The following is a 56,399-nucleotide window of genomic DNA, read 5'->3' on the forward strand; positions in this document are numbered from 1 at the left end:
TCCTCCCGGTTGATTGAAAAAGCGCACGATCTCCCCCCCCGGCGCTCTCGTATGCATATGCATAATATGTATCTGCATGTAATTGGTAGCGACAAGATTTCGTCCCGTCAATTTAAACTCTCGCCCCTCCCCGCGCGCCCTTCACGCGCGGAACCCTGCGCAGATTGTCGCGGCATTAAGATAGTTTAATGACACCGCCCCCGTGAGAACATATATAGAACGCATGGCAAAACAGACACTCGATCAAAAACTGGCGATTCTCAGCGATGCGGCGAAATACGACGCCTCCTGCGCCTCCTCTGGCTCGACTAAACGCGACTCGCGTGATGGCAAGGGGCTGGGCTCCAACGAAGGCAGCGGCATCTGCCACGCATACGCCCCCGACGGGCGGTGCATCAGCCTGCTGAAAATCCTGATGACCAATTTCTGCATTTACGATTGCAGCTATTGCATCAACCGCGTGTCTTCTAACGTGGACCGCGCGCGGTTCAGCGTGGATGAGGTGGTGAAGCTCACAATCGAATTCTACCGCCGCAATTATATCGAAGGGCTGTTTCTGTCCTCCGGCGTCATCCGCTCGCCCGATGCCACCATGTCGGACATGGTCCAGATCGCCCGCAAGCTGCGGCACGAGGAGAACTTTCGCGGCTATATCCACCTCAAGACCATCCCAGACGCCTCGCCTGAATTGATCGAAGAAGCCGGGCGTCTGGCGGACCGACTGTCGATCAATGTCGAACTGCCCACCGACAGCGCGGTGCAGCAATATGCGCCCGAGAAGAAGCCCGAACAGATCCGCCGCGCCATGGCGAATGTTCGGATGGTGAAGGACGCAGGCAAAGAGAAATCCTATACCGGCAAACGCCCGCCGCGTTTTGCCCCCGCGGGCCAGTCGACGCAGATGATCATCGGCGCGGATGGCTCGAACGATGCCACGGTACTGGGCCAATCGACGCGGCTTTATTCCAGCTACAAGCTCAAACGCGTCTATTACTCCGCCTTCTCGCCTATCCCCGACAGTTCCGCGAAACTGCCGTTGATCCGCCCCCCCCTGCAGCGCGAACACCGGCTCTATCAGGCCGACTGGCTGCTGCGGTTTTATGACTTTCAACTGGACGAGATCACCTCCGTCACCCGCGACGGCAATCTCGATCTGGAGGTCGACCCCAAGCTCGCTTGGGCGCTGGTGCACCGCGAACATTTTCCGCTCGACGTCAACCGCGCCAGCCGGGAAATGCTGTTGCGGGTGCCGGGCTTCGGCGTGAAAACCGTCAACCGCATCCTCGCCGCGCGGCGTCACCGCGCCCTGCGCTACGAAGACCTCACCCGCATGGGCGCGTCGATGAAAAAGGCCCGCGCCTTTGTCACCGCCGGGGGCTGGACGCCCGGCGGCCTCACCGACAGCGCCGATCTGCGCGCGCGGTTCGCGCCGCCGCCCGAGCAGTTGACCCTGTTCTGATGCACCGCGTCTCCCTGCCCCCCATCGGCACCGCCAAGGCATGGCGCGAGGCCGCGCGCGGTTTTCTCGCCGCGGGCGTGCCGCCTGAGCAGATCCTATGGGGCGATCATTCCGCTGCCCCTGACCTCTTTGGCGGGGAAAGTGCTGCGCCTTCGGGTGGGAAAGTCTCGGTTCCGCGTAGTTTTATCTCCATGGCCGAAACCGCCGTCTGGCACAGCGACCCCGAGCGTTTCGCCCGGCTCTACGCCTTCCTTTGGCGCGTGAAGGACGCGCCGCATCTGATGTCCGACCGCGGCGACGCCGACCTCGCCGTGTTGCGGGGGATGGAGAAGAACGTCCGTCGCTGCCAGCACAAGATGAAGGCCTTCGTCCGCTTCCGTGAGATTGGCGACCCAAACGCCCCGCGCCGCAGCTTCGCCGCATGGTTCGAGCCTACGCATCACACGGTTGAGCCGACGGCGGATTTCTTTGTGCGGCGGTTTTCCGACATGGACTGGCGCATCCTGACGCCAGATGTCTCGGCGATCTTCGAGAATGGCAAACTCACCTTCCAAGAAGGCCACGCCAAGCCCGATCTGCCCGAGGACGCGGGCGAACAGCTTTGGATCACCTACTTCCAGAACATCTTTAACCCCGCCCGCCTGATGGTGAAGGCGATGCAATCCGAGATGCCCAAGAAATACTGGAAGAACATGCCCGAGGCCGCCTTCATCCCCCAGATGATCGCCGAAGCCCCCGCCCGCGCCCGCGCCATGGCCGAGGCGGCGCCCACGCTGCCCCCGGTGCGGATGGACCGTGTGCAGGCGCAGCTTTCGGCCTTCTCATCCGCATGGGACGGCCCGATGGAGGAACTCCCCGTCGCGATCCGCGCCTGCACCCGATGCCCGCTTCATTGCCACGCCACGCAGGCCGTGCCGGGCGAAGGGCCCGCGCGCGCCGATCTGATGGTGGTCGGCGAACAGCCCGGCGATCAGGAAGACCTCGCGGGCCGCCCCTTCGTCGGCCCCGCCGGGCAGATGTTCGACCGGGTGGCTGCCGAGGCTGGCCTTGACCGCGAGGCGGCCTTCGTCACCAATGCCGTCAAACACTTCAAATTCACCGCCCGCGGCAAACGCCGCATCCACCAGCGCCCCGAGACGCCGGAGATCGACCAATGCCGCTGGTGGATGAATGCCGAGGTGGCGCAGGTGCAGCCCAAGCTCATCCTCGCCATGGGTGCCACGGCGGCGCAGAGCCTCACCGGCAAGGGCGCGGGCATCCTCAAACGCCGCGGCACGATCGAGGCGGGGCCCGAGGGCATTCCGGTGTTGATCACCCTGCACCCCTCCTACCTCTTGCGCGTGCCCGATCCCCGCGTGCGCGAGGAGGCCGAGGCGCAGTTCCGCTCTGATCTTGCGATGGCCGCGCGGATGATGGCCGAGGCGGCTTAATCCTCGGGGTCGATGACCTGCAAAGCACCATCCGGCAAGGGACGTTGCAACGCGGGCAGATCGGCAGTCTCGGCGCTCAGCCAGGTCTGCACTTCGTCGGGCGTGGTCAGGATCACTGGCATGGCTTTGGGGTGGACGGCCCCGACCTCGGCGTTGGGTTCGGTGGTGAGAAAGCCATAGAGGTTATCGGTGGTCTCGCCGTCTTTCAGCTTTCGCACGGAGGTCCATTGCGTCCAAACGCCTGCGAAAAACCCCAGCGGGCGGTCCTCGCCAAGCGCGAACCAGATGGGGCGCGAACGCTCTCCGGGGCGGTTCAGCGGCTCGGAAAAGCTGGTGAAGGGCACCACGCAGCGATGCGCAGGCCCCAGCCAGCGCCGCCAATGCGGTGAGGCGATGTTGCGGATGTTCGTGACGCCGCGGTCGGTCTTCTTGCCCTTGAGCGCGAAGGGCGGGGACGGCATCCCCCACCGCATCATCTGCAGGATCGGGCCGCTGTCGCTGCTGCGCACCACCGGGGCCGGGTAATCGGGGTAGATGCCGGGCATGGGCGGCAGATTGCCCGCCTGGTCGTCGATCCCGTCGAACCAGCCGCGGATCGCGTCTTGTCCCTTGGTGAGGGAGTAAAGATTGCACATCGGTCGCCTCCTGTCGCAGCCCTTGGCCCAGTAGATGCGGTTTTTCCGCGCCCCGGCAAGGGCTTCGCGACGCCGCTCAAAATTTTGACAGCAGCGCAGTTCATCGTTTATGAATAGAACAAAATGTGAACATATGGAGTCGTGCATGACAACCGATTCTACATATGGGCAGGTCCTTACCCTGCCGCGGCGACGGCCGTCGACACCCCCCGAACCGGGGGTTCTGGCCACGCATGCGCCGCTGACGGATGTCTTTCCGGGGGCCTTTGCCAGTGCTTCGGCGAGTGGCTTTGTGCTGTCGCTACTGCCGCGCGGCAAGGGGCCGGTGCTCTGGGTGCAGGACTTCCTGTCGCGGCGCGAGAACGGCGTGCCCTATACGCCCAGCCTTGCGGCTTTCGGGCTGGAGCAACCGGTGCTTCTGGTCACCGCCAGCCATGCCCGCGACGTGCTTTGGACGATGGAGGAAGGGGCGTCCTGCGCCGGTCTTTCCGCCGTGATCGGCGAGGTGCATGGCGGGCCGGAGGTGCTGGATTTCACTGCCACCAAGCGGTTGTCGCTCAGGGCCGAGGCCTCGGGCGTGCCGCTCTATCTCATTCGCAGCGGCGATCCGGGGGGCTTGAGTGCGGCGCGGATGCGTTGGCGCATCGCCTCCCTGCCCGCGCAGGCGCATCCCGACGATCCACAGGCACCGGGTGCGGCGCGGTGGGACCTCGAATTGTTCCGCGCCCGCGGCCATGCGCCCGGACGCTGGGTGGCCAGTCATGACCCCGACAAACGCCAAAGCCCCCGCGCCGCGGATCGTCTCCGTCTGGTTCCCTATGCTGACGATGGAGCGGTGGCGTCGGGTGATCGCCCAATACCGCAGCGCTCCGGGGGATGAGGTGCCGGTGGTCCTGTCACGCGACGGCAGCCATGGCCCAGTGGTCCATGGGCTGAGCGCAGCGGCGCAAACGCGCGGGATCGAGGCAGGCGCACGGGTGGTCGACGTGCAGGCCATCCACCCCGATCTGCATGTCGAGCCCGCCGATCTGGAGGGCGACGAGGCGCTGATCCAACGACTGGTGCATTGGGCGCGGCGCTGGTGCCCTTGGACGGCGCGGGACGTGGACCATGGTCTGCTGCTCGACGTCACCGGCTGCACGCATCTCTTCGGCGGCGAGGCCGCGATGCTGCGCGACATCCGCAGCCGTTTCGCCCTGCAAGGGCTGACCGCACGCACCGCCATGGCCCCTACCCCCGGTGCGGCGCAGGCACTGGCGCGCTTCGGCTCCGGCGCGCAGATCTGCGGGGCCGAGGATCTGGCCGCCGCCCTCGCCCCCCTGCCCGTCGCCGCCCTGCGGCTGGATGCCCAGACCACACGGCTCTTGGACCGGCTCGGCCTCAAGACCATCGGCGCGCTGAGCGATCTGCCCCGCGCCGCGCTGATGCGCCGCTTCGCCAGCCTCAAGCCTGACCGCAACCCGCTGATCTTGCTCGACAAAGCGCTTGGCCAAGCCCCTGACCCGCTCAACGCCCCGCCGGACCATCGCCACTTCATGACCCGCAGCCGCCTGCCCGAGCCGGTGATCGACCCCGCCCCGCATCTGCCCGCGCTGGTCGAGGACCTCTGCACCCTTCTGGCCCGCGCCGAATTGGGCGCACGGCGACTGAGGCTCACGATCTACCGCATCGACGGCGATTGGCGCACCCTCGGCGTCGCCACGGCGCGGGCCAGCCGTGACCCGGCGCATCTGCGCCGCCTCTTCGACGGCAAGCTAGAGAATATCGACAGCGGCTTCGGCTTTGACCTGCTGACGCTGGAGGCCACGGACAGCGAGCCGCTGCCGCTGATCCAAGACCACCTCGACGGCAAACGCGACCCTTCGGCGGATGTAGCAGGCCTACTCGACCGTCTGGCGGCCAAGCTCGGCAGCGACAAAGTGAGCTGGCCCGCGTGGCGCGAGACCCACAAACCCGAACGGGTGGAGCACCGCGTCGACGCCCTGCAAGGCACCCCCGCCGCTGCCCCCACCCTGCTGCGCGAGCGCCCGCTGCGCCTGCTCACCCCGCCCGAGGAGGTGCGCGTGATCTACGCCGTGCCCGAAGGCCCGCCCTCACAGTTCAACTGGCGCCGCGTCACCTATAAAACCACGCGCCACGCCGGCCCTGAGCGTATCGCCCCCGAATGGTGGCGCGACCGCCCCGGCACCCGGCTGCGCGATTATTACAAGGTGGAGGTCGAAGGCGGCCAGCGTTTCTGGCTTTACCGCGAGGGGGTGATCCACGATGGCCGCGGGGCCGAGCCGCGCTGGTTCCTGCATGGGCTCTTCGCCTGATGCCCGAGCAAGAAGGACATAAGCGCCGCACACTGGGCGAAGACGGCTTCAGCCCGCCACCCCGGGCGGACTATGTGGAGTTCGGGCTGGCGAGTTGCTTTTCCTTTCTTCGCGCCGCCTCGGACGCCGTCGATCTGGTCGAAACGGCGCATCACCACGGCTATGACAGTATCGGCATCGCGGATCACAACACCCTCGCGGGCGTGGTGCGGATGCATGTGGAGGCCGAGAAGGCCCATATTCGCCCCCTGATCGGCGCGCGGCTGGTGCTGCTCTGTGGGACTGAACTCTTGGCCTACCCGCAGGACCGCGCCGCCTATGCGCGGCTCTCGACGCTGCTGTCGGCGGGCAAGATGCAATCGGTGGACGGGGAATGGCAGCAAAAGGGCGAGACCCATTTGACGCTTGAGATGCTGGCGCAACAGGCCGAAGGGCTGCATCTGATCGTCATGCCGCCCGAGAACCTCGACGTCTTTGCCGCCGGCCTGCCGCGGCTGGTCAAGGCCCTGCCGGACATGCGCTATGTGGGCGCGAGCTTCCTCTACCGCGGCGATGACCGGGCGCGGATCAACCGGCTGGATGCGCTGGCCCGCGCCCATGGTCTCAGGATCATGGCGACCAACGATGTGCTCTACCACGCGCGCCACCGGCGGCCCTTGCAGGACGTGATGGTGGCGATCCGCGAGGGCGTGATCGTGCCCAAGGCGGGCTATCTTCTGGCCGCCAATGCCGAGCGGCATCTGAAATCGCCTGAGGCGATGATGCGCCTCTTCGCCGACTGGCCCCATGCCATCGCCGAGACGCGGCGGCTGGCGGACCGCATCACCTTTCGCCTCACCGATCTGGCCTATGAATACCCGCATGAGATCGTCCCCGAGGGGAGCAGCCCGATGGAGGAACTCGCCCGCCTCACATGGGAGGGCGCTGCGCGGCGCTACCCGCAAGGCGTGCCCGAGGCGGTGAAAAAGACCATCGAGAAGGAATTCGCCCTGATCGAGTCCAAGAAGATCGCCCGCTACTTCCTGACCATCTATGACATCGTCCGCTTCGCCCGCGAGGAAGCACAGCCGCCGATCCTTTGCCAAGGGCGCGGCTCGGCGGCCAATTCCGCGGTCTGCTTCTGCCTCGGCATCACCTCGGTCGACCCGGCGGTGCACAACCTGCTGTTCGAGCGTTTCTTGAGCGAAGAACGCGACGAACCGCCAGACATCGACGTGGATTTCGAGCATGAGCGGCGCGAGGAAGTCATCCAGTACATGTACGGCAAATACGGCCGCCACCGCGCCGGGCTCTGCGCCACGGTGATCCACTACCGCCCGCGCTCGGCCATTCGCGAGGTCGGCAAGGCGATGGGGCTTTCCGAAGACGTGACCTCGAAACTTGCGGGCACGATCTGGGGCAGTTTCGAAGGTGAGATGGACGACTCCCGCGCCCGCGAGGCGGGGCTGGACCTGTCCGACCCCTACCTGCGCATGGTGCTGAAACTCGCCTCCCAAATGATCGGCATGCCGCGGCACCTGAGCCAGCACGTCGGCGGCTTCATCCTGACCGAACGCCCCCTGACCGAGATCGTGCCCATCGGCAACGGCGCCATGCCCGAGCGCAGTTTCATCGAATGGGACAAGGATGATATCGACGCGCTGCAGATCTTTAAGGTCGATATTCTGGCGCTTGGCATGCTGACCTGCATCGCCAAATGCTTCGACCTCATTGAGGCGCATTACGACCGTCCGCTGGAACTGGCCACGGTGCCGGTGGAGGATCACGAGGACGACGCTACGGGCCGCCCGACCTACGACATGCTCTGCCGGGGCGACAGCCTTGGCGTCTTTCAGGTCGAAAGCCGCGCGCAGATGGCGATGCTGCCGAAACTGCGCCCCCGCGTCTTTTACGATCTGGTGATCGAGGTCGCCATCGTCCGCCCCGGCCCGATCCAAGGCGACATGGTCCACCCCTATCTGCGCCGCCGTCAGGGGCTCGAAAGCGTCGTCTACCCCGCCCCCGGCCCGGCCTATCCGCAGGATGAACTCTTTAGCATCCTCAGCCGGACCCTGGGCGTGCCGATCTTTCAGGAACAGGCAATGAAAATCTCCATCGACGCGGCGCGCTTCTCGCCCGCCGAGGCCAACGAGCTGCGCAAGGCCATGGCCACCTTCCGCTCGCGCGGGACGATCGAGAAGCTGCAGGACAAGATGGTGGGCCGCATGACCAAACGCGGCTATGATCCGGTGTTTGCGCAGCGTTGTTTTGACCAGATCAAGGGGTTCGGTGAATACGGCTTCCCCGAAAGCCATGCGGCGAGTTTTGCCAAGCTAGTCTATGTCTCGTCATGGATGAAATGCCACTACCCGGCGGCCTTCGCCTGCGCGCTGCTGAACTCGCAGCCGATGGGGTTTTATGCCCCGGCGCAGATCGTGCGCGACGCGCGGGAACATGATGTCGAAGTGCGCCCGGTGGACGTGAACCTCTCGGACTGGAACTGCACGTTGGAGCCTTGCGGCGACGGTTTTGCCCTACGGCTGGGGCTGCGCATGGTGGACGGGCTGCAGGAAAAGGCGGGCGCGCGGATCATGGACCGGCGCGAGACGCCTTACACGGATGTCGAAGACCTCAAGACCCGCGCCGGGCTGGATGCCAAGGCGATCCGCCAACTCGCCGTCGCCGACACGATGCACAGTATGGGGATCGACCGGCGGCAAGCGCTCTGGCAAGCCCAAGGGCTGCGTGACGCGCCTTCTCTGCCGATCTTTGACCATGCCGAGGCCGCGGCTCAGGGGCCGGAGCCGGAAGTCGCCCTGCCAGTGATGCCGAAGGCCGAACAGGTGGTGGCCGATTACCAGACGCTGCGCCTGTCGCTCAAGGCGCATCCGATGTCTTTCTACCGCGCCAGCCTCGCCGCGCAGGGGTTTTCCTCGGCCCGGGATCTGGCGCGCATGGGCCACGGGCGGCAGGTGAAACTCGCCGGGCTGGTGCTGGTGCGCCAAAAACCCGGCAGCGCCAAGGGGGTGTGTTTCATCACGTTGGAAGATGAATGCGGCGTCGCCAACCTCGTGATCTGGCCGAATATGTTCAAGCTTTACCGCCCCACGATCATGGCCGCGCGGCTGCTGGTCGTGGAGGGGCGTGTGCAGACCGACGGGCGGGTGATCCATGTGGTGGCCGATAGGCTGGAGGACCGCTCTGACCGGCTCGCGGCGCTGTCCGACGCGCCGATGCCCGGCATCACCACGCGGGGCGATCATCCGACCCATCCGCTGCCCGGTCAGGTGGCGATGCATAGCCATCCGCGCGACACCCGCGTGATCCCCAAGTCGCGAGATTTTCATTAATGAATCCTCATGTGATGCGTGAGGTTTGCACTGCAACCAACTGAATTACCTTAATAAGAAATAATTCCATTAACTGCTGTTGACCCTATGAACGCCCCTCGCTAGCCTGCCGGCAATCCGTTGGGGTGCCGCAAGGCTGAGAGGTGAAAACCGACCCATCGAACCTGATCCGGGTCGTACCGGCGTAGGGAACGGAAGCAAGCATCGGCCCTATGCGGCCCGTCGTTTATCCCGTATCCACACGCCCTTGGCCCATCTGACGAATGGGGGCCATATGGCGTTTCAAGCACTGACGATTGCGGGCTCTGACAGCGGCGGCGGGGCGGGGATTCAGGCCGATCTCAAGACCTTCAGCGCGCTTGACGTCTACGGGGCAAGCGTGCTCACTGCCGTGACCGCCCAGAACACCCGCGCGGTGACCGGGGTTGCGATGATCGCGCCTGCGATGATCCGTGCGCAGATGGCGGCGGTGTTCGATGATCTGAAGATCAGCGCGGTCAAAATCGGGATGTTAGGCGATCCTGAAACAATCAATGCCGTGGCCGATGGGTTGGCGGGCTGCCCTGCGCCTGTCGTGCTCGACCCGGTGATGGTGGCGAAATCCGGCGATGCGCTGCTTTCGACCGAGGCGGTAGCGACCCTGCGCGACCGGATGTTGCCCCTCGCCCATGTGCTGACGCCGAACCTGCCCGAGGCCGCTCGGCTGCTCGGCAAGCCGGAGGCCACAGACGAGGCCAGCATGTTGGAGCAAGGCCGCGCCCTGCTCTCTGCCGGTCCCGGCGCGGTGCTGATGAAGGGCGGGCATGGCAAGGGCGAAGTCTGCGTCGACCTGCTGATTACGGCAGAGGAAACCCTGCGTCTTGCCGCGCCACGCCAGCAGACCGCGAACACCCATGGCACCGGCTGCACGCTCTCTGCCGCCATTGCCGCGGGTCTGGCGCGGGGGCTGCCTTTGCCACAGGCGGTGGAAGCCGCCCATGCCTATCTGCAACGCGCCATTGCCGCAGCAAACACCCTCAACATCGGCAGCGGCCACGGCCCGGTGCACCATTTTCATGGCGTTTGGTCGCATGAGTGACGTCACCATCATCGGCGCGGGCGTGGCAGGGCTCTGGGCCGCGCGGGCTTGTCTGGCGCAGGGGCTGCGGCCTCGGCTCATTGACCGCAAAGGCACGCCCGGGCCGCATGGCTGTTCGTGGTGGGCGGGCGGCATGCTGGCGCCCTTCTGCGAAGGGGCGCTGAGCGAGCCTGCGGTGGTAACACATGGTCGACGCGCCGCGGCGCTGTGGAGAGAGGTCACCGAGGTCACGCACAAGGGTACGCTGGTCCTCGCCCCCGAACGCGACCGCGCGGAATTGCAGCGCTTTGCCGCCCGGACAGAAGGCCATAGCATCTGTGACGCCGAAGCCATCGCCACTCTTGAGCCCGACTTTGCCCCCCGCCACCGGCGCGGTTTGTTCTTTGCCGAAGAAGCGCATCTGAACCCCCGCCAAGCGCTGCATGATCTGACCCAAACGCTCGCCGCACAGGGGGTGGAAATCGAGACCACATTTCTCGCCCCGTCGGAAATCGCAGGCCCGGCGATCGACTGCCGCGGCATGGCCGCCAGCGACGCTCTGCCCGGTCTGCGTGCCGTGCGCGGCGAGATGATCCTGCTGCGTGCACCAGAGATCACCCTCACCCGCCCGATCCGCCTGCTGCACCCGCGCCACCCGCTTTACGTGGTGCCGCGCGGTGACGGTATCTACATGCTCGGCGCCACCCAGATTGAGAGCGCGAGCCGCGCCAAAATAACCGCCCGCTCGGCGCTGGAATTGCTCTCGGCGGCCTATGCGCTCGACCCGCGTTTTGCCGAAGGCGAGATCATCGAGATGGGGGCCAACCTGCGCCCCGCATTCGCAAACAACCTGCCCGGCATCGTGCAACGTGGCACCACGCTGCACCTTAACGGTTTGTTTCGGCACGGGTTTCTCATGGCTCCGGCTTTGGCCGAACAGGCGGCAGAGTTTCTAGCAACAGCGGCAACGGGGGATCTATTCCGTGAAGATTGAAGTGAATGGCGAGGCGCGTGAAGTCGCTGCCCCGCAGCTTGACGCGGCATTGGTAGAACTTGGTTGGGGCGCGGCGAAAGTCGCTACGGCGCTTAACGGCAGCTTTGTCCCGGCAGGTGCGCGGGGCGAGACCATGCTAAGCGATGGCGACAGGCTCGAAGTGCTCAGCGCCATGCAGGGGGGCTGAGCGATGCGCGACTTCTACGGCGTTTCCCTGCCCCTGCCGCTGATGCTGGGCACCGCGCGCTACCCGTCGCCTGCGGTGATGGAAGCCGCCTTTCGTCAAAGCGCCGCACCGGTTGCCACCGTTTCGCTGCGCCGCGAACAGGGGGCGGGACAGGCGTTTTGGGACATGGTGCGGGGCTTGGGCGTGCACCTGCTGCCCAACACCGCCGGCTGCCATTCGGCGCGCGAGGCAATCACCACCGCGCAGATGGCGCGGGAGTATTTCGAGACAAATTGGATCAAGCTCGAAGTGATCGGCCATGCCGACACATTGCAACCCGATCCTTTCGGCCTTATCGAGGCTGCCGAAGTGCTCTGCGCCGATGGGTTCGAGGTCTTTCCCTATACCACCGAGGATCAGATCTTGGCCGCGCGGCTGGTCGATGCAGGCTGCCGGGTGCTGATGCCATGGGGCGCGCCGATTGGCTCGGGGCTGGGGCTGAACAACCTGCATGGGCTGCGCAGCCTACGCGCGGCCTTTCCAGATGTGGCGATGGTAATCGACGCGGGCCTCGGCCTGCCCAGCCATGCCGCGCAGGCGTTGGAGATGGGGTTTGACGCGGTGCTGCTGAACACCGCCGTGGCCGAGGCCGAAGACCCCGCTGCCATGGCCGAGGCCTTCGCACTGGCCTGCCGCGCAGGCGCGCTCGCCGCCGCATCCGGCCCCATGGGCCAGCGCGACATGGCCGTGCCCTCCACCCCTGTGATCGGAAAGGCTTGGCTATGACCCTCCCACGTTTTTATCCCATTTTCGACAGCGCTGCATGGATCGCGCGGGCGGTGCCTTTGGGCGTCAGGCTGGTGCAACTGCGCATCAAGGACGCGTCTCAAGACGTGCTGCGCCGGGAAATCACCACTGCTCTCGACCTCTGCCGCCAGCACGGAGCGATGCTCGTGGTGAATGATCACTGGGAACTGGCGATCGATCTGGGGGCTGATTGGCTGCATCTGGGCCAAGAGGATCTGGACACAGCCGACATCGTCGCAATCCGCCGGGTGGGGTTGAAGCTGGGCCTCTCGACCCATGACCACGCGGAGCTTGACCGTGCGCTGACTCTCGCCCCCGATTACATCGCGCTTGGTCCGGTTTATCCGACGATCCTGAAAAAGATGAAATGGACCGAACAGGGGCTTGATCGGCTGACCGAATGGAAGGCGCGGATCGGGGACATCCCGCTTTGCGCCATTGGCGGGATGAGCGTCGCCCGTGCGCCCGGTGCCTTTGCCGCCGGAGCAGACACGGTGGCGGCGGTCACGGATATTACGCTGAATGCAGACCCCGAAGCGCGGATGCGCGAATGGCTTAAGGTGACGGCATGAGCCGCTATGCCCGCCAGACCATTCTGCCAGAGGTCGGCGCGGACGGACAAGCGCGGTTGGCGGCGGCGCGGGTCTTGGTCGTCGGTGCCGGGGCTTTGGCGGTGCCGGTGCTGCAATACCTCGTGGGGGCGGGGGTCGGTGTTAGGGCCGGTGTTGGGCAGATCACGCTGGTCGATGGTGACGTGGTCGCGATCAGCAACCTGCACCGCCAGCCGCTCTACCGGATGAGCGATATTGACAGGCCCAAAGTCACCGCCGCGGCCGGAGCGATGGCGGCGCTGAACCCCGAAGTGACGGTCATGCCCCGCGCCGAATGGCTCACCCCCGCCAATGCACCCGCGTTGATGGCGGAATGTGACATCGTGCTCGACTGTGCAGATACCTTTGCCGCCAGCCTGACATTGTCGGACGCGGCGCGGGTGGCGGGCAAGCCACTGATCTCTGCCTCCGCGCTTGGACTGTCGGGCTATGTTGGCGGCTTCTGCGGGGCTGCCCCCTCTCTTCGCGCGGTTTTCCCTGACCTGCCACAGACGGCGGCCACCTGTGCCACGGCGGGTGTCTTGGGGCCGGTGGTGGGATTGATTGGCGCGGCGCAGACGCAGATGGCGCTTTCGGTATTGCTGGGGCTGTCGCCCTCGCCGCTCGGACAGTTGATGATCTGGGACGCCGCGAAGTGGCGCATGTCAGGCTTCCGTTTTGACAGCGCGCCCGAGCCTGAAACGCACGCGCCTTTCATCGCCGAAAGCCAGATTACTTCGTCCGATCTGGTGATCGACCTGCGGGCCGAAGCCCCCGCCCCCTTTACCGCTCAGGCCTGCCATGTCCCGCCCGACGCGTTGGCGCAGCTGCCGCTGCCGCCTGATACGTCGCGTATCGTGCTCGCCTGCCGCACCGGTCTGCGCGCCCATCACGCGGCCACCGCCCTCCGCACCCGCTGGCCGGGCGAGATCGCCCTGCTCGCCCTGCCCGGTGCCTAACGCTTTCTCAAACACAGTGACTATTGGAGCCATCCCTTGAAAAAAATCCTTGCCCCCCTCGCCCTTACGCTCTTCGCGGCCCCCGCGCTGGCGCAGGATAAGATGACTGTCATGCTCGACTGGTTCATCAATCCAGACCACGGACCGATCGTTCTGGCCGAAGAGCGCGGCTATTTTGCTGACGCGGGGTTAGAGGTCGAGATTGTTACCCCGTCAGACCCCAATGCCCCCCCGCGTATGGTGGCCGCCGGGCAGGTCGATCTTGCCCTGTCCTATCAACCTGAGTTGCATCTGTCGCAACGCGAAGGCCTTGACCTGCGCCGCGTTGGGACGTTGATAGAGACCCCGCTTACCTGTCTTGTGGTTCGGGCTGACGGGCCGGTGCAAACTCTGGCCGATCTGGCAGGGCGCCGGGTGGGCTTTGCCGTGGCGGGGGTGCAGGAAATGCTGCTGGACGCCATGCTAAGCCACAGTGACGTCGACCCCGCCGAGGTTGAGCAGATCAACATCGGGTGGTCTATCACGCCGGCCCTCATGTCCGGTCAGGTCGACGGGGTCATCGGTGCGTTTCGCAATTTCGAGCTGAACCAAATGGCTCTTGAAGGCCACGAAGGCCGTTGCTTTTACCCCGAGGCTGAAGGCGTTCCGGCCTATGATGAATTAATTTATATTGCCGATGCAAAAGGAATGGACCGCGACCGCATCGCGCGTTTCCTCGCGGCGACAGAACGCGCGACGGCTGACATTATCAATGATCCTGCCGGCAGTGGCGAGACCTTCTTTGCCTCGGACGCACAGCTGCGCAACCCGCTCAACATCCGCGCTTGGGAAGATACTTGGCCTCGGTTCGCAACCCGTCCTGCCGCCGTAGATCATGGGCGCTATGACCGGTTCGAAGCCTTTTTGCTGTCGAGCGGTACCGTTGATAGCACGATCCCTGCGGCTGATCTTGTGGTGGATGTGACCGCGCCGGTGGGGAAATGAAGACGCCTACATGTGGCGAAACCTTTGGCAGCAAGCTGGTCGCGCTAGCGGCTGGAGGGGTGATGCACCGCCTCCCCACTGCGGTGCCGCTTTGGTTTAGGCGGGCCACAGTGAACATCCGCCTGTGCGGCAACGCCAGAACGTTCTGCATACAATGACCGCCCCGGCATTACATATCTCGGGACGTCTGGAAGGTCCGGCGGGCCCTTTGATCGCACAGTTCGATGCCACCTTCGCGGCGGGACAGTGGAACGTCCTTCTGGGCCCGTCAGGCGTGGGGAAAACGTCCTTGCTGCGGCTGATCGCAGATTTGCCCTGTGCGGCGCGGCTAACGGGCGAGATTACCGCGACCGACGGCGCAGCACTCGCGCCGCGCGTGGCGATGATGGCGCAGGATGACCAGTTGCTGCCTTGGGCCGATGCTCTGGCCAATGTCGTTATCGGAGCGCGTCTGCGCGGGGCGCGGCCAGACCTTCAGCGCGGACGGGCTTTGCTGGCAGAAGTTGGCCTTGCCGCGCAGGCACAACGTCGTCCGGCCCAACTGTCGGCAGGACAACGTCAACGGGTCATTCTGGCCCGCACGCTTTACGAAGATCGCCCCATCGTGCTGCTGGACGAACCCTTTTCCGCCTTGGACGTGCTGACACGTCACCACATGCAGGATCTGGCAGCGCGTCTGCTCGCGGGCCGCACTGTGGTTCTGATCACCCATGATCCGGCAGAGGCCGCCCGTCTCGCCCATCACGCATGGATCGCAACACAGGCTGGGATTGTGCCTTGTTCTTTGCCCTCAAGCCTGCCGCCCCGCGCCGCCGAAGCAGAAGAGACGCTCGCCGCGCAAGCCATCCTCTCGCGCGAATTGAAACGCTGCGCCACACAGGTGCCCGCGTGATGCGGCATGCAGGCAACCGGCTTGGGCGCTATGGGCTTAGCCTCGCTGTTGCGCTGCTGATTTGGCAGGCAATCGTAAGTTTGAGCGCGGTGCCGCCCTTTATCCTCCCCGGCCCCCTGCGGGTTGGGTCCGCTCTATGGTCCAACGCGAGTTTGCTGTGGCAAAACGCGCTTTGGTCTGCGGGAAACTTGGCCCTTGGGCTGGCGATCGGACTGTTTCTCGGGGTCGAGACAGCCTTGCTCTTGGCCATGTCACGCCGGGCGCGCTGGCTTTTGCGGCCCGTCTTGGTGGCAGCGCAATCTGTGCCCATCTTCGCGCTGGCCCCGGTGCTGACGCTTTGGCTGGGCTACGGCATGCCCTCTAAGGTCGTGACCATCGCGCTGGTGACCTATTTCCCCATCGCCTCGGCGCTTTTTGACCAACTGATGGCCCTGCCCCGCGGTCTGCGGGATCTGGCCCAACTCAGCGGCGCACAGCGGTTGCGCGAAACATTTCTGCTGCGTCTTCCCTACGCCTTGCCGGGGCTCATGTCCGGTCTGCGACTGGCGGTGGTTTATGGGCCTCTGGCGGTGTTGATCGGCGAATGGGTCGGCTCCTCGCGCGGTCTGGGACATTTGATGCTGTTGGCAAATGGGCGCGGTCAGACGGATTTGATGTTCGCCAGCCTGATCGTGCTCGCGCTGTTGTCGCTTGGGCTGTGGAAGGGCGTTGACACCTTGGCCCGTTGGGTTGGTGGTGGCGGTTAGTGGCCTGCCAGTGCTCAGGTAAAGCGCCGGTTAGGGTTCTATAGTTTCTCATCCGCCCGATGGGGCACCAAAGCGCTCGCGCATTTCTGACAAGCCAATGCGCAGAGGCCTTCCGCCAAGGGCGGCTTGCAGCTTGCAAAAATCGACGTTTTATGCCTATAGTTTCATTAGAGCAGACAGAATTGCCAACCCGGCCTACGTCGCAACTCCAACGTTCTATCAAGTTACAACAGACGCCTCGCGCTATCCGAAATGGCGCGCCGTTTCTGCTTCGTTTCTTAGGAGCTGGCCGAAGCTCTATGTGCCATTCGCTTCCTAATAGCTTGAAATTCAACATGGAGATAAGGACATGACCGCATCCACTTGGACGAATATCCTGTCGGGTCTGGCATTCTCGATAGCCTCAATGCTCGCAGCTGGAATGCTATGGCAGCCGCACAACAGTCACATGTCAGTGCAGAACTTTTCCCTCCCCAATTTGTGGTTTCCAGACCCAGATGGACAATGGGGGTGCAAGTTTTACAACTCGTGTAAAGAATAGCGCGTACCGCTGGGGCGTGAGGCTCGGCGGCTCTCTGATCGCTCGCGGTTTCTGTCTGTTTCGTGCAACCTTGCTGTGAGCGACTGGTATGCGCGGCGTGGCGGTAGCTAGCCAAGCGCTGCGATATCAGGATCCGTCTTCGGTTGGGTACGCCAGAACGGATGACATGGGCAGTACCAAGCCGAAAGGCGGCTGACTGAGGATCTCTCACATCATGCAAATGATACGTCTTAGTTTTTCTGAGAAGGCTGGCGGAGGAGGTGGGATTCGAACCCACGGTACGCTCTCACGCACGCCGGTTTTCAAGACCGGTGCATTCGACCACTCTGCCACTCCTCCGCAGCCCGCTCCTCCTAGAACGCTGCGCTTGATTCGGCAAATGCCGATTTCGTCCAAAATCTTAACCTACGGGCGTGGGGAAATTTTGCCGATCCCAGCTTCGCCCTCTTTGCAAAGCGGGTTCAGCCGGGTTACTGTGCCGCAAAACCCCTTTCAGAGGGGTCTGGGACGTGCCGAACCAACGGCGCGGGATTCTCGCGGGAACGGGTCGCGATGGCGCGACGACAGCAGGCAAGGACAGCATGGGCATGAGCAGGGACAATCAACCGTTGCGCTTTAACAAAGGTCGCGCAGCACTAATGGGTGTGAGCATTTTGGCGATGGCGGCTTTGGCAGGCTGCGAAGGGGGCGATTTCAGCCTTCCTTTCGGCGACAAGAAAAACCCCGGCGCGGTGCAAAGCACCTCGACCAAATTGGTTGAGCGCGATGTTGAAGCCCCCGAGGTCTTTTCTGCGACAGAAGATGGTCTTTGGGACGGGCGGCCCTCGCTCGGCGGGGTCTGGGTGGCGCATCCTGATGTGACGGAGCCTGAGCGGGTGATCGTGCGCAATGAGGCCAATGGCAAATTCGTGATCGGTGCGCTGTTCCGCCGCGAGCGGGAACTGCCGGGGCCGAAGTTGCAAATCTCATCCGATGCCGCTGCTGCACTGGGCATTCTCGCCGGCGCGCCTACGCCGCTTAATGTTACGGCCCTGCGCCGTGAGGAAACCGCGGCCGCTGCGGAAACTGTGGCCGATGACGCAGAAAGCACCCCCGCCACCACCGATACGAGCGATCTCTCGGCCCCGGCACCGGTCACTGCGACAGCGCTTGAACCTGTGGCCAAGCCCGCTGCCGCCCCGGTCGCCAAGCCGAAAGCCCCCGCCGCGCCAAAACCGTCGCGTCCCGCCGCGGCCAAGCTGGCCAAGCCCTATATCCAGTTGGGCATTTTCAGTGTTGAGGCCAATGCCACCCGCACCGCAAAACAAATGCGAAGCGCGGGCATGGTGCCCACGGTGAAACGCAGCGAGATTAACAACAAACCCTTCTGGCGCGTCGTGATCGGCCCCGCCACCAGCAAATCCGAACGCGACAGTCTGCTCAAAGCGGTGAAGGCCGAAGGCTTTACCGATGCCTACGCCGTGTCGAATTGATCCTACCGGAGGAAACGCCATGATCCGCCTATTCGCCGCTGCCGTGGCGCTGTTACTGACACTCCAGCCCGCCGACGCGTTCGACACACGCGCCACGGCGGCCTATGTGCTTGACCAAACCACCGGCACTGTCCTGCTCGCAAAAAACGCCGATGAGCCGCTGCCGCCTGCGTCGATGTCCAAGCTGATGACGCTTTATATGGCGTTTGAGGCGGTGGAGCGCGGCAAGCAGAACGGCGGGCTTGATCTGGTTGAGAAGCTGCCCGTCTCGGAGCACGCGATGTCTTATGGCGGCTCGACGATGTTTCTGGACACCACCGACCGTGTGTCGGTCGAAGACCTGATCCGCGGGATCATTGTGCTGTCTGGCAATGACGCAAGCGCCGTGATCGCTGAGGCGCTGAGCCCCGATGGCACGGAATACGGTTTCGCGCGGCTGATGACACAGCGCGCGCAGCAAATGGGGATGACCAATTCGACCTTTGCCAATTCCAACGGCTGGCCGCAGGCGGGGCATCTGATGTCCGTGCGGGATCTGGGGCTGCTGGCCAATCGGATCATCACGGACTTCCCGCAGTTCTATCCGCTCTTCGCCGAGCGGGAGTTCGCCTTTGACGGGCGCGCCCCGCAGAACAAATCCAACCGCAACCCGCTGTTGGGCCTGAACATTGGCGCAGATGGCCTCAAGACCGGCCACACGGCAGAGGCTGGCTATGGGCTTGTCGGCTCGGCCAAACAGGGCGACCGCCGGGTGATCTTTGTGCTCTCCGGTCTCGACAGCGCCGCCATCCGCGCACAAGAGGCGGAATCGGTGGTGAACTGGGCCTTCCGCCAATTCACGCAGCGTGAATTGGGCAAGGCAGGCACGCAGATTGCTCAGGCGCCGGTGGCACTTGGCACCGCGCAGTCGGTGGGGCTTGAACTGAAGGACGATCTGGAGATGCTGGTGCCTGTGACGGGCGGCGATGAGGTTGAGGCGGAGGTGATCTATACCGGCCCGTTCCACGCGCCGATTAGCAAAGGGGCGGAACTGGCAGAATTGGTCGTGGACCGGGGTGAATTGCCTGCGCTGCGGGTGCCGCTGGTGGCCTCTGCCTCTGTTGCGCCGGGCGGCTTTATGGTCAAGATGACCGCTGCTGCGATGCATCTTATGAACCGTCTGAACGCCGGACCGCAGGGCGCGGCCCCTGCCCCTGAAGCCGAAGCCGAAGCAGCTTCGTGAGCCGTGACGCAAAGGCTCGCCAAGCGGGTCTGTTTATCACATTCGAGGGGATCGACGGCTCCGGCAAATCCACCCAAGCGCGGCTTTTGGCAGAGCATCTGACAGCGCAGGGCCACGACGTTGTGTTGACCCGCGAACCGGGGGGCAGCCCCGGTGCAGAGGAAATCCGTGCCTTGGTCTTGCAGGGCGATCCGGACCGTTGGTCGGCACAGACCGAAATCCTGCTTTTCACCGCCGCACGGCGCGATCATTTAGAGCGCACCATTCGCCCTGCGCTTGACGCCGGTAAGGTGGTGATCTGCGACCGTTTCGCTGACAGCACGCGGATGTATCAAGGTCTGTCGCGCGGTGACCTGCGGCAGATGGTCGACGATCTGCACCGCCTGATGATTGGGGTGGAGCCTGACCTGACGATCCTAATCGACATGGACCCGGCCCACGGTCTTGAACGCGCCCTTTCGCGCCAGACCGCCGAGGAGCGGTTCGAGGATTTCGGCGTTGAGTTACAAGCGAAGATGCGCAGCGGTTTCCTTAACCTCGCTGAAGAGTTTAGCGACCGTTTCCACGTGATCGACGGGGGCCGCGATATTGACAGCGTGGCCCGCGATGTGACCGCGACTGTATCGGCGCGATTGGGGTAATCCACGCGCCCTGCCCGCTTCCCTTAGCGGTGAAACATGCTAGACCGATGCCATGACAGATGACGCCCCCCAGCCCGACCGCGTAGAAGGTGCACGCCACCCGCGCGACACGCCGAAGTTGATCGGCCAGACTGCGGCAGAAGCGGCATTCCTTGACGCCTTTAACAGTGGCAAATTGCACCACGCGTGGATGCTGACCGGCCCGCGCGGTGTCGGCAAGGCCACGCTCGCTTGGCGCATTGCGCGCTTTCTGCTGGCGACGCCGGACCCCGACGACGGCGGGATGTTTGACATGCCCAAGGCCGACACGCTCGACATCGACCCCGAACACCCGGTTGCCCGTCGTGTGGCGGCTGGGGCCGAGGCCGGGTTGAAATCTGTCACCCGCACGATCAACCCCGACACCAAGAAGATGCGCAAGCAGATCGTGGTGGACGACATCCGTGCGCTCAACGGCTTTTTCCAGATGTCCGCCGCCGACGGGGGCCGCCGCGTGGTCATTATCGACGACGCGGATGAGATGAACCCCAATGCCGCCAACGCGCTGCTCAAGATGTTGGAAGAGCCGCCTGAGCGGGCCATCCTGCTGCTGCTCAGCCACCAGCCTTCCAGTCTCCTGCCCACCATCCGCTCGCGTTGCCGTACATTGCGGCTTAGCACCCTGAACGCGGATCAGATGGCCGAGGCGCTGGCCGGGTCCGGGGTGGAAGTCGACGCCGACCCTGCCGCGCTGGCCGAACTTTCCGGCGGCTCGGTCGGCGGGGCGCTGCGGCTGTCTCTGATGGGCGGGGTGCGCACCTATGCCGATTTGGTAAGCCTGCTGTCCTCGCTGCCACAGATGGACCGGGGCCGCGCCATCAAACTAGCCGAAGCCGCCGCTCAGCGTGGCGGGGAAGCCAAACTCGACCTGCTCTTTACCCTGCTTGACCTGTTGCTGGTGCGTCTGGCCCGCACCGGGGCCACCGGTGCACCGCCCGCGCAACCTGCCTGCGCCGATGAGATCGCCGTGTTGCAACGCCTCTCCCCCAGCCCGGCGCAGGGGCGCGCTTGGGCCGATGCGGCGCAGCAGATATCCGACCGCGCCCGCCATGGGCTGGCAGTGAACCTTGACCCTGCCGCGCTGGTCCTAGATACCCTGCGGCAGATAGGCCAGACGGCGCCAAGATAGCCGAAAGGACAGCATGACCGACACGCCCCAAATCACCGACAGCCATTGCCACCTCGATTTCGAGAGCCTTGCCGCTGACCTGCCCGGTGTCATCGCCCGCGCGGCTGACGCTGGCGTGACGCGCATGGTCACGATTTGCACCCGGCTGAAGAACGAACCAAACGTCCGTGCCATTGCCGAAGCGCATGCCCCGGTGTTCTATGCCGCCGGCACCCATCCGATGTCTGCCGCTGAAGAGCCGCTGGCCAGCGTCGACGAATTGCTCGCCCTCACCCGCAACCCCAAGATGGTGGGCATCGGTGAGACGGGTCTTGATTACCATTACACCGCCGAGAGCGCTGAGGTGCAAAAGACCTCCCTGCGCATCCATATCGCTGCAGCTCGCGAGAGCGGCCTGCCCCTGATTATCCACGCTCGAGACGCAGATGAGGACATGGCCCGCATCCTGCGCGAGGAGCATAACAACGGCGCCTATAGCTGCGTCATGCACTGTTTTTCGTCCTCGGCCGAACTGGCCCGCGCCGCACTTGATCTGGGGTTTTACCTGTCGATGTCCGGCATCACTGCTTTTCCCAAATCGCAGGAACTGCGCGACATTTTTGCCGCCGCCCCGCTCGACCGTATTTTGGTGGAAACCGACGCGCCCTACCTCGCCCCGCCGCCCCATCGCGGCAAGCCGAATGAGCCCGCCTTTACCGCCCATACCGCCCGCCGCGCGGCTGAGACTTTTGGTCTTGAGTACGCTGATTTTGCCGCGCACACGCAGGCTAACTTTGAACGACTCTTTTCCAAGGCCGCTGAGTGGCAGGGCAAGAGCTAATGGCCGAGTTGCGCGTCACCATATTGGGCAGCGGCTCTTCGGGTGGCGTGCCACGGCTGGGGGGGCATTGGGGGGCCTGTGATCCCCATGAGCCCAAGAACAACCGGCGGCGCTGTTCGATCTTGGTGGAACGGGTGACCGAGAACGGCACGACCACCGTGCTGATCGACACCTCACCAGACATGCGCTGCCAGTTGCTTGATGCGGGCGTGGGGCGGCTTGACGCGGTGATCTACACCCATTCTCACGCGGACCATGTCCATGGGTTGGACGATCTGCGGATGATCGTCATCAACATGCGCGCACGGCTGCCGGTCTGGGCGGATGCCCCCACCCGCGCGGCATTGTTGGAACGTTTCGGCTATGCTTTCGTGCAGCCGGAATGGTCCAGCTACCCGCCGATCTTGGACCTGCATGAGATTACCGGGGATGTCACCATCGACGGTCCCGGCGGGTCCCTGCGCTTTACGCCCTTCACCGTGGCCCACGGCAATATCGACGCGCTTGGTTTCCGCTTTGAGGATGTCGTCTACCTGCCGGATGTTTCTGACATTCCGCAGGATTGCTGGCCGATGATGGACGGGCTGCGCTGTTGGATCGTCGATGCCCTGCGCCGTGACCCGCATCCGACCCACAGCCACCTTGCGCAGACCTTGGACTGGATCGACCGGGCAAAGCCCGAGACCGCCGTCCTGACCAATATGCACAACGATTTAGATTACCGCACCGTCGCCGCCGAGGTGCCGGATCATATTCAACCGGCCTATGACGGGCTCACTCTGCATTTCCCGATCACTGAAACTTATTAAGCGGGTCAAGCTCGCGCCCCACCACGCCGCTTGAAGGCTCCTTTTCGTGCAAACCCTTTTAGATGTCATCCTGCCGGTCTTTCTTGTCATCGGCTTTGGCTATGTTGCCGTCTGGCGCGGGCTTTTTCCGGTATCTGGCATCGATGGGGTGATGAAATTCACCCAGAATTTCGCCATCCCCTGCCTGCTGTTCCAAGCCATTGCCAATATAGATCTTTCCACCAGCTATGACCCGCGCTTGCTGATCAGTTTCTACGCTGGCGCGGGGCTATGTTTCGCGCTCGGCATTTTTGGTGCGCGGGTGCTGTTTCGCCGCGATTGGGAGGACAGCGTAGCGATTGGGTTTTGCTGTTTGTTCTCCAACTCGATCCTGCTGGGTCTGCCGATTACCGAACGAGCCTATGGCAGTGATGCGCTGGCCGGAAACTATGCCATCGTGTCCTTCCACGCGCCCTTTTGCTACGGGCTGGGGATTACTGTCATGGAGTTTGTTCGCAACCGAGGCCAGTCGCGCCGCATGGTGCTGCGCAATGTCAGCCGTGCGATGTTTCGCAATGCTTTGGTTCTGGCGATCCTTGGCGGTTTTGCGGTGAACCTAAGCGGTCTGCCGATCCCCGGTGTGGTGGATGATGCGCTGTCGCTGATCGTGCGGGCCGCCCTGCCCGCCGCGCTCTTTGCGCTTGGCGGGGTCTTGTTGCAATACCGCCCCGAGGGGGACATTAAGGCGATTTTGATGGTCTGTGCGATTGCGCTACTGGTGCATCCCGCATTGGTCTGGACCTTCGGCACAGCATTAGACCTACCGCAGGCAGCCTTCCGCTCGGGCGTGCTTACCGCAGCGATGGCGCCGGGGTTCAACGCCTATATTTTCGCCAATATGTACGGCCGCGCCCGGCGTGTGGCCGCAAGCTCGGTGTTGATCGCGACGAGTAGCTCGATCCTGACAGTCTGGCTCTGGCTCTCTGTCCTTGGCTAGGTGCTGCGCAATGTCGCCGTTTGGCTACGGCAGCTTCGGCTGTCAGAATGAGGCGTCGGAACTGAGGCTAAAATCTGCTATACTCCCCATGCAAAGCTGGAACATGCGACGACCACCAAGAAAGGGATTGGTGCGCAGATGACCGCTCCATTGCCGACGGGTGAAGATCACGCGCAAAAGGAAACACGGGACAAACCGGGCTCTGGCGCGGCTTGGGGATGGCTGTTTATCTTGTCGCCTTTGCCTTGGATTTTATTGATTTGGTGGCTGCTGCGCCCCGCCGCGGAAGGCGACAGCGCAGACATTCATCCAACGCACCCGCCCCCACAAAAAGAGGCGTCGCACGGCAGATGACATCGGGCGATGGACCGACAAAATGCAGCGATTACAACGATATAAAAGAAAAGTGGTGCGGGTGAAGGGACTCGAACCCCCACGCCATAGGCGCCAGAACCTAAATCTGGTGCGTCTACCAATTCCGCCACACCCGCACTGTGCCTTGCAAGACACTGGGGCTGATTAGCAAAGACTGCGGGCAGATGCGAGAGCAAAAAACACAGGACATTAACGTAATCTTCGCCTATGTTGATCGATACCTGAGGCAGGTACATTAGAAAGAGACGCCCATGAAACCGAATACGGTCGGGCGCGTAGGCGGCACAGATCGCCATGCGGGCCAGTTTTCCCACTACGCCGCGCTTGATACCGGTTTGGTTCAAGGCGCTATCATATTGACGCTCGACGGTGAGATGCCGGTTGAATACCTATCTGTTGGGGATCGGCTGATCACCCGCGATAGCGGCATCGCCAAGATTTGTCATCTGCAACGCAGCACCCGCAAGGTGCGGCGCATTTCGCTTGCGGCCGGCTCGCTGGGCCACACCCGGCCTGAACGCGACGCGACTTTGGCGGGCGATCAGATGCTGCTCTTGCGCGACTGGCGTGCGCGTGCGTTGTTTCACTCCGAACGTGCGCTGGTTGCAGCGCGGTCTTTGGTGGATGGCGAATTCATCACCGATCTGGGCGAGGTTGAGACCACGCTGGTGCAAATCTTCTGCGATGGGCCCCATATCATCTACGCCGATGGGTTGGAGCTTGGCACCGCCGACGCCGCGCGCGCGCGGGGCGACGTGTTGCACGCGGCCTAGATACCTAACTGCCGTAGTACCTGCGGTAGCAATTCTGGCAAATCCTCTGCAATCAGACCGGGGCCGTGCTGACGCGCGGCCGCTGCGTGAAGGTACGTGGCAAGGGCCGCAGCATCCAGCGGTGCGATCCCCCGCGCCAATAGCCCTGTGATAAAACCCGATAAAACATCCCCCGCCCCGGCCGTCGCCAACCATGGGGTGGCGCGGTCTTCGGTGGCGCAATGGCGCAGCACCTTGCCCTCAGGCGCTGCGATAACGGTCTCCGGGCCTTTGAGCAGCACGACACAGCCGAACCGCATTGCGGCTTGCTGCGTGGCTTCGGCTTTGGCGTTTGGCCGGTCCTGTTCGGCCAAATCCGCCAAATCAGGGGCCAGCCGTGCGAACTCTCCGCCATGCGGGGTCAGTACAGCGCCGGAATGGAGTCTGTCGCGCAGCGCAGTATTTTGGGCCAGAATCGTGATGGCATCCGCGTCTAGCACCAGCCGAGGTGCCCCAAGTGCTGCCGCGACCAGTTCGCTGGCGCGCTCCCCGACGCCCAACCCCGGCCCGAGGCACAGGGCTGAAATGCGACTGTCTTTCAGCAGATCGGTTAGAGCCGTGCCATCGGCCACGCGTTGCAGCATTACCGCCGTGATCTGCGTCGCGACCTCTAATTGCGCGGCTGGCGGCACGCCGAGGGTAACTGCTCCCGCGCCAATCCTCAGCGCACCCCGCGCTGCCAGTCGCGCCGCCCCGGTCCGTCCCGGCCCGCCGGTCAGCACCAGAGCGTGACCATGGTCGTATTTATGCCCGGCCCCCTTGCGCAGCAAAGACAGGTCAAGGGTGTCTGCGGTAATCTGTGAAATATCCATAGCCCAGACCTAGTGAGCTTGGCAGAAAGGACCAGCCCGCCAGCCGGGCCATATTTCACTTCTGCCTATTTTTTGTGCACCACCGCGCAAAAAACAGACGGCGCTTGGCAAACCGAAACTTCGCCCCATCTTTCCCCCTGCCCCGCGCTGGACCTAGCTGCGGGGGAATGAGATGTCTAAGCCAACGCCTAACCGCGCGCGCAACGTCAGGGGATGACCATGAAGAAGATCGAAGCCATCATTAAGCCGTTCAAACTGGACGAGGTCAAAGAGGCGCTTCAGGACGTCGGTGTGCAAGGCCTCAGCGTGATCGAAGTCAAAGGCTTTGGCCGCCAGAAGGGCCACACAGAACTGTACCGCGGGGCCGAATATGTCGTCGACTTTCTGCCCAAGGTGAAGGTCGAAGTGGTGCTGGACGATGACCAAGTCGACGCCGCGATCGAAGCGATCGTGGATGCCGCCAAGACTGAGAAAATCGGCGATGGTAAGATTTTCGTTTCCCCGATTGAGCAAACAATCCGCATCCGAACCGGTGAATCCGGCTCCGACGCGCTGTAACTCGCCCCTTTCGGTGCGAGCAGAGACACGACCCAAAAAGGACCATAAAAATGAACAATCAGGAATTCCTGAGCAAAGTTAAGGATGAAGGCATCGAATATGTCGACATCCGTTTCACCGACACCCGCGGCACGTTGCAGCACGTGACGATTGTTTCCGATCTGGTTGATGAGGACTTCCTCGAAGAAGGCTTCATGTTCGACGGCTCTTCCATCGCTGGTTGGAAAAGCATCGAAGCCTCCGACATGAAACTGATGCCCGATGTCAGCACCGCCTATGTTGATCCCTTTTACGCGGAAACAACGATCTGCGTGCATTGCTCTATCGTTGAGCCCGACACCGGTGAGCCCTATGAGCGCGACCCGCGTGGCACCGCCGAAAAAGCCGAGGCCTACCTGAAATCAAGCGGCATTGGCGATCAGGCTTTCTTTGGTCCTGAGGCTGAATTCTTTATCTTTGATGACGTGAAATTCTCCAACAAAGTCAACAAAGTGTCTTACGAAGTTGATGCTTCTGACGGGTCGTGGAACACGGACACCGACTATGAGATGGGCAATATGGGTCACCGTCCGGGTCTGAAGGGCGGCTATTTCCCGGTCAACCCGGTGGATGAGGCGCAAGACCTGCGGGCCGAAATGCTTTCCACCATGAAACGCCTTGGCATGAAGGTGGACAAACACCACCACGAGGTTGGCTCCTGTCAGCATGAACTCGGCCTGATCTTTGGCGGTCTGACCGAGCAGGCGGACGAGCAGCAGAAGTACAAATACGTCGTGCATAACGTGGCCCATGCCTATGGCAAAACCGCGACCTTCATGCCCAAGCCGATCTATGGCGACAACGGCTCTGGCATGCATGTCAACATGTCGATCTGGAAAGACAACAAGCCGCTTTTTGCAGGCGACAAATACGCGGACCTGAGCCAAGAGGCGCTGTGGTTTATTGGCGGCATTCTCAAACATTCCAAATCGCTCAACGCCTTCACCAACCCCACCACCAACAGCTACAAGCGTTTGGTGCCGGGTTTTGAAGCCCCCGTTCTGCGGGCCTATTCGGCCCGTAACCGGTCGGGCTGTGTGCGTATTCCATGGACGGAAAGCCCCAAGGCAAAGCGTGTCGAGGCGCGTTTCCCCGATCCAGCAGCGAACCCCTATCTGGCGTTCTCGGCCCTGCTAATGGCCGGTCTTGACGGGATCAAGAACAAGATCGACCCCGGTGAGGCGATGGACAAGAACCTCTATGATCTGCCCGCCGAAGAGTTGGAGAACATCCCCACCGTTGCCCACTCCCTGCGCGAAGCGTTGGAAGAATTGAGCGGTGACATGGACTACCTGCTCGCCGGTGATGTCTTTACCCGCGACCAGATCGAGGGATACATCGCGCTGAAGATGGAGGAGGTCGTCAAATACGAGACCACACCGCATCCGGTTGAGTTTGGCATGTACTATAGCTGCTGATCCCGCGCCGAGCTTCGGCTTGGCTGGTTGAGACAGATCGAAAGGGCGTGGCACTGGCCGCGCCCTTTTTGCTTTCTCACTCCTCCAATTGCCAACCCGCGGAACAGAGGGCGGAATTCAGCGTTGGCTCTGCGGGAGTAGAGCATATGAATGATGATACCGGTGCGCTGACCGAGGTTATTGAAGAGTTAAAAGAAGCCTCGGAAGGCCAGAACCGGGTGAAGGTCGGCGCCTTGGTCGACGCGCTTGACGAACGCGGCTACGGGCCTGCGTTGGCCGTGCTTCCCCTGACCGAACTCACCCCTGTGGGCGGCGTGCCGGGTTATCCGACCCTGCTGGCTTTGACCTTGGCGACGATCGTGATCCGGCTTTTGCTGGGGTATGAGCATTTTTGGCTACCCAATTGGCTGCGGCGACGTACGCTTAAGTCAGATCATGTGATCAAGGCTGTCGAGTGGCTGAAACCGGTCTCAAATTGGATCGATAGCAAGTTGCACAAGCGTCTGGCCCCCATTGCCGGACGTATGGGCCAGCGCATCGCCTGTTTCGTCATTCTGGGCATTCTTTTGATTGTGCCACCTTTGGAGTTCGTGCCTTTTGCCACCTCCGCGCCCATGATTGCTGTTTCGATTTTCGGGTTGGGTCTGCTCTACCGCGATGGGTTGTTGATGCTGCTGGGCTTTGTCGGAGCGGCTGCGGCGGTTTGGTTTGGTCTGTCGATGTATCTGGGTACGGGGACCGGATAGCCGCCTCTGCCCCGCATTTTTTTCGCGATACCGCGTCGCAGCCACGGGTTTGCCACGAATTGGCCACATCTGCTCGGCACATTGGACGCCTGACGCAAACCCTTTAGCCCTTGGACCGCCCTTCATGCCGATATCGACCACCACATTCCAAGAACGCGTCACGCGGATCGAAAAGCGGGCGCGCAAGGCGCGGCGCCGCAGCGGTCACGCAGGCTCGCGGGCGGGTGGCTTTGTGGTGCTGGTGAGCATGAGCATGTTGGTGGGGGGCGCGGCCCTCGCTTGGGATGGCAATACACCAGCCTATGAATGGGCCATGCCGGGGCTTGAATGGGCGCTTGCAATGCTGCGCTAAGCCCCCGCTGGCAAAGAATTATGCACCATTCCTACAACTTCGTTTGAACCTTTGCGCGAGCGGGCTAACCTGTTGGCGGTACAGTAACGCAGAGGGTCAGAACCATGCTAAGAACTTTCTTTACCACCACCGCGGCCATCTGCGCCTTTGCAGCCGGTCCCGCGCTTGCCGCGCAATGTGGCAACAACGCGAATGGCTTCGATCAGTGGAAGAACGCTTTCGCTCAGGAAGCCCGCGCCGCAGGTGTTGGTCAACGGGGGCTGAACGCGCTTGCAAATGCGCGCTATGCGAACGGAACGATTGCGGCTGACCGTAATCAGAAGTCGTTCAAATACTCCCTGTCGAAATTTATGCAGGTGCGCGGTGCTGACACGATTGTAGCCCAAGGACGCAAGCGCAAAGCCCGCAATGCCGGTTTCTACCAGTCTCTCGAGCAGCGCTTTGGCGTGCCAGCAGGCGTATTGCTGGCAATCCACGGTATGGAAACCGGGTTTGGCGGCTTTATGGGCGACAGTTCCGTTGTCTCGGCGATCACCACATTGGCCTATGACTGCCGCCGCTCTGATTTCTTTGTGCCACATGCCATTGGTGCGCTGAAACTAGTGGACCGAGGGGCCATCACGCCCAATACCAAAGGCGCCAAACATGGTGAGCTTGGCCATACGCAATTCCTCCCCGGCAACGCGCTACGCTATGGTGTGGACGGCAATGGGGATGGGCGCGTTGATTTCTATAGCGAAGCCGACGCCCTCGCCTCAACCGCCAACTTCCTGCGTCAGAAAGGCTGGCAACCCGGTGCGGGGTATCAAGAAGGCCAACCCAATTTCCGCGTGATCCAACAGTGGAACGCGGCAGGCGTTTATCAAAAAGCCATCGCGATCATGGCATCGCGTATCGACGGCTAAAACCTACGCGCGCGCTGGCACCCCGGCGCGCGCGACCCCTTTAGGCGCATGACGATGAAGCGGCGAAAATCAGCACGCGTTCATCGCCGCTGAGCTGATCTAGTCTACATCAGCCGCGACCGGCCACGCCTGCCCCCCTTCAGCAAAACAAGAGACCACCGCGTCGCGTTCGGAGCGTTTTTCTGAACGGGAAACGCCGATTATCTGCATGAAATCTCAGCGCAAAATGATGGGTCCGACGGTTTATTTCTACATTCGTACCAACAGGCGGAACCGCCTGCACGGTCAATCGTTGGGTCGTAGAGAAAGCAATAGCAATTTCGAACGGAGGGACCCATGCACGGAATTTTCTACCTCATCGGCCTGATCGTGGTCGTTCTCGCGATCCTGAATCTCGTCTTTTGAACAAGGAGGTCAACATGCCTGATAACACAACAACCCCTAACACGCAAAGCGGCTCGGTAAAAGAGCAAGCTGGCGCCGCCAAGGACAAGGCTGCGGCCGCTGCAAGCAGTGCTGCCGAATCCGCAAAATCTCAAGCGCGCGACGTGGCCGACACTCTGTCGAATGAAGCCACAAACTACGCTTACCAAGCCCGCGATACCGCCGCGGATGAAGTAAAAGGCGTGGCGTCTGCCCTGCGCACTGCTGCCGATGAATTGCGCAGCGGATCGCCGCAAGAGCGCAGCTTTAGCCAGTTGGCCGATGGTCTTGCTGACGTGTCGGAATCGATGCGCGACAAGGATCTGCGCGAGATGGTTGATGACCTGAATGGTTTTGCCAAACGCAACCCGATGGTCTTCCTCGGTGGGGCCGCTCTGCTGGGCTTTGTCGCCACCCGCTTTGCCAAAGCGTCGAGCGAGACACCGCGTGGCGGTTCCGGCAGCGGCACCTCTGGCGTTGAATATGACGACGACGACCGTATCGACCGTCCGATGACCGGTACCGGGCCACGTCCAGCGTCGAACGCGCCCAGCACAGCATCCAGCGCGACGTCCAGCACCGCACCCAGCACTGTGCCAAGCCGTGCCACCGCCACCCCAGCTTCCCCAACTGTCGTCACGGGAGATAAGTCATGAGCACTGAACATACCGATACACAAAAATCTGCGGGGAGCCTGCTGAGCGAAGCACTCTCCCACGTAAGTTCGCTGATGCGCAAAGAGGTCGATCTGGCCCGCGCAGAGGTAAACGAAAATCTGAAACACGCTGGTATTGCCATCGGCATGATCGTCGGCGCCGTGGTGGTCGCATTGACCGCGCTGAACGTGTTGAGCGCCGCATTGGTTGCCGCGCTAACTGAAGCGGGCATCCCTGGCGGTTGGTCTGCGCTTATTGTTGGCGTCCTGCTGGCGATCGTCGCCTATGTGATGGCCAACAAAGGCACTAGCGACCTGAAACTCAGCAGCCTTGCGCCAAGCCGCACTGCAAAGAACGTGAAGCGCGATGCGCAGACCATGAAGGAGGTTTACGATGACAAATGACTCCAGAAATCCGGAAGAAATTGAACGCGAGATCGAGCGTGAACGCGCAGGCTTGGCCGACACTTTAGACGACTTGCAAGATCGGTTTTCTATCGAAGGCATCGCACGTCAGTTTTCGGATCAGTTCCGTGAGCATGGCAGCGATTGGGGCCGCTCGGTCTCTGACGCGGCGAAGCGCAACCCTGTTGCTCTGGCGCTAACAGGCGCTGGTCTGGCGTGGTTGATGTTCGGCAGCGGTAATAACACCCGCAGCAGCCGTGGCTATGAAGGGCTCGACCGTGATCGTGCGCATCCTACCCCGGTGCCGGTGACAAACACCGATCACCGCCCCGCTGTGCGCAACGCGTCGCGCTCTAACGCACCTTCCAGCGCCTATGCGTCGAGCTACGGCTCCGAGCGTACGTCGCAGGACAACGTTCCGGCTTGGGCACGTGATGTGCATCACGACGACGATGACGACGGGCGCAGCATGGGCGATCGTGCGCGCTCTGCGGCCAGCGGCGTCAAAGGGGCTGCCGGTTCTGCGGCAAGTGGCGTCAAAGGTGCGGCTGGTTCTGCGGCGAGCGGCGTGCGCTCGGCAGGCTCTTCCATGGCAAGCGGTGCGCGTCATACCCGTGACCGTGTTTCTGCCGGAGGCCGCTCTGCTGTCGACAGCATCCGCCACACCGCAAGCGGTGCTGCCGGAAGCGTCCGCGAAGGTGCCAATGCGGCCACCGAACGCGCCCATGCACTGCGCCAGCGCCTGTCAGAAGGCACCGAGAGCATGAGCGCCGAAGCACGTGAGCGTATTGTGATGGCTCGCGCCCGTGCGATGGACGCATGGAACGCCTCCGGTCGCTACGCAAGCCAAGGCCGTGAACGTGCGGCGGATATGTTCGAAGAGCATCCGCTGGTCGCCGGTGCATTGGCTTTGGCCGTAGGTGCTGCCTTTGGTGCCGCCCTGCCCCGCAGCCGGACCGAAGATGCCTATCTAGGTGAGCACAGCGATGCGCTCTTCCATGAAGCCGAACGCATCTACGCGGAAGAGCGTGAAAAGCTTGGCAAAGTCGCTCAGGCGGCCAAGGACGAAGCTGGCAAGGTCTTGCAAGAGACCAAGGAACAGGCCGACGCAGCCTCTGACGAGGAAACCGCAGCAGATGCGGCGGTGAAAAAGGCCAAAGAAAGCGGCCAGCGCATCGCCGATGCGGCAAAGAGCGAGGCCGACAAGCAAAATGTGGGTGACGTCAAAAGCTGACGCCCTTTCGGCCCGTCCCACCTTGGGGCGGGCCAATCTATTTTGAATATCCAAGGATTTTGAGGTGCGGTTATGGCACGAGGACGGGGTGCGGAAACACCGACGGAAATTCCGGCAAAAGGTTGGAAAGACATCCTTTTCCGGGTCAAAGACGAAATCGCCGCAGACCACGTGTCCTTGGTCGCCGCCGGAGTGGCCTTTTACGCGCTTCTGGCTATCTTCCCCGCCGTTACCGCGCTGATGGCTCTGGCCGGTCTGGTCATGGAGCCCGCGCAGGTGACCGAACAGCTTGACGCGCTCACCGATATGATCCCCGAAGAGGCCGCCAAGATTATCCTCGACCAAGCGGTGGCTGTTACCGGCTCCGAACAGACCGGCCTTGGCTGGGCCTTTATCATCGGTCTGGGGCTTGCGCTCTATTCCGCTTCTAAAGGGGTCGGCAGCCTGATGGAGGGGCTGAACGTTGCTTATGACGAAGACGAAACACGCGGATTTATCAAGAAGATGGCCTGGACCTTGGGGCTGACCATCATGCTGATCGGCGTTTTGCTCTTGGGCATGGGCGCCACCTTGGCGATCCCCGCCGTTGTCAGTTTCTTTGCGCTGCCGGGTTGGATTGAATCGCTGCTGTCCTACGGCAGCTGGGTCCTGCTGGCCATGCTGACAGTATTGGCGCTTGCGGTCCTGTACCGCTACGGCCCCGCCCGCGACAACGCGGAGTGGAAGTGGCTGACCCCCGGTTCGGTGCTCGCCTGTATCTTGTGGATCGTCGCCTCCGTCGGCTTTTCGATCTACGTGAGCAACTTCGGCAGCTACAACGAAAGCTTTGGCAGTATGGCAGGCGCGATCATCCTGCTGATGTGGCTGTGGATTTCGGCCTTTATCGTTTTGCTGGGGGCAGAGTTGAACTCAGAAATGGAAGCCCAGACCCGCGATGACACCACCGTAGGCCCCGATGAGCCGATGGGCCAACGCGGCGCGGAGAAGGCTGACCATTTAGGCGAAGCGAAGGGCTAAAGGAGGAACGGAATGGCACCGCGTGCACTTTGGAAAGGTCAACTTCGTCTCTCGCTGGTCTCAATTCCGGTGGAGATATTCTCGGCCACCAAGACAAGCTCAAAAGTGTCGTTCCGACAGATCCACAAGCCCTCCGGCAAGCGGGTTCGCTATGAAAAGTCCGTCCCCGGTATTGGCCCGGTCAAGGCTGAGGACATTGTAAAGGGCTACGAGGTGAGCAGCGACGAATACATCCTGCTCGACCCCGAAGAAGTGGATCAGATCAAGCTTGAGACCAAAAAGACCTTTGAGCTGGTCCAATTTGTCGACGCCTGTGAAATCTCACCGCTTTATTTCGACAAACCCTATTACATCACCGCGTCAGACGATCTGGCCCAAGATGCTTACCGCGTGGTGCGTGATGCCCTGCGCAGCGCGGGCAAAGTGGGGCTGGGCCAGGTCACAATGCGCGGGAAGGAATATCTCGCTTGTGTAAAGCCCTGCGGCGATGGGCTGTTGATGGAAACCCTGCATTACGCGGATGAATTGCGCGAAGCCGATGAGATTTTCACCGACATCGCGGACGATGAGACCGACAAGGAACTGCTCGACGTCGCGACTTCGCTGATCAACCGCAAAACCGCGCCTTTCGATGCCAGCGCCTATAGCGACAAATACGCTGAGGCGATGCAAAAGCTGTTGGACGCCAAGGTGAAGAACAAGAAGACCCCACGTGTGCAGACCGGCGATGACGCGCCCGCTGAGGGGGAGAATGTGATCGACCTGATGAGCGCACTCAAAGAGAGCCTGAAAGAGGCGAAGGGCAGCAAAGCCAAGCCTGCTAAGAAGAAAGCCCCGCGTAAGAAAGCCTCGTAATGGCAAAGAATCCTGACAGGCTGGCCAGTTACAACGCCAAACGCGATTTCGAACAAACGAAAGAACCGCGTGGGACACGGGCGGCTGGTGCAGGCTATAGTTTCGTCGTGCAGAAACACGCGGCAACCCGGTTGCACTATGATTTTCGACTGGAATGGGACGGGGTGCTTTTGAGTTGGGCAGTCACCAAAGGCCCCGCCCCCGACCCTTCGGAAAAGCGTCTCGCCGTGCGTACCGAGGACCATCCGCTCGATTATGGCGGCTTTGAAGGCACGATCCCTAAAGGCCAATATGGCGGCGGCACGGTGATGCTTTGGGACCGCGGCACTTGGATGCCGCAAGGCGATGTGGACAAGGGTCTGAAAGACGGCAAGCTCAAGTTCACCCTGCAAGGCCACCACATGCAGGGCGGCTGGACGCTGGTACGGATGCGCGGCCAAGGCAAGCGCGAGAATTGGTTGCTGATCAAGGAACGCGACGACTATGCGCGTGATGATCCCGACGGTCTGATCAAAGGCACCGCGAGGTCGATTGAAAGCGGCCGCACGATGGAAGAGATCGCTGCGGACGCGCCAGCAAAAACACCGCCCGAGACCCGCCCCAAGCGCAAAGGTAAATCGCCTGCTTTCGTCAAACCGCAATTGGCGACTTTGGTCAGCGAAGCACCCGAAGGCGAGGATTGGATGCATGAGACCAAGTTTGACGGCTACCGCTGTTTGGTCTCTTTGGGCAAAGGCGGGCTGCGGTTGTTCACGCGCTCCGGCAAGGATTGGACCGAAAAGTTCAGCAGCTTAACCGGGGCCTTTGACGCCCTGCCTTGCGATGCGGCTTTGTTGGACGGTGAAGTCATGGCCGCGCGGATCGATGGCTCGGCGTTTTCGTCCCTGCAAAAAGCGCTAAAGGAAGGGCATCCGCTGGTTTTCTTTGCCTTTGACCTGCTTTCCTTGGACGGCAAAGACTTTCGTGACAAACCGCAATCGGACCGCCGCGCACGGCTGGCCAAGCTGCTCTCTGGCGTGCCGCCCAAAGGTGCGCTGCGGCTGAGCGAGCATGTGGTCGGGCATGGGCGTGAAGTTTTCGAACAGGCCTGCAAAGCTGGGGCCGAGGGGATCATCAGCAAGCGGATCGATGCGCCCTATGTCGGGCGTCGCAGCAAAAACTGGCTGAAAATCAAATGCACCCGGCGGCAAGAGTTTGTCATCATCGGCTATTCGCCGTCGGATAAGAAAGGCCGCCCCTTTGCCTCACTGTTGCTCGGCAGTCACGAGGACGGCGCACTGCGCTACAAAGGCCGGGTCGGCACAGGCTTTTCGGAAAGCACAATGACAGAGCTTTCCAAAGCCATGACATCCCGCAAAACGCCCCCCGCAGAGGACGTACCGCCAGAGATCGCCCGAGACGCCAAATGGGTCCGCGCCGATCTGGTGGCTGAGGTCGATTTTGCCGAGTTCACATCAGACGGCATCATCCGCCACGGCAGTTTCCTCGGCCTGCGGCAGGACAAAGAGGCATCTGAAGTAACGCTCGAAAAACCAAAGCAACCCCCTGAAAAGGACGACGACATGGCAAGCGACAGCACCATTGGCGGCGTGCGCATCAGCAACGCGGACCGCAAGGTGTTCCCTGAAGCGGGATGCACCAAGGGGGACGTGGCGCGCCATTATGAACGCGTCGCCCCGCGCATGATCGCGCTGATTGGCCACCGCCCCTTGTCGCTTTTCCGCTGCCCTTCGGGGATCGACGGGCAGTGTTTCTTCCAAAAGCACGACAGCGGTGGGATGCCGGATGCGTTGTCGCGGGTACAGATCGAAGAAAGCGATGGGGATAAGGCGGATTACCTGTACGCGACCCGCCCCGAAAGTCTGATTGCGGCGGCCCAAATGGGCAGTTTGGAGTACCACATCTGGGGGGCGCGGGTGGACCGGTTGGACCGGCCCGACAGATTGGTCTTTGACCTCGATCCCGATGAAGGGTTGGACTGGGAAGACGTCCGCAAAACCGCCTTTGAGGTGCGCGATGCGCTGGAGGCATTGGGCCTGCGATCCGGCGCGATTGTGACCGGGGGCAAGGGTGTGCATGTCTGGCTTGCGCTGCGGCGGACCCGCAGTTGGGACACGCTTAAACTCTTTGCCAAAACCTTTGCCCATGTAATGGCCGCCCGCGATCCGGCGCGCTACACGGCGACCATGTCAAAGGCCAAGCGCAAGGGCCGTGTCTTTATCGACTGGCTGCGCAATGAGCGCGGCGCCACGGCGATTGCGCCCTATTCCTTGCGCGCGCGCCCCGGTGCGCCGGTGGCTGTGCCGGTGACTTGGGAAGAGTTAGAAAAGATGGACGCGCCCAACGGCTTTCACATGGCCGACATGGCGGCGCTGCTCGAGCGACCCTGCCCGGCGCTGGCGGTGCAGGAGGATTTGCAATCGCTGACCGACGGTGTGATCACGGCGCTACAAGACTGGTCCGAAGGCTAAGCCCTACGAGGGCGGCAGGCTGGCGAACCATTCCGCCAACGCTTTAATGTCCGCGTCTTGCAAATCCTGCGCCGCCTTGCGCATCAGATTGGCTCTCTCTCCGCCGCCCCTGTGCCCTGCCCGCCAGAGTTTCAGTTGTGTCTCCAGATAGGCTTGGCTCTGCCCGCTCAGCAAAGGTGCGATAGGCGCATCGGCCCGCCGCGCAGGGCCGTGGCAGGCGGTGCAGGCTGGTACATCTCCGGTGCCGTGCTGCGCCAGCCGCGCCCCTGCGGAGGGTGCTTGGGGCGCAGGCGCAGACTGTTCCTGCGGTGCTTTGGTGGAGCCGAATTTCTGTGCCACCATCGCGATTTGGCTGTCTGTCAGCAGGCTTGCGGCCTCTTGCATGATCCCACTCGTCCGCCGCCCGTCCCGGTACTGGCGTAGCGCCTCGGCGATCTGGCCGGGGGTCAGCAGGTCAAGCCGGGGAATATAGCTGTTGCGGCTGTTGCCGTCCTCACCATGACATTGTGCACAGCCCGCCCGGTCGCGCCCCTCTCCGGCCAAGGCGATTTGGCTTTGCCGGTCCGGCAAGGTAGTGAGATAGGCCACGACCGACCAGATTTCGTCCTCATGATCCGGGGTCGGCCAATGGGGCATGCCGGTCATTTTCACCCCCTCTTTCACGATCCAGAACAGTTCCTCCGGCGCCCAGTCTGAAACTGCCTGAGAAATATGCGGCGGAGGCGGCTCCATCGCTTGTGCGGTGGCGCTTTGCGCTTGGCCCGGCAAAGCATGGCAAAAGGCGCAACTGGTTTTGAAATGCAAAGCCCCAAGCGCCACACGGTCAGGATGGGCGATGTCCTCAGGCACCTTTTCCGGCGCAGGCGCACGCAGCCGCACGGACTGCTGATAGGTCGTGTGCAGCAGCCACCGCACCCCCGGCAGATGCCCCGCCCGGGCAGAGACGTTATAGAGCCCCAGACCAACGACCAGCATTGCTACCATAGCCCCACCTACAGCCAAGACGACCAAGGTTTGCATCACCCGTTTCATGCCATGCCCTCTCGGCTGTTCAGCGCACGTGCGACTAAGGCTAGCCCCGCCACGAGATAGATCGGCGTGCCAATGCCCAGCATCAGCAAGCCGCCCAATTGCTGCGCGCTCAGGTCTGCTGCACGGCCACAGATTTCTGCGTATAGATCACGCGGGGCGAGGATGATGAGCGCGCCGAGCAAGGTCATATGCATGGAGGTCAGCAAAAGCCCCCCCGCGCCCGCCAAGGGATCGCCCCGCAGACAGCCAGCCCAGACCAGCAGCCCTGCAAGCGCGAAACTGCCTTGCTCTAGAACCAATCCCGGCCAGCCGCCATCGGCCCAACCATGCAACGCCGGCAAGTGCCAGCCCCAGACCACCACGAACTCCACCACAGCGCCGAAAAGCGGCGAGACCGCAAAGGGGGCGGTGGCTCTCGGAAAGCCCAGCACCAAAAGCGGCGCAACAACCGTCACCAGCCCCATATGGCGCAGCATATGGTGTGGGAAATCGGCCCCCAGCCAAGACCCCAGAGGCAGCAGCCACAACACGGCCAATAGGCCAAGGCCGATATATCCCAAGCTCCGCGTCATGCGCAGGTGCCGATGAACAGCGCGGGCAGCGCGACATAAACCACGCCAATGAAGGAAATAGCCGCCAGCAAGAACCCTGCATGGCCTAGAAACTGGTGCCGATCCTCGCCGGTGCCTGCGTCGTTCTCCCATTCCCGGTCGCGCCGCAGATCCCATTGCCGCCAAGCTTGCAGCCCAAACCAAAAGATCAACGCCAGCGCCAGCAAGGTGCCTATGCCAATGCCCATACGCAGCACTGGCACCGCCTCTGCACCTGCCTTGGCGCAGACCAGCGCTGTCGCGCCGTAGGAGCAGACGAAATGCAGCGCCCAGATCAAGGGGCCAAAGGTGATCCGCCACAGGCTCAGCGCTTCGGCGCGGAACTCATGGGCGTCTTGTTCGTCGCGAATGTCGCTCATGTCAGCCACCCCGGCGCAAGGCCCAGCACGGCGGTTGTCACCAGCGCTTTCACGGCCATGAAATGCCAATAGAGCGTCACGTTGCGCAGCTCCGCGTCGTGGCGCGGGGTCATCTTGCCAAAGACGCTCCCTGCAAGGCAGTAGCCCTGCATCAACACGCCCGCGCCAAGATGCACCACCAGCCAGACCATCAGCGCCCAGAGGATGGCCGGGTAGACATGGCTCGTTGGGTCTAGGTCGCGCACAGCGGCCCAAGCCGCCACGCCAGCCGCCCCCGCCGCCAAGGGCGCCAGCAGCAAGGCGATCCGCGCCAGTGTCACCTGTCCCCGCGCATTGCTCTCTCGCGCCGCGACAGTCAGCGCCCAAGCGGCCACCGCGGCCAGCGCTGCCACAGCGACCCAGAGGCCCGCAGGATGCGCCGCCCCTTCTGGCGGAAAGTCGGGTCGCGCCGTCCAATAAAAAAAGAAGCCAAACACCACGCTGGCAAAGGCTGTGGCATCGCCCAACATGGTGATCCACATCCCCCACCAACCCACTGATTGCGGCCCGGACGCATAGGTCGGCAAGCGCAGGCCCAGCCCCGCATCGCGCATATCGTCCTTCGGAGGCCGCGCCGTGCTGGTCCAGAGCCAATACATAATGCAGACGATAGCAAAAGCCGCGCAGATGATGGCGGGGGTGTAGATATGGAACGTCGGGAAGATAAACGCGCCACCGGTGAAGATCGCGGCCAGAATGGTGATCCACGCAGGCCCGGTGACGCGTTGCACATGCACCGGCTTGGCGTCGATCACACTGGTCACGATGGTCTCGCGCTGATGCTCCGGCGCGTCGGGCAGATAATAGCGGCCAGCATCCATACGGGCGAGCAGTTTGGGCTGGTCCCACAGAGGATAGCGTGAGGTCACATAGGGCACTGAGCGTGCGCCCCAAGCCTCTTCGGGGACATCATGGGAGAACTCTAGCGTGCCCGCACCCCAAGGGTTGCGAGGAATCTGACCCTGCGCTTTCTTCGGGCGCAGCAGATCGAAAAGGAATACTGCGAACCCCGCCGCGACAATAAACGCCCCCAACGTCGAAATCAGGTTCAGCCAACCCCAGCCGGAACTTTCAGGGTAGGTAAACACCCGGCGCGGCATCCCCATGAGCCCGGTCAGGTGCATCGGCAGGAAAGTGATGTTGAAGCCCGAAAAGATCAGCCAGAAAGCCCAAAGCCCCAAGCGCTCGCTCAGCAGTTTCTTGGCAAAGAAAGGGTAGAAGTAATAGACCCCTGCGATCACCGGAAAGACCATGCCGCCAAAGAGCGTGTAGTGGAGATGTGCGACGATGAAATAGGTGTCATGCACCTGCCAGTTGAACGGCACGATGGCCAGCATCACCCCCGTCAGCCCGCCTGCCACGAAAATCGCCAGTGCGCCGGCAATCCAAAGCATCGGCAGCGTCAGCTTGACCCGCCCGACCATCAGCGTGGCGACAAAGGCAAAAATCTGGATGCCCGTGGGGATCACCACAGCTTCAGAGGCCGCCGAGAAGAAGCCCAATGAAATCTGCGGCAGGCCAGTGGTGAACATATGATGCACCCAAAGACCAAAGCTCAGGAACCCGGTGCCAACAGCGCTCAGTACGATCCATGAATACCCCACAATTGGCCGCTGTGCCACCGTCGGCACGATCATGGCGGCAATCGCGATGGAGGGCAGGAACACGATATAGACTTCCGGATGGCCGAAGATCCAAAACAGATGCTGCCAAAGGATCGGATCACCACCGCGCGTGGGGTCGAAGAAGGGCCAGTCGAAGGAGCGTTCCAGCTCGAAGAGGAAATCCCCGGCGATGAGCGGCGGGAAGGCGAAGAGGATCATGCCGCCAACGACAAGCACATACCACGCATAGAGCGGCATAATGTTCACGCGCATTCCCGGCGGGCGGCATTTCAGGGCACCCACGATCAATTCAACAGCAGCAGCGATTGAAGCGACTTCGATAAAACTTAGCCCCAAGAGCCAAATGTCAGGGCCAACGCCCTCTTCCTTGGTGGCCAGCGGGGGGTACATGAACCACCCTGCTTTCGGCCCCGCGTCAAACAACAGTGACCCGAGCACAAAGCAGCCGCCAATCAGGAAACACCAGTAACCATAGGCAGATAGGCGCGGAAACGGCATGTCGCGTGCGCCCAGAAAGGCAGGCAGGATCAGGATCGAGATCGCCTCGAACATCGGCACAGCGAAGAGAAACATCATCGCCGAGCCATGCATGGTGAAGAACTGGTTAAACCGATCCGCGTCGAGGAAGGTCATATCTGGGTATGCCAGTTGCACCCGCATCAGCAGCGCCAGCACACCCGCAATGAGCATAAAGGCCAGCGCCGTAAGGCAGTACCATTTGCCGACCTCGGAGTTGTTAACGGCGGTCACATAGCGCCAGCCTTCGGGCGTTTTCCACGCGGCCCGCAACTCCTCGCCCCCGCGCTTCTGCTCGGCCTCGGATACGGGCGCGTTCAGCATCTCCTCGGTCGGCGGATATGGGCCTTCGGCGGTGGGCAGTGTGCGCGGTCGTGTCATGTCAGCCCTTTCAGATAGGCCGCAAGGGCGCGCAGGTCTTTAAGGGTCAGGTGGTCATAGCTGGGCATGGCGACCTCAGGTTTGATCGCCTCGGTATGGGCGACAAAGCGGCTTAGGTCGTCTTGGGTCATCTGCAAGATTCCCGCGCCAAGGCTCTTGCGGCTGCCCACATGGGTCAGGTCCGGCCCCACCTGCCCGGCTGCGGATGTCCCGCGCACCGTATGGCAGGCACCACATCCCTCGCGGGCAAAGACCTCTGCTCCCCGGTAGGCTTCTGCACTGGCGGGCTTTTGCGCATCGGCGGCTTCGGCCTCAAGCCATGCGGCGTAGTCCTCGGGCGTCATCACGACGGTCTCGAAGGCCATGAGCGCATGGGAGGCACCGCAGAATTCGGCGCATTGCCCCCGATAAACACCCGGTTCCTCTGGTTGGAACGAAAGATAGGTCTCGCGGCCGGGGATCATGTCCACCTTGCCGCCCAGCGCGGGCACCCAAAAGGCGTGGATTACTTTGTGGGCGTTCAGCACCAGCCCAGTCCGACGCCCCACCGGCAAACGCAACTCATTGGCCGAGACGATACGGCGGCCATCGGGCAGTTCATAGGCGACACGCCACCACCATTGCTCAGCGGTGATATGCACCTTCAGCCCCTCCTCCGCCGCGCGCTGGGGGGCCATCATCGGCAGGCTATAGGCCAGCAACGCGCCCAGAAGGATCACCGGAAAGATCACGCCGCCGCCAATGATGAGCGCCTCTCCCCAGCGGCGTGGCATCTCGCGCGGCTCTACGCGGGTGACATAGGCAAAGATCGCGCCCAGCAAAAACCACAGCAAAGCCGCACCGCCGAACATGACCCAGATCAGCCCCAGCACATCCTGTGCGTCGCGCCCTGCGGGGTTCAGCACCGATTGCCGGCCCTCGCAGGCCGACAGGAGGCTCAGGCCCGTTAGCAAGGCCGTGCTTCGCAAAAGGGTCACGGATGGTATCAGGCGCAAGATTTCCTCATATCATTTGACCTTTTCACGCGGGTTTGCCCGAAAGCACCTGCGGCGAGACGCTGGCTCATGGCTAGTCACTTAGCGCGGGCAAAGCGGTCGGCCAGCCTATGCTATTGCCCTAGCGCCTGCGCCAGATCGGCGGCCAAATCCTCGATATCCTCAATCCCCACCGACACCCGCAACAGCCCTTCGGGAATGCCCGTATGCGGCTCAATCGTGTGGCGATGCTCAACAAGGCTTTCGACGCCGCCAAGGGATGTAGCGCGGTGGAACAGTTGCAGCCGTCCGGTGGCCTTTAGCGCCGCCTCGGCACCGCCTTTGACAACAAAGGACAACAGCCCCCCATAGCCACCTTGCATCTGCTGAGACGCGAGAGCATGGCCAGGGTGGTCAGGCAGTCCGGGATACATCACTTCTTCGACTTGTGGGTGATCCGACAGAAATTCGGCCAGCGCGAGCGCGTTGCGCGACATCTCCCGCATTCTCAGCGGCAGGGTCCGCATCCCCCGCGCCAAAAGCCACGCCTCCATCGGGCCGATCACCGCGCCGGCCTCATTGCGGTCGTCGCGGATCATTTGCCAGCGCCCGGCCTCAGCCGCATTGGTCGCCAGCGCACCCGCCAGCACATCAGAGTGGCCGTTGATCCCCTTGGTTGCCGAATGCATGACAATATCAGCCCCAAACGCCAAGGGCTGGCTCAGAACCGGTGTTGCGGCTGTGCTATCGACAACGAGAACCGCGCCGACTTCATGTGCGACCTTGGCTGTTGCCTCAATGTCAGTAATCCGCAGCCATGGGTTCGACGGGGTTTCGACCAAACAAAGATCAGGCTGTGTCTGGCGGCAAAGTTTCGTAAAGGCGTCAAGGTCAGAGGCGTCGACCTCGTGCAGCGTGATCTGTCGTCTGGCGCAGAAATCCCTTATCCATTTGGTGGTCCCCCAGTAAATCTGGCTTTGTACCAGCACGCTGGCCCCAGTTGGCACGGTGCGAAAGACCGCCGCGATGGCCGCCATGCCCGAGGGAAAGATCAAGGTCTCATCTGCCCCCTCCAACGCACTCAACACCCGCTCTGCGATCCGCGTGTTTTCATTATGGGAGCGCAGGTACATATTGTCGGGATTCACCAAGGCGTAATTTTCGTCGCGCAAATAGGTGGTGGCAAATTGCACTGGCGGCACGACCCCACCGGAGGCAGGATCGACGGCGCCCGCGGCTTGAGCGGCAATGGTGGCGGGGTGCAATTTGGGCTTGGGGGGCGTGGACAAAGGGGTTCTCCGACTGATGTTTGCCCAAGTGGTATACAAAGCAATTAGCCGGGGCAAATGAGATCGCGCCCTACGCAATCGCGTCACGCTTGGGTGAATGGTAAGACGCAGGTCTTGATCCTACTGCAGAACATCCCACCATTGGGACAAGCAAACTGGAGCATCACTATGGCCACCGAACGCATCACCTTCACCGGACCTAAGGGCGTGGAACTGGCCGCGCGGCTTGATCTGCCTGAGGGGCCACATCTGGCCACAGCGCTCTTTGCGCATTGTTTTACTTGCAGCAAAGACGGACTTGCAGCGCGGCGTATCTCTGCCCGTCTGGCGGCGATGGGCATCGCTGTCTTGCGGTTTGACTTTACCGGATTGGGGCAATCCAAAGGCGCATTTGAGGATACGTCCTTTTCCTCGAACGTTGATGACCTGATCGCCGCCTATGAATATCTGGGCGAGAGAAATATGGCGCCCGCGCTTCTGATCGGCCATTCACTGGGTGGGGCGGCGGTGCTGAAGGCTGCAGCGCGTCTGCCGAATGTGCGGGCTGTCGTGACCCTTGGCGCGCCCTTTGATCCCGCGCATGTCACTCATAGCTTTGCCCAATCCCTGCCAGAGATCAGCGCCAAGGGTCAGGCGGAGGTCAACCTTGGTGGGCGGCCCTTTACTGTGAGCAAAGCCTTTGTCGAGGATGTGCAAGGAGCGACGCTTGCCCCCGAAATCGGTAAGCTCAACGCCGCCTTGCTGGTGATGCACGTGCCGCGCGATGAGGTGGTAAGCATCGATAATGCCGCGCAGATTTTCATCGCCGCGAAACACCCCAAAAGCTTTGTCACGCTCGATAATGCAGATCATCTTATCACACGCGGCGAAGACGCTGAATATGCGGCTGATATCATCGCCACTTGGGCTGACCGCTATCTAGCGCTGAAATCCCCTGCACCGCCCCCCGGCGCGCCCGAAGGCATCGTGCGGGTGAGCGAGGCCGATCCAGATGGCTTTTTGCAAGACGTGAACGCAGGCCCGCATCACCACGCGCTGGCGGATGAACCATTGGCCTATGGTGGCACCAACCGTGGCATGTCGCCCTATGGGTTCCTCTCGGCCGGGCTGGGGGCCTGCACCTCTATGACGATCCGCATGTATGCCCGGCGCAAGGGCTGGCCGCTTGAGAGTGTGAGCGTTGATATCTACCACGATAAGGTTCACGCGCAGGACGCGGGCACCGGTGCGGCAGAGAAGGTCGACACGTGGCACCGGCGCATTCGGCTGGACGGCGCGCTAAGCGATGAGCAGCGGCAACGTTTGCTGGAGATCGCGGATAAATGTCCGGTGCACCGCACGCTAGAGCGCAGTTCGACGGTTGTGACGGAACTGCTGTAGACACGGTGGCAGCTGCATGGCGACAAACACCAACTCGTTTAGCCGCCCCATTTCATCACCACTGCCCGGAACCAAACCGCACGCGCCGGGCATTGCCTGCGCGTGTAGGCGACGTTCCGAGGTTGGGCGTACCACCTCCAACAGACATCACGGCTGAACCATCCGGTGGCATGAGGCCACCTTCGAGCCGCCGACCAACGGGCAGGCGCTGACACTCATCACCCCCCACCCAGACTTGTCCTTAACCCCAAGTCAGTCTATGCCGCCCCTGACCCATCCCCTGTCCTAAAAAGGTGCGCGCATGATCCCCCGCTACTCCCGTCCCGATATGGTTGCCGTCTGGTCGCCGGAAACGAAATTCCGCATCTGGTACGAGATCGAGGCCCACGCCTGCGACGCCATGGCCGATCTGGGGGTGATCCCGCGCGAAAACGCCGAAGCCGTGTGGAAAGCCAAAGACGTCGAATTCGACGTGGCCCGCATTGACGAGATCGAAGCCGTCACTAAACACGACGTCATCGCCTTCCTCACCCATCTGGCCGAACATGTCGGCAGCGATGAGGCGCGTTTCGTGCATCAGGGGATGACTTCCTCCGATGTGCTCGACACCTGCTTTAACGTGCAACTGACCCGCGCTGCCGATCTGCTGCTGGTCGGCATGGACAAGCTGCTGGAAGCGCTTAAAAAACGCGCGCTGGAGCATAAGGACACCGTCCGGGTGGGCCGCAGCCACGGCATCCACGCCGAGCCCACCACCATGGGCCTGACCTTCGCGCGCTTCTATGCCGAGATGGACCGCAACCGCACGCGCCTTGTCGCTGCGCGTGAGGAAATCGCCACCGGTGCAATCTCTGGCGCTGTTGGTACCTTCGCCAATATCGACCCGCGCGTCGAAGAGCATGTTTGCGAGAAACTGGGCCTTAACCCCGAGCCGATTTCAACCCAAGTGATCCCCCGCGATCGTCATGCCATGTTCTTTGCCACGCTTGGCGTCATCGCCAGCAGCATCGAAAACGTTGCCATTGAAATCCGCCACATGCAGCGCACCGAAGTGCTCGAAGGGGCCGAGTTCTTCTCAATGGGCCAAAAAGGCTCCTCGGCCATGCCGCATAAGAAAAACCCGGTGCTGACCGAAAACCTCACCGGTCTGGCGCGTCTGGTGCGCATGGCTGTGATCCCGGCGATGGAGAACGTGGCCCTTTGGCATGAGCGCGACATCTCGCACTCTTCCGTTGAGCGTGGCATCGGACCTGATGCAACCGTCACGCTGGACTTCGCTTTGCACCGTTTGGCGGGCGTGATCGACAAAATGCTCGTCTTCCCCGAAAACATGCTGGAGAACATGAACAAATTCCCCGGCCTCGTGATGAGCCAGCGGGTACTTTTGGCCCTGACCCAAGCGGGCGTAAGCCGCGAAGACGCCTACTCCATGGTGCAGCGCAACGCGTTGAAGGTCTGGGAGGAACGGCTCGATTTCCGCGAATTGCTGCTCGCCGATGAAGAGGTCGTCGCGGCCCTCGGCGAAGATGGCGTGAACGAGAAATTCGACATGGGCTATCACACCAAACACGTCGACACGATTTTCAAACGTGTCTTTGGCGAATGATGCGTTGATCGTAATGCTTTGAGATTGGCGCAGACGGGTGTACCCTGTCTGCGCCTGTCAAAGGAGCAAACGGCATGAAACTTGCACTGACACTCGGCGCCCTCATGGCGCTTACGGCCCCCACCCTCGCCCTTGCAAACGGATGCAGTCACGACAGACGCGTGATGACCTGCGCGGAGGGGATGAAACTCGACATCAGCAGCGGCACCTGCGTACCGGACGCAACGGCCTAACGGGCGGGCGTTACTCCGCAGTCTGCACTACGTGACGCATGCGTCAGATCGGCTCAGTCAAGGGGGCCGATACGTCGCATTCGACGTTTTTCCTTCGGGTTCATTTCAAGCTTTGTTCACCTTTGCCTGTCACCTCTCCGCCAAAGCGCAGTGATTTGAGGGGGCATGGATGAACGACATAATTCCAACGGGCGGATTCGCGCCGCTGGACGCGTTTGGCACCGCGCCGCGTGCACCGCTCAGCCGCCGGGCCAAGGCGGCGATTGTCGTGCGGCTGTTGTTGAACGAAGGCGCCGATCTTCCGATTGAGGACCTGCCAGAGGATCTTCAGATTAGCCTGACCCAGCAAATGGGCTCTATGCGCAGCGTTGACCGGGACACGCTAGGCGCTGTCATCTCCGAATTTGCGGAGGAATTGGACAGCGTGGGCCTGTCGTTCCCCAATGGCATCGGTGCCGCGCTTGATGTGTTGGACGGCAAGATCAGCCACCAGACTGCCGCGCGACTGCGCAAAGAGGCGGGCGTGCGCATGGCCGGTGATCCCTGGGCGCGCATTGGCGAGTTGGACGCGGAAAAGCTGCTGCCGGTGTTACAGAATGAGAGCGTTGAGGTGGCCGCCGTCATGCTGTCCAAGCTCAAGGTCTCAACTGCTGCTGACCTGCTCGGTCGCCTGCCCGGCCCCCATGCGCGGCGCATCACCTATGCGGTGTCGCTCACCAGCGCCGTGACCCCGGATGCGGTGGACCGTATTGGCCTATCGCTTGCGATGCAGCTCGACGATCAGCCGCAACGCGCCTTTGAAAGCGATCCTGTTGAACGTGTCGGCGCGATACTCAATTCTTCCACCACGCTGACCCGTGATGACGTGCTCGAAGGCTTGGACGAAACCGATCAGGGTTTCGCCAACGCGGTGCGCAAGGCCATTTTTACCTTTGCCAACATCCCCGCCCGCATCGCGCCACGCGATCTGCCGCGGGTGCTGCGCGAGATCGATCAGGCGCGTTTGGTCTTGGCGCTGGCCGGTGCCGAAGCCGCAGGCTACGCCGCCTCCCGCGATTTTATCTTGGAGAATATGTCTGCCCGTATGGCCGACCAACTGCGCGAGGAAATAGCCGAGGCGGGCAAGGTCAAACCCGCCGAAGCCGAGGAGGCGATGTCAGAGATCGTCGGTGCGATCCGTGAAATGGAGGCGCGGGGCGATCTCATGCTGCTCAGCGACGAGCCAGAGGAGGACGGCTAAGCCCTGCGCAGCGCGGCCAGCACGTCTTGTTGCGACGGCGGTGGCAGGCTATGTCAGTGCGAATTCACAGCCTGTCAGAGCCTTCATGCCAGAACAAAAGCCTCAGAAGAAGCCAGCCTCATCCCTAGGCCGCCGCGCCCGGCACTATTTCGGAAATCTGTTGATTGTCGGCATCATTCGGCTCGCGCTCGCTTTGCCCTACCGTCTGCGGGTGCGTTTTGTCGGGGCGCTCGTCCAACATGTGCTGGGTCCACTGGCTGGTTATCGAGGTCGCGCTCTGGCGAACCTTAAGCATGTTTGGCCAGAGATGCCCCAGCCCCGCCGGGCTGAGATTGCAACGCGTTGTCTGAACAATCTGGGCCGGTCGTTCATTGAGAACTACTCCTCCCAAGACTTCCCCGCCCGCATGGCCGAGGCGACGCCGCGGGGGCCGGGCATGGCGGCGCTGCAGGAGGCGCGTGAAGCGGGGCGTCCTGTCATTCTGGTCACGGGCCACTTTGGCAATTACGAAGCCGTGCGCGCGTCATTGGTGGCGCGGGGCTATGACATCGGCGGGCTCTACCGCGAGATGAAAAACCCTTATTTCAACGCGCATTACGTCAAAACGCTGGAAGCTTTTGGTGGGCCGGTGTTCCCACAGGGGCGGCGCGGTACGGCGGGTTTTGTGCGGCACCTTAAACAAGGCGGGCGGCTGGTTTTGTTGTTCGATCAACACGTCATACGCGCCCCGATCCTAGACTTTATCGGCAAGCCTGCCCGCACCGCGATCTCCGCCGCGGAACTGGCACTGCGCTATGACGCATTGCTGATCCCTTTTTATGGCATCCGGCAGGAAGATGGCGTCAGTTTCGATGTGGTGATCGAAGCCCCGGTGCCGCATAGCGATCCGCTGACCATGACGCAGGCATTGAACGACAGTCTGACCGCGCGGGTCGAGGAAAACCCCGAACAGTGGTTCTGGGTCCACAGGCGCTGGCGCCCGCACGAGACCTAAGCCGCGTTACCCCAGCGGCGCTGGCGCCCGCACGAGACCTAAGCGCGTTACCTCAGCCGCGCTGGCGCCCGCGCGAGACCCAAGTCAGGTTACCTCAGCCGTGCAGCGGCCATGATCGCCCCCGGACCACCCCCGGCTTCTTGCTCTTGGATCAAGACCACAACCGGCGCGTCGCCCGGCGCATCGGCGCGGAGTGAAAGCGGCGCGGTACCATCCCAATCCCCCAACACCGTCCAACCGTGAACGATATTCGCGTGTGTCATCGTATGGCCCGCATTCTCGCCCCGCGTGACCTTGGTGTGTTTTTCAGGCGTGTAACGAAGCAAATGAACGACCATGGGGCCAGTGCCCTTGGCCAGCGCCTCCGCTTCGATCTGCACGGACGCGCCCTTTCGCGCGATCTCAAGCGCCACGGTGGGCGTCACCTGCGCATGTTCTTCGACCGCCTCCATCAGTTGCATCGGTTTGGCACCTACGATGTCGGTCTGCCCCTGTACGATCAATTCCGGCGTGTACACGCTGCGCCGCCCGCCCACGGCGGCATAGGCACGTTGGCGCTCGGCATGGGCCGGATCGCCAAAAGGGTCCTCCCAGCCGATGTAGTCCCAGTAATCCACATGCAGCGCCAGTGCGATAATGTCATCACGTGGGGCGAGTTCTGCAAGCAGCGCATCAGCCTCGGGACAGGACGAACAGCCTTGCGAGGTAAACAGCTCAACCACCACTGGCCGGTCCAATTCCGCGTAAACAGGAGCCGCCAAAAGCGACAGACCGGTCAAAAGGGGGAGCAACAGTGTCTTCATGTAAATTTAACGCATCCGTTTTTCATCTTGGTCAAGGTTAGCCATAGGCGGGGCTGAATGCCAATCAACCTTTGTTGAAACACCGCGAGACGCCCTTTTCTCGGTTTGTGCAGCAAAGCCATCAAAACCGCTTCAAAAACGGTACACAATGGTATACATGCCAGCCAGAACCAATCGGTAACAGTTGAACCGCTGCGCCTATAGTGGCATTGAGGCGTCAACTTCGCCACCCATCAACCCCCGGAGGGAGCCCGCCATGACGATCCAAGTCGGTCACGACAGTGCCAAGACCCGCAAGACGCTTTCCGTTGGCAGCCAGAATGTTGCCTATTACTCCATTCCCGCTGCCGAAGCGGCTGGTCTGGGTGATTTCTCCAAACTGCCCGCCGCGTTGAAGGTCGTGCTGGAGAACATGCTGCGTTTTGAGGACGGCAAGACCGTCACCACCGACGACATTAAGGCATTTGCCGAATGGGCGACCAAGGGTGGCAAGTATCCGCGCGAGATCGCCTATCGCCCCGCCCGCGTGCTGATGCAAGACTTCACCGGCGTGCCCGCTGTGGTTGACCTCGCCGCGATGCGCGATGGTCTGGTGGCGCTTGGTGGCGATGCTGACAAGATCAACCCGTTGAACCCCGTCGATCTCGTGATTGACCACTCGGTGATGATCGACGAATTCGGCAACCCGCGTGCCTTCCAGATGAACGTGGACCGCGAGTATGAGCGTAACATCGAACGCTATACCTTCCTTAAGTGGGGTCAAAAGGCGTTTAACAACTTCCGCGTTGTCCCGCCCGGCACCGGCATCTGCCACCAAGTGAACCTTGAGTATCTGAGCCAGACCGTCTGGACCGACAAGGACCAGAACGGCGAGGAAGTCGCCTACCCCGATACGCTGGTCGGCACCGACAGCCACACCACCATGGTCAACGGCGCTGCCGTTCTTGGCTGGGGTGTTGGCGGGATTGAGGCCGAAGCCGCAATGCTGGGCCAGCCGATCTCCATGCTGATCCCCGAGGTAGTGGGCTTTGAGCTGACAGGCCGTATGGTCGAAGGCACCACCGGCACCGACCTCGTGCTGAAAGTCGTGGAAATGCTGCGCGAGAAGGGCGTTGTTGGCAAATTCGTGGAATTCTACGGCGACGGCCTAGACCACCTGCCCTTGGCGGACCGTGCTACCATCGCCAACATGGCGCCTGAATATGGCGCAACCTGTGGCTTCTTCCCGATCGACGACGAAACCCTGCGTTACCTAACCAACACTGGCCGCGACAAGGACCGCGTCGCGCTGGTCAAAGCCTATGCGCAGGAAAACGGCATGTGGCGCGGGGCGGATTACGCGCCGGTTTACACCGACACGCTGAGCCTCGACATGGGCAGCATCGTCCCTGCGATTTCCGGCCCGAAACGCCCGCAGGACTACATCGCGCTGGACAAGGCACACACCGCCTTTGCCGAATATGTCAAAGGCATCCGCGAAGGCAAAGACACTTCGGCCAACTCCGAAATCCGTTGGGAAGGCGAAGGCGGTCAGCCCGAGCCGCAGCACATCCCCGGCGACGAAGGCCACCACGCGCGCGGCTATGTGCAGACCGACGATGGTCACTACCAGTTGCACGACGGCTCCATCGTGATCGCCTCGATCACCTCCTGCACCAACACGTCGAACCCCTATGTAATGATCGGCGCGGGCCTAGTGGCACGCAAGGCGCGTGAGCTGGGTCTGACCCGTAAGCCTTGGGTCAAAACCTCGCTGGCACCGGGTTCGCAGGTCGTGTCGCACTATCTTGAGGCCGCTGGCCTGCAAGAAGACCTCGACGCGATTGGCTTCAACCTCGTGGGCTACGGTTGCACCACCTGTATCGGCAACTCCGGCCCGCTGGAGCCTGCGATTTCCAAGGCGATCAACGACTATGACCTGATCGGCACGTCGGTCCTGTCGGGCAACCGTAACTTCGAAGGCCGCATCAGCCCTGACGTCCGTGCCAACTACCTCGCCTCCCCGCCTCTCGTGGTGGCCTATGCGCTGGTGGGTGACATGAACGTCGATCTGGCAAACAGCCCGCTGGGTCAGGACAAGAACGGCAATGACGTCTACCTGAAAGACATCTGGCCCTCCACGCAGGAGATCGCTGATCTGGTCGAACAGACCGTGACGCGTGAAGCCTTCCAAGAGAAATACGCCGACGTCTTCAAAGGCGACGAGAAGTGGCAGGCGGTGGAAACCACCGACAGCAAGACCTACGACTGGCCGCCGCAGTCGACCTACGTTCAGAACCCGCCCTACTTCCAAGGCATGTCGCCAGAGCCGGGCACGATCTCCAACATCGAAGGCGCGAAAGTGCTGGCGGTGCTGGGTGACATGATCACCACCGACCACATCTCGCCAGCTGGCTCTTTTAAGGAAACCACGCCTGCGGGTCAGTACCTGATCGAACGTCAGGTGCCGGTGCGGGAGTTCAACTCCTACGGTTCGCGTCGTGGTAACCATGAAGTCATGATGCGCGGCACTTTCGCCAACATCCGCATCAAGAACGAGATGCTGGACGGCGTTGAGGGTGGCTACACCAAAGGCCCAGACGGTCAGCAGACCTCGATCTTTGATGCTGCCATGGCGCATCAGGAGAACGGCACCCCACTGGTCATCTTCGGGGGTGAGCAGTATGGCGCGGGCTCCTCGCGTGACTGGGCGGCCAAAGGTACAGCGCTCTTGGGCGTGAAGGCCGTGATCGCTGAGAGTTTTGAGCGCATCCACCGCTCCAACCTCGTTGGCATGGGCGTCATCCCGTTTGAGTTCACCGGCGGCGACACCCGCAAATCGCTGGGTCTGACTGGGGATGAGACCGTCTCGATCAGTGGTCTCGACACGATCAAGCCGCTGCAGGAAGTGCCTTGCACGATCACAATGGCGGATGGCAGCAACAAGGAAATCACCCTGAAGTGCCGCATCGATACCGCGATTGAGATCGAATACATCGAACACGGCGGCGTGCTGCACTACGTGCTGCGCAATCTGGCCAAATCGGCCTAAACGGCAGGAAATTCCAGCATAACACAACCGAAGGGCGGCCTCATCAGGGCCGCCCTTTTCGCATCTAATGGCCCCGTTCCAGCCCTGCGGGAACCCGCTCAGTCGTCGAAGTGTTGCACCTGCAAGAGCCGCTCTGACCGGCCAAACAGTGCCGAGGGCCGTAGCGCATGATCTTTCAAATCCTATTCGGAATCATCGGTGCTACGATTCTAATCTTCGTATTGCTAGATTTCCTTTACACCGCCATTGGCGCTGCCCCCGTGGCCCCGCTGTCGCAGACGGTGGCGCGGGTCCTCTGGCGCCTGTTCACCCGTGTCATGCCCGAAGGCGACGCGAGACATCGGTTGGCCGGCCCAGTGGTGATGACCGGCATCGCCTTCACCTGGATCACCCTTGTCTCGCTCGGTTGGACCTTGGTCTTTCAGATGGCCGACCGAGCCGTCGTTATTAGCGAGACCGAAGCCCCGGCCGGTTTTGCGCGTGACTTTGCCTTTGTCGGTCACTTGCTGTCGACCTTGGGCGGCGGACCGTTGGAAACGGAAAGCCCGTTATGGCTGATCCTGTCGGTGCTGGCGGGGGTCAATGGCATGGTGATTCTGACCCTCTCGGTCAGCTTTGTGCTGTCCACCACCACCACCGTGGCACAGGGACGTGGCCTGCTGACCAAAGCGCCTATGTTCGATGCAGGCAGTGATGAGATGAACAATGTCATGCTGCCCGCCCTTGCCGATCTGGTCGCCAATCTTAACGCCATGCAATTCGCGCTCTACTACAGCGCCGAAGACCCGGCACGCCGTTTGCCGGGTGGGCTTGTCGAACTGGCGCGCCGTGTCGCGCCCTACCCCGAGCAAATCCGCCGCCTGCGCATCGCGCTGGCCCCGCTGCCGGGATTTGACGCGCCTGAAGGCCAAACACTTGACGCGCTGAGCGATGCAGCCTTTATCGCAAGGCTCGACGCTTGGGCGCAGCGCTATACGGTCTGACGAATTTGACGTTGCCCGGAACCACCAACCCATCCGGGGGATTGGACCAGAGACCCACAACGAAAGGACGCATTATGCCGACCAAGATTTTGGTACTTTTCTACTCGACCTATGGCACGAACCACGGCATCGCCCTGCACGCCGCAGAAGAAGCCGAGAAGGCAGGAGCAGAGGTCCGTCTGCGCCGCTGTGCGGAGACCGCGCCCCGTGAAGTCGTCGATGGTCAGGATGCTTGGCGCGAGCAGTTGGAAAAGATGAAGGACATCCCCGAAGCCACTCCGGACGACATGGAATGGGCCGATGGCTATTTCATCTCCGTCCCGACCCGTTTTGGCGTTCCTGCCAGCCAATTCCGCGCCTTTGTCGACACCTTGGGCGGTAAGTGGCAATCGGGTGCGCTGGCGAACAAGGCGATCACTGCAACCACCTCGGCACAGAACCCCCACGGCGGGCAGGAAACGACGATCCAGTCGATCTATGTCACCGCCATGCACTGGGGCGCGATCATTGTGGCACCCGGCTATGCCGATGGCGTCAAGTTTGAGGATGGCGGCAACCCATACGGCTATTCCTGCCAGCCCGGCCCGCTGGACGAGACCGGCAAGAAATCCGTGGCCTATCAGACCAAACGACTGGTCGAATTTGCGCAGAAGATCAGCGGTTAAGCGCGTCTTCTAAAGCAGGTAAAAACCGCTGTTCATAGTCGCTGCCCACCAGTGGTCCGGCAAATCGGAACAGCACCGTACCGTCCCCGTCAACGATGAAAGTCTCTGGCGGGGCGGTCACCCCCCAATCAATCGCGACACGGCCCTGCGGGTCGAAACCGACGCCCGCAAAGGGGCTCTTTTCGTCTTCGAGATAGCGTGTCGCGTTGCCTTCGGTATCTTTGAAGTTTACACCGATCATATTTAGCCCGTCGGCCTGCATCTCCAGCAACTTAGGATGCTCGGCACGGCAAGGGGGGCACCAGCTGGCCCAGAAGTTCACCACTGAAATCTCACCACTGCGCAGCATGTCGTCGGTGGCCGCTGGATAGTCTGGCAAGGCGTCCTGCGGCATGGACGGTGCTTGTTTGCCCACCAGCATCGACGGCAGCCCTTCAGGGTCTTCACGGTACATGCCGACGGCGGCGAGGATCACAAAAGCCGCAAAGATCGCCGGCGGTGCGATCATCATTGGAGAAAACCTAGCCACGACGTCCAGCCTCCGCTTCTGTCTCTTCCAGCGCCCGGCGGGCCGCACGGCCACGCCATAGGGTTACAATCACCAACCCGGCCAAAAGCAGCAAAGACACCGCATAGGCCGACAGCACCTCGCCCGCGTATTTCCCAAGCTCTGGCATCATGCTCTCCTGTTCATCCGCGCCTGCAATGCTGACGTGCGACGCAGGCGAATTTCGGTTCCGGTCCGGTAAACGACCAAGGCCAAGAACAGCAGACCAAAGCCCAGCATCGCCATGACCAGCGGATAGAAAAACACATCGGCCACGCTGCGGTTGCCCGTGGCGACCGGGATGCTCGTGCCTTGATGCAGCCCCTGGTTCCAGAATTGCACCGCATAGCGCGAGAGCACCGCAAAAACCGAGCCTACGAGGCACAGCACCGAGGTCAGGTCCGCCGCCGTGTCCGGGTCTTCGACCGCCTGCCACAGCGCGATATAGCCAAGGTAAAAGAGGAACAGGATCAAGAACGAGGTCAAGCGCGGGTCCCAAGCCCACCATGTCCCCCACATCGGCTGGCCCCAGATCGCACCAGTCACCAGCGCGATCAATGTCATCACCAGCCCGACAGGTGCCGCAGCCTTGGCCGCCAGCGCGCTGACATGATGCCGCCGGATCAGCCAGATCAATGAGGCCACAAGCATCATGAACCATGCGTTAATCGCCATCAGCGCGGAAGGCACATGGAGGTAGATAATCTTGACCGTGCTGCCTTGGCGTGCGTCATCGGGCGTGCCGAAAAAACCCCAAAGCAAGCCCACAGAGGTAAAGACCGCCGCCAGCGTCCACAACACAGGCTGCACCCGCGCCGACAGCGCAAGGAACTTGACCGGATTTGCATATTGCCAAAGGGACATGGGCTTTACCTATCGCGCTGTTTAATAGTGCTCAATGCACAAATTCGTTGGGTCATCGCAAGCCTATGCGCAGCACCGTTGCCGCGGCAAATGGCATCAAAGCCACCACCGCCAGCGTCAGCCCCGCGAGCATCAAAA

At 62.0% G+C, this 56,399-nt stretch carries 54 protein-coding genes, 2 tRNA genes and 1 riboswitch (1 of these 57 cut by a window edge); of the genes, 41 read left to right on the plus strand and 15 right to left on the minus strand.

All coding sequences use genetic code 11. The features are described from left to right. The first annotated feature begins 223 nt into the window (after positions 1-223). Both HTT03_RS05035 and HTT03_RS05040 read left to right on the plus strand, forming a co-directional pair. The gene (locus tag HTT03_RS05035) at positions 224-1,459 is read left to right on the plus strand and encodes a putative DNA modification/repair radical SAM protein (protein WP_174858760.1); all 1,236 of its coding nucleotides are present in this window, start codon (positions 224-226) and stop codon (positions 1,457-1,459) included. Beyond that, positions 1,459-2,889, plus strand: a complete 1,431-nt coding sequence (locus HTT03_RS05040) for a UdgX family uracil-DNA binding protein (protein WP_174858761.1) — start codon at positions 1,459-1,461, stop codon at positions 2,887-2,889. Before HTT03_RS05035 ends, HTT03_RS05040 begins: the two co-directional genes overlap by 1 nt. Here the strand turns inward: HTT03_RS05040 and HTT03_RS05045 are convergent. Then, positions 2,886-3,524: an SOS response-associated peptidase gene (locus HTT03_RS05045; RefSeq protein ID WP_174858762.1), complete on the minus strand. Its 639-nt coding sequence runs from the start codon at positions 3,522-3,524 to the stop codon at positions 2,886-2,888. The genes HTT03_RS05040 and HTT03_RS05045 overlap by 4 nt on opposite strands. Before the next feature lie 145 nt (positions 3,525-3,669). Here HTT03_RS05045 and HTT03_RS05050 point away from each other — a divergent pair, with 145 nt between their 5' ends. The 12 genes from HTT03_RS05050 (at position 3,670) to HTT03_RS05105 (ending at position 16,363) form a co-directional block, all read left to right on the plus strand. Continuing rightward, the gene (locus tag HTT03_RS05050) at positions 3,670-4,404 is read left to right on the plus strand and encodes an ImuA family protein (protein ID WP_246253346.1); all 735 of its coding nucleotides are present in this window, start codon (positions 3,670-3,672) and stop codon (positions 4,402-4,404) included. Continuing rightward, positions 4,352-5,839 carry a Y-family DNA polymerase gene (locus tag HTT03_RS05055; protein ID WP_174858990.1) on the plus strand — a complete coding sequence of 496 codons (1,488 nt, stop codon included), beginning with the start codon at positions 4,352-4,354 and terminating at the stop codon, positions 5,837-5,839. Before HTT03_RS05050 ends, HTT03_RS05055 begins: the two co-directional genes overlap by 53 nt. Then, positions 5,839-9,168 (plus strand): error-prone DNA polymerase, encoded by a 3,330-nt coding sequence (locus HTT03_RS05060; RefSeq protein ID WP_174858764.1) that lies wholly within the window; start codon positions 5,839-5,841, stop codon positions 9,166-9,168. The genes HTT03_RS05055 and HTT03_RS05060 overlap by 1 nt, the downstream gene beginning before the upstream one ends. Positions 9,169-9,279: 111 nt before the next feature. Beyond that, positions 9,280-9,376, plus strand: a riboswitch (TPP riboswitch). A gap of 66 nt (positions 9,377-9,442) precedes the next feature. After that, positions 9,443-10,246: a bifunctional hydroxymethylpyrimidine kinase/phosphomethylpyrimidine kinase gene (gene thiD / locus HTT03_RS05065; protein WP_174858765.1), complete on the plus strand. Its 804-nt coding sequence runs from the start codon at positions 9,443-9,445 to the stop codon at positions 10,244-10,246. After that, positions 10,239-11,219: an FAD-dependent oxidoreductase gene (locus HTT03_RS05070; protein ID WP_174858766.1), complete on the plus strand. Its 981-nt coding sequence runs from the start codon at positions 10,239-10,241 to the stop codon at positions 11,217-11,219. Before thiD ends, HTT03_RS05070 begins: the two co-directional genes overlap by 8 nt. Continuing rightward, positions 11,209-11,406: a sulfur carrier protein ThiS gene (gene thiS, locus HTT03_RS05075; RefSeq protein WP_174858767.1), complete on the plus strand. Its 198-nt coding sequence runs from the start codon at positions 11,209-11,211 to the stop codon at positions 11,404-11,406. The genes HTT03_RS05070 and thiS overlap by 11 nt, the downstream gene beginning before the upstream one ends. Before the next feature lie 3 nt (positions 11,407-11,409). Continuing rightward, on the plus strand, positions 11,410-12,171 hold the full coding sequence (locus HTT03_RS05080) for a thiazole synthase (RefSeq protein ID WP_174858768.1): 762 nt from the start codon (positions 11,410-11,412) through the stop codon (positions 12,169-12,171). Continuing rightward, positions 12,168-12,764, plus strand: coding sequence for a thiamine phosphate synthase (locus tag HTT03_RS05085; protein ID WP_174858769.1), 597 nt, complete (start codon positions 12,168-12,170; stop codon positions 12,762-12,764). The genes HTT03_RS05080 and HTT03_RS05085 overlap by 4 nt, the downstream gene beginning before the upstream one ends. Continuing rightward, positions 12,761-13,741, plus strand: a complete 981-nt coding sequence (locus HTT03_RS05090) for a HesA/MoeB/ThiF family protein (protein ID WP_174858770.1) — start codon at positions 12,761-12,763, stop codon at positions 13,739-13,741. Before HTT03_RS05085 ends, HTT03_RS05090 begins: the two co-directional genes overlap by 4 nt. Before the next feature lie 36 nt (positions 13,742-13,777). Further along, complete coding sequence (locus HTT03_RS05095; protein WP_174858771.1) at positions 13,778-14,725, plus strand: ABC transporter substrate-binding protein; 948 nt, start codon at positions 13,778-13,780, stop codon at positions 14,723-14,725. Between the two features lie 208 nt (positions 14,726-14,933). Beyond that, positions 14,934-15,617: an ABC transporter ATP-binding protein gene (locus HTT03_RS05100; protein WP_246253347.1), complete on the plus strand. Its 684-nt coding sequence runs from the start codon at positions 14,934-14,936 to the stop codon at positions 15,615-15,617. After that, a complete protein-coding gene (locus HTT03_RS05105) occupies positions 15,617-16,363 on the plus strand; it encodes an ABC transporter permease (protein WP_174858991.1) in 747 nt (248 codons plus the stop codon). Before HTT03_RS05100 ends, HTT03_RS05105 begins: the two co-directional genes overlap by 1 nt. A gap of 790 nt (positions 16,364-17,153) precedes the next feature. Here the strand turns inward: HTT03_RS05105 and HTT03_RS05110 are convergent. Then, positions 17,154-17,243, minus strand: a tRNA-Ser gene (locus HTT03_RS05110). 248 nt (positions 17,244-17,491) lie between these two features. Between HTT03_RS05110 and HTT03_RS05115 the strand changes: the two genes are divergently transcribed. From HTT03_RS05115 to HTT03_RS05145, 7 genes are read left to right on the plus strand one after another with little or no spacing between them, the layout of a single operon-like run. After that, positions 17,492-18,376 (plus strand): SPOR domain-containing protein, encoded by an 885-nt coding sequence (locus tag HTT03_RS05115; RefSeq protein ID WP_174858773.1) that lies wholly within the window; start codon positions 17,492-17,494, stop codon positions 18,374-18,376. A gap of 19 nt (positions 18,377-18,395) precedes the next feature. Beyond that, positions 18,396-19,598: a D-alanyl-D-alanine carboxypeptidase family protein gene (locus HTT03_RS05120; RefSeq protein ID WP_174858774.1), complete on the plus strand. Its 1,203-nt coding sequence runs from the start codon at positions 18,396-18,398 to the stop codon at positions 19,596-19,598. Then, a complete protein-coding gene (tmk, locus tag HTT03_RS05125; RefSeq protein ID WP_174858775.1) occupies positions 19,595-20,239 on the plus strand; it encodes a dTMP kinase in 645 nt (214 codons plus the stop codon). The genes HTT03_RS05120 and tmk overlap by 4 nt, the downstream gene beginning before the upstream one ends. A gap of 52 nt (positions 20,240-20,291) precedes the next feature. Next, entirely contained in the window at positions 20,292-21,407 is a 1,116-nt protein-coding gene (locus tag HTT03_RS05130) for a DNA polymerase III subunit delta' (RefSeq protein ID WP_174858776.1), read from the plus strand. A 13-nt stretch (positions 21,408-21,420) separates the two neighbouring features. Next, positions 21,421-22,227 carry a TatD family hydrolase gene (locus HTT03_RS05135; protein WP_174858777.1) on the plus strand — a complete coding sequence of 269 codons (807 nt, stop codon included), beginning with the start codon at positions 21,421-21,423 and terminating at the stop codon, positions 22,225-22,227. After that, positions 22,227-23,036 carry an MBL fold metallo-hydrolase gene (locus HTT03_RS05140; RefSeq protein ID WP_174858778.1) on the plus strand — a complete coding sequence of 270 codons (810 nt, stop codon included), beginning with the start codon at positions 22,227-22,229 and terminating at the stop codon, positions 23,034-23,036. The genes HTT03_RS05135 and HTT03_RS05140 overlap by 1 nt, the downstream gene beginning before the upstream one ends. 46 nt (positions 23,037-23,082) lie before the next feature. Further along, positions 23,083-24,012 carry an AEC family transporter gene (locus tag HTT03_RS05145; RefSeq protein WP_174858779.1) on the plus strand — a complete coding sequence of 310 codons (930 nt, stop codon included), beginning with the start codon at positions 23,083-23,085 and terminating at the stop codon, positions 24,010-24,012. Between the two features lie 407 nt (positions 24,013-24,419). Here the strand turns inward: HTT03_RS05145 and HTT03_RS05150 are convergent. After that, positions 24,420-24,503 (minus strand) — tRNA-Leu (locus HTT03_RS05150). Positions 24,504-24,638: 135 nt separating this feature from the next. Here HTT03_RS05150 and HTT03_RS05155 point away from each other — a divergent pair. After that, the gene (locus HTT03_RS05155; protein WP_174858780.1) at positions 24,639-25,160 is read left to right on the plus strand and encodes a Hint domain-containing protein; all 522 of its coding nucleotides are present in this window, start codon (positions 24,639-24,641) and stop codon (positions 25,158-25,160) included. Here the strand turns inward: HTT03_RS05155 and HTT03_RS05160 are convergent. Continuing rightward, the gene (locus tag HTT03_RS05160) at positions 25,157-26,011 is read right to left on the minus strand and encodes an NAD(P)H-hydrate dehydratase (protein ID WP_174858781.1); all 855 of its coding nucleotides are present in this window, start codon (positions 26,009-26,011) and stop codon (positions 25,157-25,159) included. The genes HTT03_RS05155 and HTT03_RS05160 overlap by 4 nt on opposite strands. A 219-nt stretch (positions 26,012-26,230) precedes the next feature. Between HTT03_RS05160 and HTT03_RS05165 the strand changes: the two genes are divergently transcribed. The 11 genes from HTT03_RS05165 to ligD all read left to right on the plus strand — a co-directional run bounded on the left by HTT03_RS05165 (position 26,231) and on the right by ligD (position 37,089). Next, positions 26,231-26,569, plus strand: coding sequence for a P-II family nitrogen regulator (locus HTT03_RS05165; RefSeq protein ID WP_174858782.1), 339 nt, complete (start codon positions 26,231-26,233; stop codon positions 26,567-26,569). A gap of 50 nt (positions 26,570-26,619) precedes the next feature. Then, positions 26,620-28,026: a type I glutamate--ammonia ligase gene (glnA, locus tag HTT03_RS05170; protein ID WP_174858783.1), complete on the plus strand. Its 1,407-nt coding sequence runs from the start codon at positions 26,620-26,622 to the stop codon at positions 28,024-28,026. A 146-nt stretch (positions 28,027-28,172) separates the two neighbouring features. Next, the gene (locus HTT03_RS05175; protein WP_174858784.1) at positions 28,173-28,772 is read left to right on the plus strand and encodes an exopolysaccharide biosynthesis protein; all 600 of its coding nucleotides are present in this window, start codon (positions 28,173-28,175) and stop codon (positions 28,770-28,772) included. Between the two features lie 124 nt (positions 28,773-28,896). Next, on the plus strand, positions 28,897-29,124 hold the full coding sequence (locus tag HTT03_RS05180) for a hypothetical protein (RefSeq protein ID WP_174858785.1): 228 nt from the start codon (positions 28,897-28,899) through the stop codon (positions 29,122-29,124). 104 nt (positions 29,125-29,228) lie between these two features. Next, positions 29,229-30,029 carry a lytic murein transglycosylase gene (locus tag HTT03_RS05185; RefSeq protein ID WP_174858786.1) on the plus strand — a complete coding sequence of 267 codons (801 nt, stop codon included), beginning with the start codon at positions 29,229-29,231 and terminating at the stop codon, positions 30,027-30,029. A gap of 419 nt (positions 30,030-30,448) precedes the next feature. Continuing rightward, complete coding sequence (locus tag HTT03_RS05190; RefSeq protein ID WP_174858787.1) at positions 30,449-31,108, plus strand: hypothetical protein; 660 nt, start codon at positions 30,449-30,451, stop codon at positions 31,106-31,108. Beyond that, positions 31,105-31,512, plus strand: a complete 408-nt coding sequence (locus HTT03_RS05195) for a phage holin family protein (RefSeq protein WP_174858788.1) — start codon at positions 31,105-31,107, stop codon at positions 31,510-31,512. The genes HTT03_RS05190 and HTT03_RS05195 overlap by 4 nt, the downstream gene beginning before the upstream one ends. Beyond that, positions 31,502-32,746 carry a DUF3618 domain-containing protein gene (locus HTT03_RS05200; RefSeq protein WP_174858789.1) on the plus strand — a complete coding sequence of 415 codons (1,245 nt, stop codon included), beginning with the start codon at positions 31,502-31,504 and terminating at the stop codon, positions 32,744-32,746. Before HTT03_RS05195 ends, HTT03_RS05200 begins: the two co-directional genes overlap by 11 nt. A gap of 72 nt (positions 32,747-32,818) precedes the next feature. Then, the gene (locus HTT03_RS05205) at positions 32,819-33,763 is read left to right on the plus strand and encodes a YihY/virulence factor BrkB family protein (protein ID WP_174858790.1); all 945 of its coding nucleotides are present in this window, start codon (positions 32,819-32,821) and stop codon (positions 33,761-33,763) included. A 12-nt stretch (positions 33,764-33,775) separates the two neighbouring features. Then, on the plus strand, positions 33,776-34,618 hold the full coding sequence (gene ku / locus HTT03_RS05210) for a non-homologous end joining protein Ku (RefSeq protein WP_174858791.1): 843 nt from the start codon (positions 33,776-33,778) through the stop codon (positions 34,616-34,618). Beyond that, entirely contained in the window at positions 34,618-37,089 is a 2,472-nt protein-coding gene (gene ligD, locus HTT03_RS05215) for a DNA ligase D (protein WP_174858792.1), read from the plus strand. Before ku ends, ligD begins: the two co-directional genes overlap by 1 nt. Before the next feature lie 3 nt (positions 37,090-37,092). Here the strand turns inward: ligD and HTT03_RS05220 are convergent, their stop codons facing one another. From HTT03_RS05220 to HTT03_RS05240, 6 genes are all read right to left on the minus strand, one after another. Continuing rightward, on the minus strand, positions 37,093-38,121 hold the full coding sequence (locus HTT03_RS05220; RefSeq protein WP_174858793.1) for a c-type cytochrome: 1,029 nt from the start codon (positions 38,119-38,121) through the stop codon (positions 37,093-37,095). Further along, the gene (locus HTT03_RS05225) at positions 38,118-38,693 is read right to left on the minus strand and encodes a cytochrome c oxidase assembly protein (RefSeq protein WP_246253348.1); all 576 of its coding nucleotides are present in this window, start codon (positions 38,691-38,693) and stop codon (positions 38,118-38,120) included. The genes HTT03_RS05220 and HTT03_RS05225 overlap by 4 nt, the downstream gene beginning before the upstream one ends. Further along, positions 38,690-39,091: a hypothetical protein gene (locus tag HTT03_RS18655; protein WP_246253349.1), complete on the minus strand. Its 402-nt coding sequence runs from the start codon at positions 39,089-39,091 to the stop codon at positions 38,690-38,692. Before HTT03_RS18655 ends, HTT03_RS05225 begins: the two co-directional genes overlap by 4 nt. Then, positions 39,088-41,652 carry a cytochrome c oxidase subunit I gene (gene ctaD / locus HTT03_RS05230; protein WP_174858795.1) on the minus strand — a complete coding sequence of 855 codons (2,565 nt, stop codon included), beginning with the start codon at positions 41,650-41,652 and terminating at the stop codon, positions 39,088-39,090. The genes HTT03_RS18655 and ctaD overlap by 4 nt, the downstream gene beginning before the upstream one ends. Beyond that, a complete protein-coding gene (locus HTT03_RS05235) occupies positions 41,649-42,629 on the minus strand; it encodes a cytochrome c oxidase subunit II (protein ID WP_343035698.1) in 981 nt (326 codons plus the stop codon). The genes ctaD and HTT03_RS05235 overlap by 4 nt, the downstream gene beginning before the upstream one ends. Positions 42,630-42,760: 131 nt before the next feature. After that, positions 42,761-43,915, minus strand: coding sequence for a trans-sulfuration enzyme family protein (locus HTT03_RS05240; RefSeq protein ID WP_174858796.1), 1,155 nt, complete (start codon positions 43,913-43,915; stop codon positions 42,761-42,763). Positions 43,916-44,083: 168 nt separating this feature from the next. Here HTT03_RS05240 and HTT03_RS05245 point away from each other — a divergent pair, with 168 nt between their 5' ends. From HTT03_RS05245 to HTT03_RS05265, 5 genes are all read left to right on the plus strand, one after another. Further along, on the plus strand, positions 44,084-45,295 hold the full coding sequence (locus HTT03_RS05245; protein ID WP_174858797.1) for a bifunctional alpha/beta hydrolase/OsmC family protein: 1,212 nt from the start codon (positions 44,084-44,086) through the stop codon (positions 45,293-45,295). Between the two features lie 301 nt (positions 45,296-45,596). Further along, the gene (purB, locus tag HTT03_RS05250; RefSeq protein WP_174858798.1) at positions 45,597-46,901 is read left to right on the plus strand and encodes an adenylosuccinate lyase; all 1,305 of its coding nucleotides are present in this window, start codon (positions 45,597-45,599) and stop codon (positions 46,899-46,901) included. A gap of 74 nt (positions 46,902-46,975) precedes the next feature. Beyond that, a complete protein-coding gene (locus HTT03_RS05255) occupies positions 46,976-47,134 on the plus strand; it encodes a hypothetical protein (protein ID WP_174858799.1) in 159 nt (52 codons plus the stop codon). 169 nt (positions 47,135-47,303) lie between these two features. After that, positions 47,304-48,374: a flagellar motor switch protein FliG gene (locus tag HTT03_RS05260; RefSeq protein ID WP_174858800.1), complete on the plus strand. Its 1,071-nt coding sequence runs from the start codon at positions 47,304-47,306 to the stop codon at positions 48,372-48,374. An 85-nt stretch (positions 48,375-48,459) separates the two neighbouring features. Then, positions 48,460-49,368 (plus strand): lysophospholipid acyltransferase family protein, encoded by a 909-nt coding sequence (locus tag HTT03_RS05265; protein ID WP_174858801.1) that lies wholly within the window; start codon positions 48,460-48,462, stop codon positions 49,366-49,368. A gap of 89 nt (positions 49,369-49,457) precedes the next feature. Here HTT03_RS05265 and HTT03_RS05270 read toward each other — a convergent pair whose 3' ends face one another. Continuing rightward, complete coding sequence (locus HTT03_RS05270) at positions 49,458-50,171, minus strand: DUF1223 domain-containing protein (protein ID WP_174858802.1); 714 nt, start codon at positions 50,169-50,171, stop codon at positions 49,458-49,460. A 256-nt stretch (positions 50,172-50,427) separates the two neighbouring features. On the opposite strand from HTT03_RS05270, the gene acnA reads away from it, so the two are divergent. The 3 genes from acnA (at position 50,428) to HTT03_RS05285 (ending at position 54,850) form a co-directional block, all read left to right on the plus strand. Further along, positions 50,428-53,202, plus strand: coding sequence for an aconitate hydratase AcnA (acnA, locus tag HTT03_RS05275; RefSeq protein ID WP_174858803.1), 2,775 nt, complete (start codon positions 50,428-50,430; stop codon positions 53,200-53,202). A gap of 167 nt (positions 53,203-53,369) precedes the next feature. Further along, positions 53,370-54,185: a hypothetical protein gene (locus HTT03_RS05280; RefSeq protein WP_174858804.1), complete on the plus strand. Its 816-nt coding sequence runs from the start codon at positions 53,370-53,372 to the stop codon at positions 54,183-54,185. 74 nt (positions 54,186-54,259) lie between these two features. Next, entirely contained in the window at positions 54,260-54,850 is a 591-nt protein-coding gene (locus HTT03_RS05285; protein WP_174858805.1) for an NAD(P)H-dependent oxidoreductase, read from the plus strand. Here the strand turns inward: HTT03_RS05285 and HTT03_RS05290 are convergent. The 4 genes in view from HTT03_RS05290 to ccmB are tightly spaced (at most 52 nt apart) and all read right to left on the minus strand, a layout consistent with a single transcriptional unit that may run on beyond the window. Continuing rightward, complete coding sequence (locus tag HTT03_RS05290; RefSeq protein WP_174858993.1) at positions 54,840-55,358, minus strand: DsbE family thiol:disulfide interchange protein; 519 nt, start codon at positions 55,356-55,358, stop codon at positions 54,840-54,842. The two genes, HTT03_RS05285 and HTT03_RS05290, sit on opposite strands and share 11 nt — an antisense overlap. Before the next feature lie 13 nt (positions 55,359-55,371). Next, the gene (gene ccmD, locus HTT03_RS05295; RefSeq protein WP_425506289.1) at positions 55,372-55,527 is read right to left on the minus strand and encodes a heme exporter protein CcmD; all 156 of its coding nucleotides are present in this window, start codon (positions 55,525-55,527) and stop codon (positions 55,372-55,374) included. Further along, positions 55,527-56,261: a heme ABC transporter permease CcmC gene (gene ccmC / locus HTT03_RS05300; RefSeq protein ID WP_174858807.1), complete on the minus strand. Its 735-nt coding sequence runs from the start codon at positions 56,259-56,261 to the stop codon at positions 55,527-55,529. Before ccmC ends, ccmD begins: the two co-directional genes overlap by 1 nt. A gap of 52 nt (positions 56,262-56,313) precedes the next feature. Then, on the minus strand, positions 56,314-56,399 hold the end of the coding sequence (gene ccmB / locus HTT03_RS05305; protein WP_174858808.1) for a heme exporter protein CcmB. The gene runs 571 nt beyond the window's last position; 86 of the gene's 657 nt are visible here — the last part of the coding sequence; its start codon lies beyond the right edge, outside the window; its stop codon occupies positions 56,314-56,316.

The sequence above is a fragment of the Sulfitobacter maritimus genome, from assembly GCF_013346665.1.
Classification (GTDB): domain Bacteria; phylum Pseudomonadota; class Alphaproteobacteria; order Rhodobacterales; family Rhodobacteraceae; genus Sulfitobacter; species Sulfitobacter maritimus.

Bases quoted from the DNA above. Each gene is read 5' to 3' on its own strand.
- HTT03_RS05160 (WP_174858781.1), bottom strand. From the start codon at position 26,011: ATGGATATTTCACAGATTACCGCAGACACCCTTGACCTGTCTTTGCTG.
- HTT03_RS05270 (WP_174858802.1), bottom strand. From the start codon at position 50,171: ATGAAGACACTGTTGCTCCCCCTTTTGACCGGTCTGTCGCTTTTGGCG.
- HTT03_RS05190 (WP_174858787.1), top strand. From the start codon at position 30,449: ATGCCTGATAACACAACAACCCCTAACACGCAAAGCGGCTCGGTAAAA.
- ku (WP_174858791.1), top strand. From the start codon at position 33,776: ATGGCACCGCGTGCACTTTGGAAAGGTCAACTTCGTCTCTCGCTGGTC.
- HTT03_RS05245 (WP_174858797.1), top strand. From the start codon at position 44,084: ATGGCCACCGAACGCATCACCTTCACCGGACCTAAGGGCGTGGAACTG.
- purB (WP_174858798.1), top strand. From the start codon at position 45,597: ATGATCCCCCGCTACTCCCGTCCCGATATGGTTGCCGTCTGGTCGCCG.
- HTT03_RS05180 (WP_174858785.1), top strand. From the start codon at position 28,897: ATGCCGATATCGACCACCACATTCCAAGAACGCGTCACGCGGATCGAA.
- HTT03_RS05055 (WP_174858990.1), top strand. From the start codon at position 4,352: ATGGAGCGGTGGCGTCGGGTGATCGCCCAATACCGCAGCGCTCCGGGG.
- HTT03_RS05165 (WP_174858782.1), top strand. From the start codon at position 26,231: ATGAAGAAGATCGAAGCCATCATTAAGCCGTTCAAACTGGACGAGGTC.
- HTT03_RS05260 (WP_174858800.1), top strand. From the start codon at position 47,304: ATGAACGACATAATTCCAACGGGCGGATTCGCGCCGCTGGACGCGTTT.
- ccmD (WP_425506289.1), bottom strand. From the start codon at position 55,527: ATGCCAGAGCTTGGGAAATACGCGGGCGAGGTGCTGTCGGCCTATGCG.
- HTT03_RS05080 (WP_174858768.1), top strand. From the start codon at position 11,410: ATGCGCGACTTCTACGGCGTTTCCCTGCCCCTGCCGCTGATGCTGGGC.
- HTT03_RS05225 (WP_246253348.1), bottom strand. From the start codon at position 38,693: ATGACGCGGAGCTTGGGATATATCGGCCTTGGCCTATTGGCCGTGTTG.
- HTT03_RS05140 (WP_174858778.1), top strand. From the start codon at position 22,227: ATGGCCGAGTTGCGCGTCACCATATTGGGCAGCGGCTCTTCGGGTGGC.
- HTT03_RS05205 (WP_174858790.1), top strand. From the start codon at position 32,819: ATGGCACGAGGACGGGGTGCGGAAACACCGACGGAAATTCCGGCAAAA.
- ccmC (WP_174858807.1), bottom strand. From the start codon at position 56,261: ATGTCCCTTTGGCAATATGCAAATCCGGTCAAGTTCCTTGCGCTGTCG.
- HTT03_RS05185 (WP_174858786.1), top strand. From the start codon at position 29,229: ATGCTAAGAACTTTCTTTACCACCACCGCGGCCATCTGCGCCTTTGCA.
- HTT03_RS05130 (WP_174858776.1), top strand. From the start codon at position 20,292: ATGACAGATGACGCCCCCCAGCCCGACCGCGTAGAAGGTGCACGCCAC.
- HTT03_RS05220 (WP_174858793.1), bottom strand. From the start codon at position 38,121: ATGAAACGGGTGATGCAAACCTTGGTCGTCTTGGCTGTAGGTGGGGCT.
- HTT03_RS05060 (WP_174858764.1), top strand. From the start codon at position 5,839: ATGCCCGAGCAAGAAGGACATAAGCGCCGCACACTGGGCGAAGACGGC.
- HTT03_RS05280 (WP_174858804.1), top strand. From the start codon at position 53,370: ATGATCTTTCAAATCCTATTCGGAATCATCGGTGCTACGATTCTAATC.
- HTT03_RS05175 (WP_174858784.1), top strand. From the start codon at position 28,173: ATGAATGATGATACCGGTGCGCTGACCGAGGTTATTGAAGAGTTAAAA.
- HTT03_RS05285 (WP_174858805.1), top strand. From the start codon at position 54,260: ATGCCGACCAAGATTTTGGTACTTTTCTACTCGACCTATGGCACGAAC.
- HTT03_RS05135 (WP_174858777.1), top strand. From the start codon at position 21,421: ATGACCGACACGCCCCAAATCACCGACAGCCATTGCCACCTCGATTTC.
- acnA (WP_174858803.1), top strand. From the start codon at position 50,428: ATGACGATCCAAGTCGGTCACGACAGTGCCAAGACCCGCAAGACGCTT.
- HTT03_RS05040 (WP_174858761.1), top strand. From the start codon at position 1,459: ATGCACCGCGTCTCCCTGCCCCCCATCGGCACCGCCAAGGCATGGCGC.
- HTT03_RS05265 (WP_174858801.1), top strand. From the start codon at position 48,460: ATGCCAGAACAAAAGCCTCAGAAGAAGCCAGCCTCATCCCTAGGCCGC.
- HTT03_RS05045 (WP_174858762.1), bottom strand. From the start codon at position 3,524: ATGTGCAATCTTTACTCCCTCACCAAGGGACAAGACGCGATCCGCGGC.
- HTT03_RS05070 (WP_174858766.1), top strand. From the start codon at position 10,239: ATGAGTGACGTCACCATCATCGGCGCGGGCGTGGCAGGGCTCTGGGCC.
- HTT03_RS05195 (WP_174858788.1), top strand. From the start codon at position 31,105: ATGAGCACTGAACATACCGATACACAAAAATCTGCGGGGAGCCTGCTG.
- glnA (WP_174858783.1), top strand. From the start codon at position 26,620: ATGAACAATCAGGAATTCCTGAGCAAAGTTAAGGATGAAGGCATCGAA.
- HTT03_RS05200 (WP_174858789.1), top strand. From the start codon at position 31,502: ATGACAAATGACTCCAGAAATCCGGAAGAAATTGAACGCGAGATCGAG.
- HTT03_RS05105 (WP_174858991.1), top strand. From the start codon at position 15,617: ATGCGGCATGCAGGCAACCGGCTTGGGCGCTATGGGCTTAGCCTCGCT.
- HTT03_RS05120 (WP_174858774.1), top strand. From the start codon at position 18,396: ATGATCCGCCTATTCGCCGCTGCCGTGGCGCTGTTACTGACACTCCAG.
- thiD (WP_174858765.1), top strand. From the start codon at position 9,443: ATGGCGTTTCAAGCACTGACGATTGCGGGCTCTGACAGCGGCGGCGGG.
- HTT03_RS05050 (WP_246253346.1), top strand. From the start codon at position 3,670: ATGACAACCGATTCTACATATGGGCAGGTCCTTACCCTGCCGCGGCGA.
- HTT03_RS18655 (WP_246253349.1), bottom strand. From the start codon at position 39,091: ATGAGCGACATTCGCGACGAACAAGACGCCCATGAGTTCCGCGCCGAA.
- ctaD (WP_174858795.1), bottom strand. From the start codon at position 41,652: ATGACACGACCGCGCACACTGCCCACCGCCGAAGGCCCATATCCGCCG.
- HTT03_RS05090 (WP_174858770.1), top strand. From the start codon at position 12,761: ATGAGCCGCTATGCCCGCCAGACCATTCTGCCAGAGGTCGGCGCGGAC.
- ligD (WP_174858792.1), top strand. From the start codon at position 34,618: ATGGCAAAGAATCCTGACAGGCTGGCCAGTTACAACGCCAAACGCGAT.
- HTT03_RS05035 (WP_174858760.1), top strand. From the start codon at position 224: ATGGCAAAACAGACACTCGATCAAAAACTGGCGATTCTCAGCGATGCG.
- HTT03_RS05115 (WP_174858773.1), top strand. From the start codon at position 17,492: ATGAGCAGGGACAATCAACCGTTGCGCTTTAACAAAGGTCGCGCAGCA.
- HTT03_RS05085 (WP_174858769.1), top strand. From the start codon at position 12,168: ATGACCCTCCCACGTTTTTATCCCATTTTCGACAGCGCTGCATGGATC.
- HTT03_RS05155 (WP_174858780.1), top strand. From the start codon at position 24,639: ATGAAACCGAATACGGTCGGGCGCGTAGGCGGCACAGATCGCCATGCG.
- HTT03_RS05255 (WP_174858799.1), top strand. From the start codon at position 46,976: ATGAAACTTGCACTGACACTCGGCGCCCTCATGGCGCTTACGGCCCCC.
- HTT03_RS05290 (WP_174858993.1), bottom strand. From the start codon at position 55,358: ATGATCGCACCGCCGGCGATCTTTGCGGCTTTTGTGATCCTCGCCGCC.